This window comes from Streptomyces sp. NPDC085460, assembly GCF_044541975.1.
GTDB lineage: Bacteria > Actinomycetota > Actinomycetes > Streptomycetales > Streptomycetaceae > Streptomyces.
This window is the reverse complement of sequence record NZ_JBITTO010000005.1, coordinates 506,281-561,255: the sequence shown is the minus strand read 5'-3', so window position 1 is coordinate 561,255 and position 54,975 is coordinate 506,281. Positions and strand designations below refer to the sequence as shown.

The window sequence follows — 54,975 nt, the reverse complement described above, 5'->3', positions numbered from 1 at the left end:
CGAGGAACGCGATGAACGGGAGGGGCTGGCGGCGCGGGGGGCTGCGCTGGCGCCGGTGGAGAGGGTGGCTCGGAGGGCACAGGTCGCCGCGTACAACTCCTGGGTGGAGGAGCGGGAGCGGGAGCGGGGGGGCTGACCTTCGCGGGCGTGCGGGTGGCTTCGCCGTGCGGGTTCCGGGGTGCGGCCGGGTCCAGGGGGTGCGGGTTTCGGGGGACGGGCGCCGCCCTGGGGGTGTTGTGCCCACCCGTTCCGCCTGGGGGTACCCCCTCTGGGGGAGGAACGCATGCCCACAACGGGGGGCGGAAGGCATGCCGACCGCGGGGGGGCGGAACGCATGGCCACCGCGTGCGAACGCGGCGACGGCCCCCGGGGGTGCCGGGGGCCGTCGGTGGTGCGGGGTGGTCAGCCGTTGAAGGCGCCGTTGCCGAAGGCGGGGTTGAGCAGGCCGATCACGTTGACCGTGTTGCCGGAGACGTTCACGGGGACGTGGACCGGGACCTGCACCAGGTTGCCGGAGGCGACGCCCGGGGAGTTGAGCGCCTTGCCGTGGGCGTCGGCGCCGTGGGCGGAGGCCACGCCGGCACCGGCGGCGACGATGCCACCGGCGACCATGGTGAGGGCAGCGGCCTTCTTGAGGTTCTTCACTTGGTACTTCCTCCTGGTCCGTCGCTGCGGCCGGTCCGCCGCAGCACGCCATGGAGAACGCCGCCGCCCCCGCCGGGTTGCGCCGAACGGGGGATGTACACCCGACCGTATGACCTTCTGAACGGGCGTGCGCCCCGGCGCGTGAACGGCGCGTTTCAGGTGGTGAAGCCGTGGCGGACCGCCCAGAGCGCCGCCTGGGTGCGGTCGGCGAGGTCGAGTTTCATGAGGATGTTCGAGACGTGGGTCTTCACCGTCTTCTCGGAGAGGACGAGGGCCCGGGCGATCTCGCGGTTGGAGCGGCCGTCGGCGATGAGGCCGAGGACCTCGCGCTCGCGCTCGGTGAGGGTGGTGCCGCGTCCCGTACCGCCCTGGGCGTCGTCCTGGGTCAGCAGGAAGCCGGCGACCTCGGGCTGGAGCAGGACGTGGCCGGCGTGGACGGAGCGGATGGCGCCGGCCAGCGCGTCGGGGTCGACGTCCTTGTAGACGTAGCCGGCGGCGCCGGCCCGCAGGGCGGGGACGACGGTGCGCTGCTCGGTGAAGCTGGTGACGATGAGGACCTTCGCCGGGTTGGCGAGGGCCCGGAGCCGCTTGAGGGCCTCGATGCCGTCGGTGCCCGGCATCTTCACGTCCATGAGGACGACGTCGGGCCGGAGCTCCTCGGCGCGGGCGACGCCCTCGGCGCCGTCGGCGGCCTCGCCGACGACCTCTATGTCGTCCTGGACCTCCAGGAAGGTGCGCAGGCCGCGGCGGACGACCTGGTGGTCGTCGACCAGGAGCACGCGGATGGGCTTGTCAGCCACCGGGGACCTCCATATCGATCGTGGTGCCCTCGCCGGGGGCGGAGGTCACGGTGAGGCCGCCGCCGACGCCGGCGGCGCGGTCACGCATGGACACCAGGCCGAGGTGGCGGCCGGCGCGGCGGACCGTCCTCGGGTCGAAGCCCCGGCCGTCGTCGGTGACGGTGAGCCGGGCGCCCTGGCCGCTCCGGGCGAGGGTGACGGCGACCCTGGCGGCGTCGGCGTGCCGCAGGGCGTTGTGCAGGGCTTCCTGGGCGACCCGGAGGACGGCCTCCTCCTGGGCGGCGGGCAGGGCGCGGATGCCGGGGCTGTCGAAGACCACGGTGGCGGTGTGGGCGCGGTCGAGGACCTGGATCTGGGTGCGCAGGGTGTGGACGAGGCCGTCCTCGTCGAGGGCGGCGGGGCGGAGCTCGACGACGGCGGCGCGCAGCTCGTCCGCGGCCTCGGCCGCGAGGGCGGCGACCTGCTGGAGCTCGCCCTTGGCGCGGGCGGGGTCGCGGTCGACGAGGGCGGCGGCGGCCTGGGCGGTGAGCCGGAGCGAGAAGAGCTTCTGGCTGACGGCGTCGTGCAGCTCGTGGGCGAGCCGGGAGCGCTCCTCTGCGATGGTGAGCTCGCGGCTGCGCTCGTACAGGCGGGCGTTGGTGAGGGCGATGGCGGCGTGCTGGGCGAGGATGCCGAGGAGCTCCTCGTCCTCCGCGGTGAAGCCGCAGCCGCCCTCGGGCTTGGGGCAGCGCTTGTTGGCGAGGAAGAGGGCGCCCAGGGTCTCGTCGCCGTCGCGGACGGGGAGGCCGAGGAAGTCGGAGAGCTCGGGGTGGGCGTCGGGCCAGCCGCCGAAGCGGGGGTCCTCGCGGACGTCGGCGAGCCGCTCGGGCTCGGCCTTGTGGAGCATCGCGGCGAGGACGCCGTGCTGCCGGGGCAGCGGGCCGATGGCCTTCCACTGCGCGTCGCTGACGCCGTCGACGACGAACTGGGCGAAGCCGCCGTGGTCGTCGGGGACGCCCAGGGCCGCGTACTCGGCGTCGAGGAGCTCGCGGGCGGAGGCCACGATCGTCTTGAGGACGTCGCGGACCTCCATCTGCCGGCTCATCGCCAGGAGTGCGGTGCTCACGGCGGCGAGGCCGGAGCTCGGTCGGTGGCTCATGGGTTCACGGTACCGGCGGGGTACGACGGTCCGGATGGGGCTGTGGACGGCCGTGGACCAGGTCGCGGGACCTAGGTCGAAGTGCCCCTCGGGGCCGCCCGGCCCGCACCGGCACGGCGGCCCCGTACGCGCGTGCCTGAGGGCCGGGACGTACGCGCGTGCCGGAGGCAGGGACGCACGGAGCGCCGTGCCGGTGCGGGGAAGAACGCGCGTGCCTGAGGGCCGGGACGTACGCGCGTGTCGGAAAGAGGGACGTACGCGCGCGCGTGCGGGGGCGGGTGGCTCGGGGGCGCGTGGTCCGTCTGCTCGCGTACAGGGGCGTACGCCGGGGTGGTGAGGGGGTGCCGCGCGGGGAGGAGTTCGGGCCGGGGGCGTGTCCTCCTTGAGGTGGAGGGCGGTCACCGTGCGCATTGCTGACGCAACTTCCGGTGAGTTTGTTACGTCCCCTATGTGAGCCCGCGCATAGGACGCAGGTCACTTACGAAGCTCCCTAGTGGGGCGTTCTGGGGTGGTTCGGGGCGGGACGAACCAGCCCTGAGGGCATGTGTCGGGCACGTACACGGGCCCCTGATCCACTACCCGGGATCGTACGTCACACCTTTGCCACCCGATTTTGCTGCCGCTAAGAATTGCCCCCGTCGCCGCCGAGCAGGCGCAGCGCCGCCCCGGCCCAGCGACCCCCAGCGATTCGAAGAGGTAGTCCTGCATGTCTCAGAACACCCCTGGCCACAGTCGTGGTCTGAAGAAGACCCACAAGGCCACGATCGCCGGCGTCGCCGCCCTGGGCGCAGCCGCGCTCACCCTCTCCCTCGTGCCCGGCAACGGCTCCACGGAGACCGAGCCGCAGGCGCTGAACACGAGCCAGCGGGTGGCGTGGTCGTACGACGCCGCCGCCCCGCAGGCGAAGGCGCTGGCCGCGAGCGTGACCGACCAGCACACCACCGTGGGCCTCCAGGCCAAGCTGGACGCCGCGGCGAAGGCCAAGGCGCAGGCCGCGGCCAAGGCGAAGGCCGTCAAGGCCGCCCAGGTCAAGGCCGCCGCCCAGGCGAAGGCCGACGCGGCCGCGAAGAAGGCCGCCGCCCAGGCGAAGGCCGCGGCGAAGGCCAAGGCCGCCGCCAAGGCGAAGGCCGACGCGAAGAAGCGCGCCGCGGCGAAGACGGCCGCGAGCCGTTCCGTCGCCCGGACCCCGGTCTTCGCGAACAACCTCGACGGCTGGATCCGCGAGGCGCTCTTCATCATGGACAAGCACAACATCCCGGGCTCGTACCACGGCCTGCACAAGAACATCATGCGCGAGTCCAGCGGCAACCCGTACGCGATCAACAACTGGGACATCAACGCCCGCAACGGCGTCCCGTCCAAGGGCCTGCTCCAGGTGATCTACCCGACGTTCAAGGCGTACCACGTCAAGGGCACCAAGTTCGACCAGTACGACCCGGTCGCCAACATCGTCGCCGCCGCCAACTACGCGGCCGACCGCTACGGCTCGATCGACAACGTCAACAGCGCGTACTGAGCCTGTTCCGACGACGCCGAAGGGCGGCACCCCGTGCGGGGTGCCGCCCTTCGGCGTGTGCGAGGCGCGTGCGGCGGGCGCCGTTACTTGCGCATGACCTCGGGCTCGTGGCGGCGCAGCAGGCGCGCGACCAGGATGCCGAGGACGGTGGTCATGAAGAGCAGGACGCCGATGTTGAAGCCCCACTGGCCGGCGCTGTGCTCCCACAGCGGGTCCAGGTCGGTGGGGTTCTTCGGGTCCCACGGCGCCATGAGGTGCGCGAGGTCGAGCGTGGTGCCGGCGCCGGCGATGGCCCAGCGGGAGGGCATGAGCCAGGCGAACTGCTCCAGGCCGGGCGAGCCGAAGACCTTGAAGAGGATGCCGGTGAACACGACCTGGACGATCGCGAACATGACCAGCAGCGGCATGGTCTTCTCGGCGGTCTTCACCAGGGCGGAGATGACCAGGCCGACCATCATCGAGGTGAGGCCGAGGGCGATGACGACGAGGCAGAGCTCGACGGCCGGCGGCATGAGGAGGCCCTCGGCGGGCAGGTCGCGGATGGCGAAGCCGATGACGCAGAGGATGACGCCCTGGAAGGCCGTGATGACGCCGAGGACGATCACCTTGGACATCAGGTAGGCCGAGCGGGAGAGGCCGGTGGCGCGCTCCCGTTCGTAGATGACCCGTTCCTTGATCAGCTCTCGTACGGAGTTCGCGGCGCCGGAGAAGCACATGCCGACCGCGAGGATCAGCATGATGATGCCGGCGTCGCCGTTGAACCGGGCCGGCGGTGTCGGCGGCGCGAGGCCGAAGTCGGCGGGGATGACGACCGAGACGGAGCCGATCACCGCCGGGAGGATCACCATGAGGGCGAGGAAGCCCTTGTCGGAGACGATCACCGAGGTGTAGCGGCGGATCAGCGTCCACAGCTGGGAGCCCCAGCCCTGCGGCTTGGGCGGGCGGGACATCGCCTGCTGCGGCATGTGGACGGGCTGGGCGGCGACGGCGTCGATGTCGGCGGCGTACAGCTGGTAGTGCTGCGAGCCCTTCCAGCGGCCGGCCCAGTCGTAGTCGCGGTAGTTCTCGAAGGCGGAGAAGACGTCGGCCCAGGAGGAGTAGCCGAAGAAGTTCAGCGCCTCGTCGGGCGGGCCGAAGTACGCCACGGAGCCGCCGGGCGCCATCACCAGGAGCTTGTCGCAGAGGGCCAGCTCGGCGACGGAGTGGGTGACGACGAGGACGGTGCGGCCGTCGTCGGCGAGGCCGCGGAGCAGCTGCATGACGTCGCGGTCCATGCCCGGGTCGAGGCCGGAGGTCGGCTCGTCCAGGAAGATCAGCGAGGGCTTGGTCAGCAGCTCCAGGGCGACGGAGACGCGCTTGCGCTGGCCACCGGAGAGGGAGGTGACCTTCTTCTCCTTGTGGATGTCGAGCTTGAGCTCGCGCAGCACCTCGTCGATGCGGGCCTCGCGCTCGGCGGTCGCGGTGTCGCCGGGGAAGCGGAGCTTGGCGGCGTACCGGAGCGCCTTCTGGACGGTCAGCTCCTTGTGCAGGATGTCGTCCTGCGGGACCAGGCCGATGCGCTGGCGCAGCTCGGCGAACTGCTTGTAGAGGCTGCGGTTGTCGTAGAGGACGTCGCCCTCGTTGGCGGGCCGGTAGCCGGTGAGCGCCTTGAGGAGGGTGGACTTGCCGGAGCCGGAGGGGCCGATGACGCCGATGAGCGACTTCTCGGGGACGCCGAAGGAGACGTCCTTGAGGATCTGCTTGCCGCCGTCGACGGTGACGGTGAGGTGGCGGGCCGAGAAGGAGACCGAGCCGGTGTCGACGAACTCTTCCAGCTGGCCGCCGACGATCCGGAAGGTGGAGTGGCCGACGCCGACGATGTCCTGCGGGCCGAGGAGGGCGGTGCCGCCCTTGGGGATCGGCTGGCCGTTGACGTAGGTGCCGTTGTGCGAGCCGAGGTCGCGGATCTCCATGCGGCCGTCGGGCGTGGCGTGGAACTCGGCGTGGTGGCGCGAAACCTGGAGGTCGGAGACGACCAGTTCGTTCTCGAGCGCACGGCCGATGCGCATCACGTGCCCGAGGGACAGCTGGTGGAAGGTGGTGGGGCTGCGCTCGGAGTAGGCCGACGACGCCCCCGCGGCGCCGCGGGTCTTCTGGGCGAGCTGCTCGACCGGACCGCCGCCCTGGTGGGGGACCTGCGGCTGGACGTGGCCTCCCTGCTGCGGCGCGGGCTGCTGCCAGCCGCCGTGCTGCGGCGGCGCGGCGTCGTGGGTGGCCCACTCGGCCTGCTGGGCCTGCTGCCCGACCGGCGGCTGGACCGGCTGGACCGGGGCGCCGCCCTGGTGGGCGTGGGCCGGCTGTCCGGCGTGCGCGGCGGAGAGGTTCAGGCGCGGGCCGTCCGTCGGGTTGCCGAGGTGGACGGCGGTCCCGGGGCCGATCTCCAGCTGCTGGAGGCGCTGCCCGGCGACGAAGGTGCCGTTGGTGGAGCCGTGGTCCTCGATGGCCCAGCTCCGGCCGTTCCAGCTGATCGTGGCGTGCCGCCACGAGACCCTGGCGTCGTCGATGACCAGGTCGCCCTGGGGGTCGCGCCCCAGGGTGTACGACCGGGACGGCTCCAGCGTCCAGGTCCTGCCGTTGAGTTCGAGTACGAGTTCTGGCACTCCATGCCCCACTGTGTGTCCCCCGATGCACCCCCGACACGGGGGCCCTAGGGATGGCGAATCATCCTGGGGAACTATTTCAGGCCGGGTCCCCGATCCGAAAGTCGGGCGGCGTGAAGACCCGGGGGAGGGCCTCCGGGCCCCTCCGGGACGGTGTTCGGCCGGGCGGGTGTCCGGAACGCGGGACGGGGCGCCGGGTGGCACCGGGTGCCCGATACGGTGGGAGCACCATGAGCGCATCGCAGACACCGGACGTTCCCGCCGTGCACGCCGCGGACGTGCCCACGCTTCTCGTCAAGATCTTCGGGAAGGACCGGCCCGGTATCACCGCCGGTCTCTTCGACACCCTGGCCGCCTTCTCCGTGGACGTCGTCGACATCGAGCAGGTCGTGTCGCGCGGCCGGCTGGTGCTGTGCGCGCTGGTCACCGAGCCGACCGTCGCCACGCAGGGCGAGCTGCGCGCCACCGTGCACAGCTGGGCCGAGTCGCTGAAGCTCCAGGCGGAGATCATCTCGGGCACCGGCGACAACCGGCCGCGCGGCGAGGGCCGCTCGCACGTGACCGTGCTCGGGCACCCGCTGACGGCCGAGCAGACGGCGGCCATAGCGGCCAGGATCGCCGGCTCGGGCGGCAACATCGACCGTATCTTCCGGCTGGCGAAGTACCCCGTGACGGCGGTCGAGTTCGCGGTGTCGGGCTGTGCGACCGAGGTGCTGCGGACGGCGCTGGCCACCGAGGCGCACACGGTCGGGGTGGACGTGGCCGTGGTCTCGGCGGGGCTGCACCGGCGGGCGCAGCGGCTCGTCGTCATGGACGTGGACTCGACGCTGATCCAGGACGAGGTCATCGAGCTCTTCGCGGCGCACGCGGGGTGCGAGGAGAAGGTCGCCGAGGTGACGGCGGCGGCGATGCGCGGCGAGCTGGACTTCGAGCAGTCGCTGCACGCGCGCGTGGCGCTCCTGGAGGGCCTGGACGCGTCGGTGGTGGACAAGGTGCGGGCCGAGGTGCGGCTCACGCCGGGCGCGCGGACGCTGATCCGTACGCTGAAGCGGCTCGGCTACCAGGTGGGTGTGGTCTCGGGCGGCTTCACGCAGGTCACGGATGATCTGAAGGAGCGGCTCGGGCTCGACTTCGCCCAGGCCAACACCCTGGAGATCGTGGACGGGAAGCTGACCGGCCGGGTCACGGGCGAGATCGTGGACCGGGCGGGCAAGGCGCGGCTGCTGCGCCGGTTCGCGGCGGAGGCCGGGGTGCCGCTGGCGCAGACGGTGGCGATCGGCGACGGCGCCAACGATCTGGACATGCTGAACGCGGCGGGGCTCGGGGTGGCGTTCAACGCCAAGCCGGTGGTGCGGAAGGCCGCCCACACGGCGGTGAACGTGCCGTTCCTCGACACCGTCCTGTACCTGCTGGGGATCACCCGCGAGGAGGTCGAGGCGGCGGACGGCGGCGAGGAGCCGCTGGAGCACTGAGTCCGCCCGCCCGTTGTCGTACGGAGAGGGGCCCGGCCGTCGTGAGGACGGCCGGGCCCCTTTTCGCGTACGGGCATCCGCGGGCGGGCCGGCGGACCGGGCGCGGGGGTCAGGCGTGGGGGGTCCAGAAGTCGACGAGGCGGCCGACGCCGTGCTCGACGGACTTCCAGGTGCCGGTGAAGGCGAGGACGGCGAAGGCGGCGGTCGGGTAGCCGCTGCGGTTCATCCGGGCGATGAGGTCGCCCTCCCCCTCGCCGGCGAGGGCGTCGGCCAGGGCGTGCATGCCGGGGTTGTGGCCGATGAGGAGGACGTCGTCCACGTCCTCCGGGATCTCGTTGAGCAGGGCGATGAGCTCGCCGAGGGACGCCTCGTAGATGCGCTCCTCGTAGACCGTCTTCGGGCGCTCGGGCAGCTCGTGGACGGCGAGCTTCCACGTCTCACGGGTGCGGGCCGCGGTCGAGCAGAGGGCCAGGTCGAAGTGGATGCCGGACTGGGCGAGCCGGCGGCCCGCCACGGGTGCGTCCTTGCGGCCGCGCTCGGCGAGCGGGCGCTCGTGATCGGTCTCCTGGCCCCAGTCCGCCTTCGCGTGCCGGAGCAGCACGATCCTTCGGGTTGATTCGACGCTCATGGTCCACAGCTTGGCACGGATCGGCCCGTCCTGACTCAGAGAGCGAGGGTTTGCCCGATGAGCCGGACGACCCGGCCGATCCCGTCCTCCCCGCCCGCCGCCGCGGCCTCACCGGGCCCGGTGACCAGCAGCAGGAGCACGGTGAAGGCGGCCACCGGGAGCGCGAGGGCCCACCAGGGCAGCCGGGTGTCGACGCCTGCGGGCGTGGTCCGGTCGCCGGTGCGGGTGAGGGCCGCCATGGCCGCCTCCGAGGTGGAGTGCCCCCTGGACGTGGTCCTCGGGGGAGGTGGGTGCCGCGGAACCGCGGTGTGTCTCCACCGTAGGGAGCGCGGGGGCCACGGCCCATCCGGTGATCCACCTACTCGCCCCTGAGTCTTCCCCCTAGGGGATACGGGGGTTGTCCCTACCCCGGGCGGCCGGGGCAGCCCGGGCGGCCGGGGCGGCCGGGGTCCCCGCCCTGCGGGGGTCGGGTCGGGTCACGGGGAGGCGATCGAGGCGATGACACCGATGACGACCGTGATGCCGAGCATCGCGCCGAGCACGAGGAGCAGCTTCTTCTGGCCGCCCTGGGGATTGGGCTCGAGAACGGGCATGGGCCCAGTCTCGCATCTCAGGATTCGTCTTCGATCGTCCGGTCCCGTCCGGCGAGCGATCCCACGATCATCTGCGGCACCATCAGCCCGCCCATGAGGGCGATCGGCACGCCCCAGCCGCCGCTGTGCTGGTAGAGCACGCCGACGAGGAGGGGGCCGGGGATGGAGATGAGGTAGCCGACGCACTGGGCGAAGGCGGAGAGGCGGACGACGCCGGTCCCGGTGCGGGAGCGCATGCCGATCATGGTGAGGGCGAGCGGGAAGGAGCAGTTCGAGATGCCGAGGAGCACCGCCCAGACCCAGGCGCCGCCCGCCGGGGCGAGGAGCAGGCCGGTGTAGCCGACGAGGCCGCAGGTGCCGAGGGCGACCACGATCGGGCCCTGGTGGCGCATCCGGGTGGCGAGGCGCGGGATGACGAAGGCGAGCGGGACGCCCATGACCATGGTGACCGCGAGGAGGACGCCCGCGGTGGAGGCGGGGACGCCGGCGTCGCGGAAGATCTGCGGCATCCAGCCCATGGTGATGTACGCGCCGGTGGCCTGGAGGCCGAAGAAGCAGGCGAGGGCCCAGGCCGTGCGGCTGCGGTACAGGGGACGGAGCGCGGTCTCGGCGGCGGGCGCGGTGCCGGATTCCGTACGGGACGCGGTACGGGACTCCGTACGGGATCCGGCACGGGACCCCGTACGGGACCCGGCACCGGATTCCGTGGTGCCCGGTTCCGTACGGGCGGTGCCGGTGCGGTCCTTGACGAGCGGGAGCCAGGGCAGGACGGCGAGGGCGGCGAGCACCGCCCAGACGCCGAGGCCGAGCCGCCAGTCGCCGCCGAGGGCGTCGGTCATGGGGACGGTGACGGCGGCGGCGAGCGAGGTGCCGAGCGCGAGGGCCATGGAGTACAGCCCGGTCATGCTGCCGATGCGGTCGGGGAAGTACCGCTTGACGATCACCGGCATCAGGACGTTGCTGACGGCGATGCCCATGAGGGCGAGGGCGCTGGCGGCGAGGAAGGCGGCGGTGCCGGAGGCGAGGGGACGCAGCAGCAGGCCGGCGAGGATCGCGGCCATGCCGGCGCAGACGACGGCGGCGGGGCCGAAGCGGCGGGCCAGGCGCGGGGCGGTGATGCCGAAGATCGCGAAGCAGAGCGGCGGCACGGAGGTGAGGACGCCGGCGACGGTGCCGCTCATGTGGAGACCGGCGCTGACCTCTTCGAGGAGGGCGCCGAGGCTGGTGATCGCGGGGCGCAGGTTGAGCGCGGCGAGGACCAGTCCGACGGAGACGAGGCCGAGGGTCCAGCGGGCGGTGCGACCGCCGTCCGGGGTGGTGGGGGCGGAGCGCTCCGGCGCGGGGGCCGGCCGGGTGACGGCGGCGGGGTCGAGGGTCTTCGGCTCGTCTGACATGGGACCATCATAGAATCATGGGATGATTGGTTGTCCAATCCTGAACGAGTACCTGACCCGTACTCGAACCGGTACCTGAACCCGCACTTGAACCGGTACCTGAACCCGTACCGCTGACCCACCCCGGAAGGTGAGTTCTCCATGGCCCTCGGGCACCCCCGGCGCACCGGTCTGACCGACCAGGTGATCGCCGAGCTGCGGAACCAGATCACGTCCGGCGAGTGGCCGGTCGGCTCCCGGATCCCGACCGAGCCGGAGCTGGTCGAGCAGCTGGGCGTGGCCCGCAACACGGTCCGCGAGGCGGTCCGCGCCCTCGCCCACAACGGGCTGCTCGACATCCGGCAGGGTTCCGGCACCTATGTGGCGGCGACGAGCGAGCTGGCCGGGGTGATGCACCGGCGGTTCGCCGGCTCCGATCCGCGGCACGTGGCCGAGCTGCGCTCCACGCTGGAGTCGGCCGCCGCGCGGTTCGCGGCGCGGCGCCGCTCGGAGCGGGACCTGAAGCAGCTGGACGCGCTGCTGGCCCGGCGCGAGGAGGCGTGGGAGTCGGGGGACGCGGAGCGGTTCGTGACGGCGGACGCGGCCTTCCACCACGCGGTGGTGGCGGCGTCCGGCAACGACGTGCTGACCGAGCTCTACGCGGACCTGGGCGATCTGCTGCGGGAGTGGCTGCGCGACGACGTGGGTCAGGTGCTGCGGCCGGAGAACCACATGGACCACGCCCGGCTGGTGGAGGCGATCCGGAGCGGGGAGGCGGAGCTGGCGGCGGAGGAGGCGGCCGGCTATCCGTTCATGTGCCTGGGCGGGCGGGAGGAGCGGGATCCGCGGCCGGTTCGTGGGTGACCCACGCGGAGCGGACCTCCTTCCAGCAGCGGGCGGTCACCGTGGCGTGGTCGGCGGGAGCGACGTCCACGGGCGCGCTGTCGGTGTCCAGGTCCCACCAGGGGTCGCACTCGACGTGGAGCCGTATCCGGTCGGTGCGGGGGTACGGGTTCCGGCAGTGGGCGGTGACCCGGCTGCCGTCGACGACCGTGTGGCAGGAGGCGCCGAAGTCCTCGGGGCCGTCGGCGGACGGGGCGGTCACGGCGAGCTCCTCCGCGGGGGCGGGGGCCGCGTGGACCTCCGCGGCGACGGCGGTGCCGAGGAGCAGGGCGGCGACCGAGGCGTAGGCGGCGAAGCCGCGCTGGAGCGTGCGCATGCCCGTACCTCCTCCCCGTGAGTAGCCGGAACGACACGCTTCGACCAGTCTGCGGTGATCCGCCCGACTTTTCGAGTCGGGGCGCCGGGGACGGGAAACAGCCGGGGCAGGGAAACGGCCGGGGCAGGGAAACGGCCGGGGCAGGGAAACGGCGCAGCCGCGAAACGGCCGGGGCCGGGTGCGCGTCCCCACGGAGACGCGCACCCGGCCCCGGCCGATGCGGTGCGGGCGGTGTCAGGCGCCGATCGCGTGCAGCCCGCCGTCGACGTGCACGATCTCGCCCGTGGTCTTCGGGAACCAGTCGGAGAGCAGCGCGACGATGGCGCGGCCGGCCGGCTCCGGGTCGGAGAGGTCCCACTCCAGCGGGGAGCGGTCGTCCCAGACGCTCGCCAGCTCGGAGAAGCCCGGGATGGACTTGGCGGCCATCGAGCCGAGCGGACCGGCCGAGACCAGGTTGCAGCGGATGTTCTGCTTGCCCAGGTCGCGGGCCATGTAGCGGCTGGTCGCCTCCAGGGCGGCCTTGGCCGGGCCCATCCAGTCGTACTGCGGCCAGGCGAACTTCGCGTCGAAGGTGAGGCCGACGACCGAGCCGCCCTCGCTCATCAGCGGCAGCACGGCCATCGTCAGCGACTTCAGGGAGAAGGCCGAGACGTGCATGGCGGTGGAGACCGACTCGAACGGCGTGTTCAGGAAGTTGCCGCCGAGGGCGTCCTGCGGGGCGAAGCCGATGGAGTGGACGACACCGTCGATGCGGTCGCCGAGGTGCTCGCGCACCTGGCCCTCCAGGCGGGCGAGGTGCTCGTCGTTGGAGACGTCGAGCTCCAGGACCTTGACAGCCTCGGGGCGGGGGAGCTTCTTGGCGATGCGCTCGGTGAGCGTCGGCCGGGGCCAGGCGGTGAGGATGATCTCCGCACCCTGCTCCTGGGCCAGCTTCGCGGCGTGGAAGGCGATGGAGGACTCCATCAGCACACCGGTGATCAGGATGCGCTTGCCTTCGAGGATTCCGCTCATGTGATCAGTGACCCATGCCCAATCCGCCGTCAACCGGAATGACGGCTCCAGTGATGTACGAGGCGTCGTCGGAGGCGAGGAACCTCACGGCCGCGGCGATCTCCGCGGGCCGCGCGTAGCGGCCGAGCGGCACCTGCGACACGATGCCCGCGCGCTGCTCGTCGGTGAGCACGGCGGTCATGTCGGTGTCGACGAAGCCGGGCGCGACGACGTTGAAGGTGATGTTCCGCGAGCCGAGCTCACGGGCGAGCGAGCGGGCGAAGCCGACCAGGCCGGCCTTGGAGGCGGCGTAGTTGGCCTGGCCCGCGGAGCCCAGCAGACCGACGACCGAGGAGATCAGGACGACGCGGCCCTTCTTCGCGCGGAGCATGCCGCGGTTGGCGCGCTTCACGACGCGGAAGGTGCCGGTGAGGTTGGTGTCGAGGACGGACGTGAAGTCCTCCTCGGACATGCGCATGAGGAGCTGGTCCTTCGTCACGCCGGCGTTGGCCACGAGGACCTCGACCGGGCCGTGCTTCTCCTCGATCTCCTTGTACGCCTGCTCCACCTGCTCGCCGTCGGTGATGTCGCACCGCACGGCGAGACAGCCCAGTTCGGCGAGCTCGGCCGGCGGCTCGCCCGAGCGGTAGGTGTACGCGACCTTGTCGCCCGCCTCGGCGAACGCGCGGGCGATGGCGAGGCCGATGCCCCGGTTTCCTCCGGTGACGAGAACCGAGCGGCTCAACGGATCACCCTTTCGATCAGCGGTCTGGTACCTCGAAAACCTATCGGTACGGTCCTCCTCATGGGGAATCGGCCTCCGACAGTGGCGTGAGGGTGTCACTGTCGGGTCCCTACAGACGCGAGCCGGTCCGGGGGCGGTGCGGCGGAGCCCCGGATGCCGCCCTCCGTCATCGGTAAATGCGCCGAAGAGCGTGACGCGGCGTGATTCACTTCCGGTTGCCCGTCAACCGCAGCAGGTTCCCGTCACGCAGAGAGCGAGGCCGCTCGTGGTCCATGCGATCGATCCGACCTTCCACGCCCTTCCCCTGAGGGCGCTCGCCGACGCGGCGCTCGCGCGGGCGCGCGCGCTCGGCGCCGAGCACGCCGACTTCCGCCTCGAAAGGGTCCGCAGCGCCGCCTGGCGGCTGCGGGACGCCAAGCCGGCGGGTTCCTCGGACACCACCGACCTCGGGTACGCCGTGCGCGTGGTGCACGGCGGGGCCTGGGGCTTCGCCTCCGGGGTCGACCTGACGATGGACGGGGCGGCGAAGGTGGCCTCGCAGGCCGTGGCCATGGCCAAGCTGTCGGCGCAGGTGATCGCCGCGGCCGGGTCGGAGGAGAGGGTCGAGCTGGCGGCGGAGCCGGTGCACGCGGACAAGGTGTGGATCTCCTCGTACGAGATCGACCCCTTCTCCGTCCCGGCGGAGGAGAAGAGCGCGCTGCTCGCCGACTGGTCGGCGCGGCTGCTGCGGGCCGACGGGGTGGCGCACGTGGACGCCTCGCTCCTGACGGTCTTCGAGAACAAGTTCTACGCGGACACGGCCGGCACCGTCACCACCCAGCAGCGGGTGCGGCTCCATCCGCAGCTCACCGCGACCGCCGTGGACGGCACCACGGGCGAGTTCGACTCCATGCGGACGATCGCGCCGCCGGTCGGCCGGGGCTGGGAGTACCTGACCGGCACCGGCTGGGACTGGGACAAGGAGCTGGACGAGATCCCGGAGCTGCTCGCCGAGAAGATGCGGGCGCCGAGCGTCGAGGCCGGCCGGTACGACCTGGTCGTCGACCCGTCGAACCTGTGGCTGACCATCCACGAGTCGATCGGCCACGCCACCGAGCTGGACCGGGCGCTCGGCTACGAGGCGGCGTACGCGGGCACCTCCTTCGCCACCTTCGACCAGCTGAACAAGCTGGTGTACGGCTCCTCGGTGATGAACGTGACCGGCGACCGGACGGCCGAGCACGGGCTCGCGACGATCGGGTACGACGACGAGGGCGTCGAGGCGCAGTCCTGGGACCTGGTGAAGGACGGCACGCTCGTCGGCTACCAGCTGGACCGGCGGATCGCGAAGCTCACCGGCCTCGGGCGGTCCAACGGCTGCGCGTTCGCGGACTCCCCCGCGCACGTGCCGGTGCAGCGGATGGCGAACGTGTCGCTCCGGCCGGACCCGGGCGGTCTGTCGACCGAGGACCTGATCGGCGGCGTGGAGCGCGGCATCTACGTGGTCGGCGACCGGTCGTGGTCGATCGACATGCAGCGGTACAACTTCCAGTTCACCGGCCAGCGCTTCTTCCGCATCGAGAACGGCCGGCTGGCCGGGCAGCTGCGGGACGTCGCGTACCAGGCGACCACCACCGACTTCTGGGGCTCGATGGAGCAGGTCGGCGGCCCCCAGACGTACGTCCTCGGCGGCGCCTTCAACTGCGGCAAGGCCCAGCCGGGCCAGGTCGCGGCCGTCTCGCACGGCTGCCCCTCCGCCCTCTTCCGGGGCGTCAACATCCTGAACACCACGCAGGAGGCGGGTCGATGACCAGGTCCACCACGTACGGGGCCCTCTGCTGGGGGTCCGGGGGTCGCCCCCCGGGAAAGCACAGTCTCAACACGACGCAGGAGGCCGGTCGATGAACAGCCGCGTCAGCAAGCCGTACGAGATCGTCGAGCGGGCCCTGGAGCTGTCCCGGGCCGACGGGTGCGTCGTCATCGCGGACGAGGAGTCCTCGGCCAACCTGCGCTGGGCGGGCAACGCGCTCACCACGAACGGCGTGACCAGGGGCCGTACGCTCACCGTGATCGCCACCGTGGACGGCGCCGAGGGCACCGCCTCCGGAGTGGTCTCCCGGTCCGCGGTGACCGCCGACGACCTGGAGCCGCTGGTCCGTGCGGCCGAGGCGGCGGCGCGGGCGGCCGGGCCGGCCGAGGACGCGCAGCCGCTGGTGGAGGGCGTGCCCTCCTCCCCCGACTTCACCGACGCGCCCGCCGAGACCTCCTCCGCCGTCTTCGCCGACTTCGCGCCGGCGCTCGGCGAGGCGTTCGCACGCGCGCGTGCCGGCGGCCGGGAGCTGTACGGCTTCGCGAACCACGAGCTGACCTCCACGTACCTGGGCACCTCGACCGGGCTGCGGCTCCGGCACGACCAGCCCAACGGCACCCTGGAGCTCAACGCCAAGTCCCCCGATCGCACCCGCTCCGCCTGGGCCGGGCGCTCCACCCGCGACTTCAAGGACGTGGACCCCGGGGCGCTCGACGCCGAGCTGGCCGTCAGGCTGGGCTGGGCCGAGCGGCGGATCGAGCTGCCGGCCGGACGGTACGAGACGCTGCTGCCGCCGACCGCCGTGGCCGACCTGCTCATCTACCAGCTGTGGTCCTCCATGGCGCGGGACGCGGTGGAGGGCCGGACGGTCTTCTCCCGGCCCGGCGGCGGCACCCGGCTCGGCGAGACCCTCTCCCCGCTGCCGCTGACCCTGCGCAGCGACCCGAACGAGCCGGGCCTGGAGTCCGCGCCGTTCGTCATCGCACACGCCTCCGGGGACGACGAGTCGGTCTTCGACAACGGTCTGCCGGTCGGTCCGGTGGAGTGGATGCGGGCCGGTGCGCTCGACCGGCTCATCACCACCCGGCACACGGCGGGCCTCACCGGCCTGCCGGTGGCGCCCGGGGCGGGGAACCTGATCCTCGACGGCGGCGGCGACCGCTCGCTGGAGGAGATGGTGGCCGCCACCGAGCGCGGACTGCTGCTGACCTGCCTCTGGTACATCCGCGAGGTCGATCCGGCGACGCTGCTGCTCACCGGTCTGACCCGGGACGGCGTCTACCTCGTCGAGAACGGCGAGGTGGTCGGCGAGGTCAACAACTTCCGGTTCAACGAGTCGCCGGTGGACCTGCTGTCGCGGGCCACCGAGGCGGGCCGGACGGAGCGGACCCTGCCGCGCGAGTGGAGCGACTGGTTCACCCGGGCCGCGATGCCCGCGCTGCGGGTGCCCGACTTCAACATGAGCTCGGTCAGCAAGGGCGTCTGACCCGCCTAGACTGGGCTGTCACCCCATAACGATCCAAGGAGACTGACGACCGTGACGGACATCGTCGACGAGCTGAAGTGGCGTGGGCTCTTCGCCCAGTCCACCGACGAGGACGCCCTGCGCAAGGCTCTCGCGGACGGTCCCGTCACGTTCTATTGCGGCTTCGACCCGACCGCGGCCAGTCTCCACGTCGGCCACCTGGTCCAGGTGCTCACCGTCCGCCGGCTCCAGCGGGCCGGGCACCGGCCGCTGGCGCTGGTCGGCGGGGCCACCGGCCAGATCGGCGACCCGCGGCCGACCGCCGAGCGCACCCTGAACGACCCCGAGACGGTCGCGAACTGGGTGACCCGGCTGCGTTCCCAGATCGAGCCGTTCCTCTCCTTCGAGGGGGAGAACGCCGCGGTCATGGTGAACAACCTGGACTGGACCGCCGGGATGTCGGCGATCGAGTTCCTACGGGACATCGGCAAGCACTTCCGGGTCAACAAGATGCTGACCAAGGACTCCGTGGCCCGCCGCCTGGAGTCCGAGCAGGGCATCAGCTACACCGAGTTCAGCTACCAGCTGCTCCAGGGCATGGACTTCCTGGAGCTGTACCGGCGCTACGGCTGCACGCTCCAGCAGGGCGGCTCCGACCAGTGGGGCAACCTGGTGGCCGGCCTCGACCTCATCCACAAGCTGGAGCCGGGCGCCGAGGCGCACGCGCTGGCGACGCCGCTGATGGTCAAGGCGGACGGCACCAAGTTCGGCAAGACCGAGGGCGGCGCCGTCTGGCTCGACCCGGAGATGACCACCCCGTACGCGTTCTACCAGTTCTGGCTGAACGTGGACGACCGGGACATCTCCACGTACATGCGGATCCTCTCCTTCAAGTCCCGCGAGGAGCTGGAGGAGCTGGAGGCGCAGACCGCCGAGCGTCCGCAGGCGCGGGCCGCGCAGCGGGCGCTCGCCGAGGAGCTGACCACGCTGGTGCACGGCGCGGACCAGTGCCGCGCGGTGATCGAGGCGTCGAAGGCGCTGTTCGGGCAGGGCGACCTGGCCGAGCTGGACGAGCGGACGCTGGCCGCGGCCCTCTCGGAGCTGCCGCACGCGCGCGTGACCGAGCTGGGCCAGGTCGTGGACCTGTTCGCCGAGGTCGGTCTGGTGGCGAGCAAGTCGGCGGCGCGCCGCACGGTGAAGGAGGGCGGTGCCTACGTGAACAACGTGAAGGTGACCGCCGAGGACGCCGTCGCCGAGGCCGGCGAGCTGCTGCACGGCCGGTGGCTGGTGCTGCGGCGCGGCAAGAAGAACCTGGCGGCGATCGAGTACGCGGGCCAGTAGCCACAGGCCGGAGGCCCGGTACGGCGATCGGTCGCCGTACCGGGCCTCCGGCGTGCTCCGCCCGGATCAGGTGCGCTGTCTGTTGCCCTTGATCGAGGCCCAGATCATGTCGCCGACGCCGACCACGGCCACGGCGCCGATGAGCTGGAGCAGGTGACGGGTCCAGTCGATGCCCTTGGTGTCCTCGACGCCGATCCAGCCGGCGACCGCGTTGCCCAGGACGCTGCCCAGAATGCCGAAGATCGTCGTCAGCCACAGCGGGATCTGCTGCTTGCCGGGCAGGATCGCCTTCGCGATCAGACCCAGGACGAAACCGACGATGATCGCCCACAACCAACTCATAGCCGCCTCCTCGTGCGCATGTGGCCCCAGTCTCGGCCCATCGGCCATACGGCGCATGTCGGACGACTCCATACGTGCCCCGGTCTCGTCGCCCCCGGACGGTGGGCGTACCGTGGTGCGAGGTCCGGGCCGGGGAGGGTCCGGCGCGAGCGGCGGGTGGTGGAACGCGATGCGGAAGCGAGGCGGACCCGAGGTCTTCCGGATCACCGGGGCCCGGCAGGGGCTCGCGGACGACGTCCGGGGCAGGCAGCGGCGGTACGTCATCTCGATGTCGGTCCGGACGCTCTCGGTGATCGCCGCCGCGGTGCTGTGGAACGTGGAGCGGCACGTGGCGATCGTCGCCCTGGCCCTCGGGGTGCTGCTGCCGTACATCGCCGTGGTGATCGCGAACGCGGGGCGGGAGAGCGCCCCCTCGCTCCCGTCGGCGTATCTGCCGGCGCCGGTGCGGCCGGCCCTGGGGGCGACCGAGGGCGTGGCGGAACCCGGAGCGGAACGTCCGTACGGACACGCCTGACCGGACCCGGCCTTTCCCCCGTCACGCGACGTGACGGCGACCCCGCCGGGAACCTCAAGAAAAGCTCAAATCAATCATGAAGTTCCGGTGCACCGCACCCAGGGTGCCGTGACATACTGCGTACGCGCTCCGCATCCCCCGTCGGAGCGACGGACCGATGCCGGGCAGCTCCCCCCGTGGCTGCTCGGCATCGCCCTTGCTGGACAATGTTCCGGTGATCAATGGTCCCGTGAGTGACGAGAAGCCGATCTGCTCCGCGAAGGGCTGCCGGGCCGGCGCCGTCTGGGTGCTCGCCTGGAACAACCCCAAGCTGCACACGCCGGAGCGCCGCAAGACCTGGCTCGCCTGCGAGGAACACCGTGAGCACCTCTCCCAGTTCCTGGGCGTGCGGGGGTTCCTGAAGGACGTCGTGCCGTTCGCGGAGTGGGAGGCCACGGGGGCCGGGGACTCAGCCGCCGATGGCTGACATCGGGCGGTCCGGCTGAAGGAAGCTCGGGTCGTCCAGGCCCGAGCCGGCCTTCTTCCCCCACATCGCCTTCTTCCACAGCTCCGCGACGGCCGCGTCGGGAGCGTCCGAGCGGAGCGCGGCCCGCAGGTCGGTCTCCTCGGTGGCGAAGAGGCAGGTGCGGATCTGCCCGTCGGCGGTGAGCCGGGTCCGGTCGCAGGCCCGGCAGAACGGGCGGGTGACGGAGGCGATGACGCCGACCGTGTGGGGGCCGCCGTCGACGACCCAGCGCTCGGCCGGGGCGGAGCCGCGCTCGTCGGCGCCTTCCTCGGTGAGCGTGAAGCGGGTGCGCAGCGACTCCAGGATGTCCCCGGCGGTGATCATGCCGTCGCGCTTCCAGCCGTGCTGGGCGTCGAGCGGCATCTGCTCGATGAAGCGGAGCTCGTACCCCTGCTCCATCGCCCAGGCGAGGAGGTCGGGGGCCTCGTCCTCGTTGAGCCCCGGCATCAGGACCGCGTTGACCTTCACCGGGGTGAGGCCGGCGTCGCGGGCGGCGGCCATGCCGTCGAGGACGTCGTGGTGGCGGTCGCGGCGGGTGAGGGTCTTGAAGACCTCGGGGCGCAGGGTGTCCAGGGAGACGTTGACCCGGTCGAGTCCGGCGGCCTTCAGGGCGGCGGCGGTGCGCTTGAGGCCGATGCCGTTGGTGGTGAGGGACATCCGGGGGCGGGGCTCCAGGGCGGCGCAGCGCTCGACGATCCCGACGAGGCCGGGGCGGAGCAGCGGCTCGCCGCCGGTGAAGCGGACCTCGGTGACGCCGAGGTCGGTGACGGCGATCCGGATCAGCCGGACGATCTCGTCGTCGGTGAGGAGGTCGGGCTTGGCCAGCCACTGGAGCCCCTCTTCGGGCATGCAGTAGGTGCAGCGCAGATTGCACCGGTCCGTGAGGGAAACGCGCAGGTCGGTGGCGACTCGGCCGTACGTGTCGAGGAGCACGGTTCCCCTCCCCTTCTCCAGGTTTCGCTTCTCGTTCGAGCCTACGTGACCGCACCGGCGCCGGGCACGGGCCGATTGTCACGAGGACGGGACCGGCCGCGTCGTAGAACTCTACGACGCGGCCGGCGGGTCGTCGCGGACCGTATACGACCGGATGCGCGGCGGTCAGTGCCGGACCGCCGCCGCGGTGCCGACGCCGGTGAGGGACTTGACCTCCAGCTCGGCGTACTTGCCGGCGTCCGGCTCCTCCTTGGAGAGGATCGAGCCGAGCCAGCCGAGGAGGAAGCCGAGGGGGATGGAGACCAGGCCGGGGTTCTCCAGGGGGAACCAGTGGAAGTCGACGCCCTTGAACATGGAGCCCGGTCCGCCGGAGACGACCGGCGAGAAGAGGACGAGGACGACGGAGGAGATCAGGCCGCCGTAGATCGACCAGAGCGCGCCCTGGGTGGTGAAGCGCTTCCAGAAGAGCGAGTAGAGGATCGTCGGCAGGTTGGCGGAGGCGGCGACCGCGAAGGCGAGGGCGACCAGGCCGGCGACGTTGAGGTCGCGGGCGAGGGCTCCGAGCGCGATGGAGACGATGCCGATGAGGACGGTGGACCAGCGGGCGGCCCGCATCTCCTGCTTCTCGGTGGCCTGGCCGCGCTTGATCACGTTGGCGTAGATGTCGTGCGCGAAGGACGAGGAGGAGGCGAGGGTCAGGCCGGCGACCACGGCGAGGATGGTGGCGAAGGCGACGGCGGAGATGACCGCGAGGAGGATCGCTCCGGCGGTGGAACCGGCGCCGCCGCCGACCTCCAGGGCGGTGAGCGGTGCCGCCGTGTTGCCCGCCTTGTTGGAGGAGGTGATGGTCTCCGGGCTGAGCAGGGCCGCCGCGCCGAAGCCGAGGACGATCGTCATGAGGTAGAAGGCGCCGATGATGCCGATGGCCCAGTTGACCGACTTCCGGGCGGCCTTGGCGGTCGGCACCGTGTAGAAGCGGATCAGGATGTGCGGCAGGCCGGCGGTGCCGAGGACGAGGGCGATGCCGAGCGAGAGGAAGTCGAGCTTCGAGATCTCGGTGACGCCGTACTTGAGGCCGGGCTCCAGGAACGCGTCGCCCTTGCCGCTGTTGGTGGCGGCGGCGCCGAGCAGGTCGGAGAGGTTGAAGTCGAACTTCAGCAGGATGAGGAAGGTGATGAGGAGGGTGCCGGCGATGAGCAGCACCGCCTTCACCATCTGGACCCAGGTGGTGCCCTTCATGCCGCCGATGGTCACGTAGACGATCATCAGGACGCCGACGAGGGCGACGATCGCGATCTTGCCGCCGTCGCTGGTGATGCCGAGGAGCAGCGAGACGAGGACGCCGGCGCCGGCCATCTGGGCGAGCAGGTAGAAGATCGAGACGACGATGGTGGAGGTGCCTGCGGCGGTGCGGACCGGGCGCTGGCGCATCCGGTAGGCGAGGACGTCGCCCATGGTGAAGCGGCCGGAGTTGCGCAGCGGTTCGGCGACCAGGAGCAGGGCGACGAGCCAGGCGACGAGGAAGCCGATGGAGTAGAGGAAGCCGTCGTAGCCGTAGAGGGCGATGGCGCCGCTGATGCCGAGGAAGGACGCGGCGGACATGTAGTCGCCGGAGATCGCGAGGCCGTTCTGGAAGCCGGTGAACTGGCCGCCGCCGGCGTAGAAGTCGGCGGCGCTGCGGGTCTGCCGGCCGGCCCAGACGGTGATGGCGAGGGTGGCGATCACGAAGGCGCCGAAGAGGGCGATGATCAGCGGCCGGTGCTCGGTGGTGGCGTTGCCGGCGGCCAGCAGGACGGGGGCGGTGGTGCTCATGCGTCGCCCTCCATCCGGGCCTTGATGGCGTCGCCCTTGGGGTCGAGGCGGAGGGCGGCGTGGCGGGAGTAGAGCCAGGCGATGAGGAAGGTGGTGGCGAACTGGCCGAGTCCGAGGACGAGCGCCACGTTGATGTTGCCGAAGAGGCGGGTGCCCATGAAGCCGCCCGCGTAGTTGGAGAGCAGGACGTAGAGCAGGTACCAGGTGATGAAGGCGATCGTCAGGGGGAAGGCGAAGGAGCGGTAGGTGCGGCGGAGCTCGCCGAACTCCTCGCTCCGCTGGACCTCGACGAACTGCTCCGTGGTGGGCCGGGCGGGACCGGGGTCGGCCTCGGTGCCCTTTCTCGGCGGCGGCGGTGCTTCGGTAGCCACGGAATCTCCTCGTGACGCGGGGACGGACGGCATGGTCAAGGGGGCCTCACCTGGGGGTGCGGGAAGCGGGGCGCCTGCTGGAGCCCCTCCCCTGCTCAACGGCACGGAGCCGGATGCGAAGTGGTTCAGCCGAGTGGATTTCCCCCCGGGAATCTTCATCAAGTCTTCTCAACTCATTGATGACCGGGGAAGATCAGCGATAGCTTCACTCGTCATGCACCTGCCCGTGCGCAACCCCGCGCGCGCGCAGTACATACGGATGATGTGGAGAACCCATGGCTCATCTGGGATCGAGGCGCGGCCGAGTACTCGCTCTGCCTGCTGGTCTCGCGCTCACCGCTTCGCTCGGCTTCCTTCCCTCCGGCGCCGCCTCCGCCGCGGAACTGAGCGATGCCCCGGCGGCCGCCACCGCCGCGGCGACGGGCGAGAAGCTCTCGTACGTCGTCAACACCGCGGGGGGCCGCTGGACGGCCGCCTCGGTGAAGAAGGCGATAGCCGCCGCCGGCGGCGAGGTCGTGGTCGCGTACGACCAGATAGGCGTGATCGTCGTCCACTCGCAGAACCCGGCGTTCGCCCCGACCATCCGCAAGGCCCGCGGCGTGGTGTCGGCGGGTGCGACCCGTACGGCCCCGCTCTCGGTGCAGAGCGACAACTCGGTCGGCGAGTCCACGCAGGCGCTGTCGCCCGCCGAGGCCAAGGCCGCCGCGGCCCGCGCCACGGACGAGCAGGACGCGCTGGAGCCCCTGCAGTGGGACCTCCCGGCCATCAAGGCCGACAAGGCCCACCAGAAGACGCTCGGCAGCAAGCGGGTGACCGTCGCCGTCATCGACACGGGCGTCGACGACACCCACCCGGACCTGGCGCCGAACTTCGACACCGCCGCGTCCGCCAACTGCGTCTCCGGCAAGGCCGATACCACCCCCGGTTCGTGGCGCCCCAACCCGGGCGAGTCGGACCACGGCACCCACGTCGCCGGCACGATCGCCGCCGCCAAGAACGGCATCGGCATCACCGGTGTCGCCCCGGGCGTCAAGGTGTCGGGCATCAAGGTGTCGACCCCGGACGGCTTCTTCTACACCGAGGCCGTGGTCTGCGGCTTCATGTGGGCGGCCGAGAAGGGCGTCGAGGTCACGAACAACAGCTACTACACCGACCCGTGGATGTTCGCCTGCAAGACGGACGAGGACCAGAAGGCCCTCGTCGAGGCGGTCACCCGGGCGTCGCGGTACGCGGAGAAGAAGGGCACGGTCAACGTGGCCGCGGCCGGCAACTCCAAGTTCGACCTCGCCGCCGACGAGATCCTGGACAACTCCAGCCCGAACGACACCACGCCGGGCGACCGGGTCATCGACCCGAAGGAGTGCCTCGACTTCCCGGCCCAGCTGCCGGGTGTCGTGACGGTCTCCGCGACCGGCGCCAAGGACCTGAAGGCGTCCTACTCGAACTACGGTCTCGGTGTCATCGACATCGCCGCCCCCGGCGGTGACCGCACCGAGTTCCAGACCCCGGACGCCCCGGCGGTCAACGGCCGCATCCTGTCGACCACGGTCAACGGCGGCTACAACTACAAGGCCGGTACGTCGATGGCGTCGCCGCACGCCGCCGGTGTGCTCGCGCTGCTGAAGTCGACGCACCCGTGGGCGGGCCCGACCACCCTCAAGGCGATGCTGTACGCGCAGGCCGACGACCGCGCCTGCACCAACCCGTACGACATCGAGGGCGACGGCACGATCGACGCCGTCTGCGAGGGCGGCAAGGCCAAGAACGGCTTCTACGGAGCCGGTCTGGTGGACGCGCTGGAAGCCGTCCGCAAGTGGTGACGCCCTAGCGGCGGGGAAGGGCCCCGGTGTGGTCTGCCACACCGGGGCCCTTTCGCGTGTCCGGGAGGTGGCACCGGGTGCCATAGTGCGGGCATGGACAGCACGGTTCGGAGTGGTACGGAAGCGCTGTGGGCGGTCCTGGGCGGCGATCCCGCCCTGGTGGACCGGGTGGAGTACGGCGGGGTGTCGGGGCTGCTGCCGGCCCGGCTGCCGGTGATGGACCTGGCGCGGGCGACGGTCGCGGTCTGCGGGCTCGCGGCCGTGGAGCACGCGCGCGTGGCGGGGCCGGTCCGGGTGGACGACGGCGCCGTGGCGACCGCCTTCGTGAGCGAGCGTCACCTGCGGGTGGACGGGCGGGCGCCGGTGAGCTTCGCGCCGCTGTCGCGGTTCTGGCGGGCCGCCGACGGCTGGGTCCGCACCCACGCCAACTACCCGCACCACAAGGCCGCGCTGCTCGCCGCGCTGGGCGCGGACGACGCGGTGGAGGCGGTCGCGGAGGCGATCGGCGGACGCACCGCCGTCGAGGTGGAGACGGCCGTGTACGCCTCCGGGGGCCTCGCCGTGGCGCTGCGCACCCCGGACGGGTGGGCCGGCCACGCGCAGGGCCGGGAGGTGGCGGCGCGGCCGGTGCTGAGCCGGGAGGTGCGGGACGGGGCGGCGCCCCGGCGGCGGGCGGACGGACCGCCTCGGGTGCTCGACCTGACCCGGGTGATCGCGGGTCCGGTGGCGACCCGGACGCTGGCGCTGCTCGGCGCGGACGTGCTGCGGATCGATCCGCCGGGCCGGCCCGAACTGCCGGACCAGCACGCGGACACGGACGTCGGGAAGCGGACGGCGGCCCTCGACCTGGACCGGCCCTCGGACCGGCGGACCTTCGAGGAGCTGCTCGACGCGGCGGACGTGCTGGTGACGGGGTACCGGCCGGGGGCGCTGGAGCGGTACGGCCTGGAGCGGCCTGGTCTGGTGACGGCCCGGCTGTCGGCGTGGGGCGACTACGGGCCGTGGGGCGGCCGGCGCGGCTTCGACAGCCTGGTGCAGGTGGCGACGGGCATCGCGGTCGCGGAGGGCTCGGCCGAGGAGCCGGGGGCGCTGCCGGCGCAGGCGCTGGACCACGGGACGGGGTACCTGCTGGCGGCGGCGGTGCTGCGGTCGCTGACGGAGCGGCGGCGGGACGGCCGCGGCCGCCTCGTACGGCTCGCGCTGGCGCAGACCGGGCACTGGCTGACGCACGGCCTGCCCCGGTACGACCCCGGGCGGCACGTCGTGGAGTCGGAGGGGCCGCTGGGGCGGCTGCGGCACGCGCTGTCGCCGGTGGCGTACGAGGGCGGCCCGGCGGGCTGGTCGCGCCCGCCGGGCGTCGCGGGGGCGGACGCCCCGGTGTGGGAGGGCGCCCGTCCCGCGGACCGGGGCCCGTCGGGCGGCGCTACGGCTTGACGAGGACCTTGAGGGCGGTGCGCTCGTCCATGGCCCGGTAGCCGGCGGGGACGCCGTCGAGGTCCACGGTCAGGTCGAAGACCGGGGACGGGTCGAGGCTGCCGTCGAGGACGTCCGCGAGGAGTTCGGGGAGGTAGGCGCGGACGGGGGCGACGCCGCCGCGCAGGGCGATGTTGCGGTCGAACATGACGGAGAGGTCGAGGCCGGTGCCGGAGCCGTGCGGAACGCCGACGTAGCCGATGGAGCCGCCGTCGCGGGTGATGTTCACGGCGGTGCGCATGGACTGTTCGGTGCCGACGGCCTCGATGACGCCGTGGGCGCCCTGGCCGCCGGTGAGTTCGCGGACGGCGGCCTCGGCGGCCTCGCCGCGCTCGGCGACGACGTCGGTGGCGCCGAAGGCGCGGGCGAGGTCGGTACGGGCGGTGTGCCGGCCGAGCGCGATGATCCGCTCGGCGCCGAGCCGCCTGGCGGCGAGGACGCCGCAGAGGCCGACGGCTCCGTCGCCGACGACGGCGACGGTGGAGCCGGGGCGGACGCCGGCGCCGAGGGCCGCGTGGTGACCGGTGCCCATGACGTCGGAGAGGGCGAGCAGCGCGGTGAGCAGCCGGTCGTCGGAGGCGGCGTCGGCGGGGAGCTTGACGAGGGTGCCGTCGCCGAAGGGCACGCGGACGGCCTCGCCCTGGCCGCCGTCGGAGCCCACGGAGCCCCAGAAGCCGCCTCGGGGGCAGGAGGTGTGGAGGCCCTCGGCGCAGTAGTCGCAGGTGCCGTCGGACCAGACGAAGGGGGCGACGACGAGGTCGCCGGCCGTGAAGCCGCGGACCTCGGAGCCGGTCTCCTCGACGACGCCGAGGAACTCGTGGCCGATGCGCTGTCCGGGCTGCCGGGCGGACTCGCCGCGGTAGGCCCACAGGTCGCTGCCGCAGACGCAGGCGCGCAGGACGCGCACGACGACGTCGGCGGGGTCCTGGACGACGGGGTCGGGCACCTCCTCCACGCGCAGGTCGAAGGGGGCGTGGATGGTGGTGGCGCGCATGGTTCCTCGTCCGGGTCAGCTGCTTGTACGACGTTCACCGTACATCGCCTGGAGCCCGCCCGCGGTCAGCAGGTACTGGGCGGCGATGTAGGTCAGCATGACCCAGAAGTCCGGGGCGGGCAGCTGGGGCCACTCCGCGATGCCGGTGGCGATGAGGGTGTCGGAGAGCAGGAACAGCGCCCCGCCGATGCCGGCGAGGGCGCCGAGGGAACTCGACCGGTACGCCATCGCGGTGAGCAGCAGGGAGTATCCGGCGACCGGGATCCGCAGGTCGGCGGGGAGGCCGGGCCAGAGGGCGAGCACGGTGCCGGCGAGGGCGGCGGCGTAGAGGGCGCCGAGCGCCGGGGAGGTGCGGCGGCGGCCGAACAGGGTGAGGTAGCAGACGTGGCCGAGGGCGAAGGAGCCCATGCCGGCGAGGAAGGCCCAGTCGGCGTCGAGGAGCAGCAGCACGTCTCCGCCCCAGCCGAACAGCAGCGCGGTGACGAGGAGTTTCGGGGCGCCCCGGGTCGCGGCGTAGGCGGCGAGGAGCGGCATCAGGAGCGGTTTGGCGACCAGGTGGCCGGTGTCGGCGCCGGCGAGGAGGGAGCCGAGGTCGACGGCGGCGGCGAGGAGGAAGGCGCCGAGCAGGACCCGGGAGGGGGTGAGGGGGATGGTGCGGGTGGGGGTGGCGAGCGGGGTGGTGCGGGAGGGGGTGAGGGGCGTGGTGCGGGTGGGGGCGAGGGGGGTGGTGCCGGGGGTGGTGTCGGGGGTGGTGTCGGGGGTGTTCACGCGGCGGGCTCCGGGGCGGTCTGGTCGTGGTGCGGGGTGGGGCGGGGCTCCGGTTGCCAGCCGGGGCCGCGCAGGACGCGGCCGGCGCGCTCGCGCCAGTCACGGGCGGCGCGGAGGTCGCGGGCGATGGCGGCGTACTCGTGGGTGGCGACGCGCAGCGGGTTGTAGGTCTCGATGTTCTTGGTGAGGCCGTAGACGGGCCGCTCGGTCTCGCCGGTCCAGGAGCCGAAGAGCCGGTCCCAGACGATCAGGATCCCGCCGAAGTTGCGGTCCAGGTAGCCGCCCTGGGAGGCGTGGTGGACGCGGTGGTGGGAGGGGGTGTTGAGGACGTACTCGAAGGGGCGGGGAAGCCTGCCGACCCGCTCGGTGTGGATCCAGAACTGGTAGACGAGGCTGACCGAGGAGCAGAAGGCGACGGCGGCGGGGTGCACGCCGAGGGCGATCATCGGCAGGTAGAACGGCCAGGAGGTGAAGCCGGTCCAGGGCTGGCGCAGCGCGGTGGAGAGGTTGAACTTCCGGCTGCTGTGGTGCACGACGTGGCTCGCCCACAGGATCCGGACGACGTGGTGGCCCCGGTGGGACCAGTAGTAGAGGAAGTCCTGCGCGAGCAGCATCAGCGGGAGCGTCCACCACAGGACGGGGACGCGGAGCGGGGTGAGCTCGTGGACGGCGGCGTAGACCGCGACGATCGGGATCTTCCACACGAGGTCGGCGAAGAGGCTGCCGAGTCCCATGCCGATGCTGGTGGCGGCGTCCTTCGCCTGGTACCCGGCGGCGTCCTCGTCGGGGTGGAGCCGGTAGCTCACCATCTCCACGACGGTGAGCAGGACGAACGCCGGTATGGACCAGAGCACGACATCGGGCAGGTGCGGCATGCCGATGACGGTAGGGCCCGCCCCTGTGGACGGCTAGACGTCGTTACCGACAAGTATGCGAGACGAGGTGTCAGCAGGCTTTGGCGCCTTCCGACAAGCGGGCCGGGCGTCACACGCCCGCGACGTCCAGGAGGGAACCGGCCGCGTAGGTGACGGCCATGGCGAGGGCGCCGCCGGCGACCGTGCGGACGGTGGCCCTCGGGGCGGGCGCGGCGGCGAGCCGGGCGGCCCACCAGCCGGTGAGGGTCAGGGCGGCGAGGACCGAGCAGACGGTGATCCAGAGGCGTACGGAGGGGGGCGGGAGGACGATCGCGAGCAGCGGGAGCAGCGCGCCGACGGTGAAGGCGAGGAAGCTGGCCCAGGCCGCGTGCCACGGGTTGGTGAGGTCGTCGGGGTCGATGCCCAGCTCCACGCGCGCGTGCGCCTTGAGCGCGTCGCGTTCGGTGAGCTGCACGGCGGCCTCGCGGGCCACGCCGGGGCTGAGACCGCGGGCGGTGAGGAGGGCGGTGAGCTCGTCGAGCTCGGCGGCGGGGCTCTCGCGGAGCTCGCGCTTCTCGGTGGCGAGGGCGGCGTCCTCGGAGTCGCGCTGGACGGAGACCGACACGTACTCCCCCACCGCCATGGAGAGGGAGCCGGCGAGCAGACCGGAGAGTCCGGCGGTGAGGAGGGCGGCCTGGGACTCGGTGGCGCCGGCGACGCCCACGACGAGGCCCGCGGTGGAGACGATGCCGTCGTTGGCCCCGAGCACGGCGGCCCGGAGCCAGTTGAGACGGGAACCGAGGGCGCCGCCGTGGGCCTCGTCGTGGGCGGGGGGTGCGGTCACCTCAGGAGGGTCGCACCCGCCGGGTCACCAGACGCGGACCGACCCGCCCGGGGCGAAGGCCGGGCTGGTGGCGCCCTCCGGGACCTTCTCCAGGGGGGTGGCGATCTCCTCGACGGCGGGGCCGTGGACGGCCGCGAGCCGGTCGAGGAGGGCGAGGTCGAAGCCGTAGACGCGGGCCGCGTTGCCGCCGACCATCGCCGTGACCTCCTCGCGCGGCAGGCCGGCGTAGGCGAGGCGGAGCCCTTCCCTGGAGTACGGGGTGGTGCCCTCGTCGTGCGGGTAGTCGCTGCCCCACATGATCTTGTCGAGGCCGATCCGGTCCCGCAGCGGCACCTCGTGCGGGCGCATGAAGCTCGCGCCGACGAAGCAGTTCTCCCGCCAGACCTCGCCGGGGCTGCGTCCCATCGAGTCCGCGAGGCCGGCGCCGAACTTCGACTCGGCGGTGACCGCCCGGCTCGCCGCCGCGACCAGCCTGCCGTGGTAGTAGTCCAGCATCTCCACCACCCCGGGGATCCAGCCGGAGCCCTGCTCGGTGAGGACCAGTCTCAGGCCCGGGTGGCGGCGGAAGGCGCCGCCGAACACCAGGTGCCACAGGGCCCGGTGGGAGAACCAGGTGGTCTCCACCATGAAGACGGCCCGGGCGGCGGGTTCGTCGCCGAGCGGCGGCGAGGCGGAGCCGCCGTGGTGGTTGACCGGCACGCCCAGCTCCTCGCAGACCGCCCAGATCGGGTCGTACGTCTCCGAGTACAGCTCCGGCAGTCCGCTGCCCGGCGGGGTGCCGGGGAGCAGGATGCCGCCGGTGAGGCCGGCCGCGTGGGTGCGGCGGATCTCGCGGACGGCCGCACCCACGTCGTTGAGGAGGATCTGGGCCACGCCCGCCCGCCGGCCGGGGGCCCGCGCGCAGAAGTCGGCGAGCCAGCGGTTGTGGGCGCGCAGCCCCGCCCAGCGCCGCTCGAACTCCTCCCGGGTGGGGGCCGGGGCCATGAGGGAGGCGGAGGGGAAGAAGGGCGGGATGGTGTTGGGGAAGACGACCTCGGCGACGATCCCGTCCGCTTCGAGCTCGCGCAGCCGCCGGTCGGAGTTCCAGTTCCGGTCGGCGGTGTCGGCGAGCAGGTCCTCGTACGGGTTGACGTACGTGGCGGCCCAGGCGTCGAAGTCGTCGTGGAACCGCTTCTCCAGGTAGGGCTTGTAGTCGAGGAGGTCGGCGCCGGCGTGGCAGTCGGCGGAGATCACGGTGTAGCGGTCGGTCACGGGGTCACCCCCGCGCGCGGGTCGGCGTCCCGGCCCGTCTCCCGGCCCGCGGCCGGGCCCAGGACCGGGAAGTCGCCGCCGGTGAGCCAGTGGCGGCCGGTCTCGCGGGAGCGGGCCCAGGACGCCTCGACGGCGGACTGGTCGGCGGGCTGGCCGAGGTCGGCGGGGGTGGGGCCGATCCGCTTGGCTATCGGATCCAGTATTCGAATATCGAATCCGAAGACCTCGGCGGCGGCCAGGCCCAGCATCCGCCGGGTCTCCCCCACCGGGATGTCGTGGAAGGTGTTCCGCAGCCAGGTCCTGGTGTTCGGCCAGGTCCCCTCCGGGTGCGGGAAGTCCGAGCCCCACAGGATGTTGTCCACGCCGATCTCGTACCGCTGCGCCAGCTCCCGCCGCTTGGTGTTGGTGGCGCAGACGAAGACCTGCCGGTCCAGGTACTCGCTCGGCGGGCGCCGCAGCTCCGCGAAGGGCGAGAGCTTCTTGCCGCCGTGCGCGCCGAGATAGAGCCGGTCCATGAACCAGAGCAGGTTCGGCAGCCACCAGCAGCCGGACTCGGCGACGCCGAACCGCAGCCCGGGGTGCCGCTCGAAGACGCCGGACCAGAGCAGGAACCACAGCGGCCGGGCCGGCCACCAGGTGACCTCGGAGACGTAGATGCCGAGGTGGTCGCCGTACTCCTCGCGGGGCGCGGCGCCGGAGTGGGTGACGACCGGCATCCCGGTCTCGGCGGCGGCCGCCCACACCGGGTCGTAACGCCGGTCGTGGTAGGGCGCCTTGTCGACCCACATGGACGGGATCATCAGGGCGCCGAGCCCGGACTCCTTGGCCCGGTGGATCTCGGCGACGACCTCGCGCGGGTCCGCGGTGACCGGCAGCAGGGCGACCCCGCAGTGCCGGGCCGGGGCGTGGGACACGAACTCGGCGAGCCAGCGGTTGTGGGCCTTGGCGCCCGCCATGCCGAGCTCGGGGTCCTGGTCGCCGGAGAGACCGAGGCCGACGCCGAAGGGGGCGGCGGTCTGGCTGTCGACGGCGTCCGCGTCCGGGAAGACGACCTCGGCGGCGACGCCGTCCCCGTCCAGCTCCTTGATCCGCTGCGCGTGGTCCCAGCCGCCGCGCAGCCCCTCCTCGTGGTCGCTGAACCACTTGTTCGCGAAGTCCTCGTTGCGGACCCCGAGGCGGGTCATGGCCTCGCGGCGGGCCTGCCGCCCGGCGAGGAAGTCGTCGAAGGCCCGGTGGAAGCGGGACTCCAGGTAGGGCCGGTACTCCTCGGTGGGGAGCCCGGCGTGGCAGTCGGAGGAGACGATCAGATACGGGTCCTCATGGCTCATGGTGCGCACAGCCCCCTCAGGCCGGTCAGTCGAGGATGAAGCTCTCCAGGTAGGTGGGGTTCGCGCGGTCGAGCATCGACCGCGAGCGTGCCGTGATCTGCCGGTCGCTGTGCTCGCTCGCCGGCAGCATCCAGAACCGGTCGGCCCTGATCCCCTCGACGACGTGCTCGGCGACCTCCTCGACCGGGGTGAAGGCGATCTCGTGGCCGGCCTCCTTCATGGCGGCCTCCCACTGGTCGAGGGAGCGGTACGGGGTCCGGCGCGGGCGCTCCTTGGCGTACCGCTCGGGCCGGTTGCGGTGCGACTCCCACAGGCCGGTGCGGAGCATGTGCGGTCCGGGGAAGAGGACGGAGGCGCCCACGCGCGCGTGCTCCGCCCTCAGATGGGCGTAGAGGGATTCGGTCATGGTGACGACGGCCGCCTTGGTGACCGCGTAGACGGAGGCGGTGGGCAGCGGGGCGATGCCGCCGTCGCCGGAGGAGGTGTTGACGACGTGGCCGGGCTCGCCGCCCGCGAGCATGCGGGGCACGAACGCCTGGATGCCGTGGAAGACGCCCCAGACGTTGACCGAGAAGGCCCACTTCCAGTCGTTCGGCTCGTGCTCCCACATGCGGCCCTCGGCGCCGGAGCCGACGCCCGCGTTGTTGCAGAGCACGTGGACGGCGCCGAAGGTGTCGTAGGCGGCGTCGGCGAAGGCGCGCACCGACTCCGGGTCGGAGACGTCGACGGTCCGGGCGAGGACCTGCGCCCCCTCCGCCATCAGCTCGTCGGCGGCCTCGGCGAGCGGCCCCCGCTCGACGTCCCCGAGGACGACGGCGAGTCCCTCGGCGGCGAAGCGGCGGGCCATCGCCCGGCCGATGCCGCTCGCCGCGCCGGTGACGACGGCGACCTGTCCCTCCCCCAGTTCCATCAGACGCTCCCTTCCGGCGGGCCGTCGAGGATCTGCGCCGGGTCGTCGTACCGCTGGTGGACATAGGGCAGCAGGGCCTCGGCGGAGACCCGCTCGGCGACCCTGCCGCGCTGGTCGGAGGTCTTCTCGCCGAAGGTGATCCCGACGAGCCGGCGGACCGGGAGGTCGGCGACCGGGTCGTACATGGACTCGCGCAGGACGACGTCCCCGGTGACCCGCTCCAGCTTCCGCACCTTCTCGTGGCGGACGCAGTGGACGAGGACCGGGTCGGCGTCGAAGCCGGCTCCCTCCACGCCGGGCAGGAACTTGAAGTAGAAGTCGGTCCGTTCGACCGGCTCGGGCAGCGGCAGCGGGCCGGAGACGGCACCGCGCACCTCGACGAAGGCGATCCCGTGCCGGGCGAGCCGGGCGCCCACCACGAGGCCGTCGCGCTCGACGACGACCTCGCCGAGCTTCTTCGGCTCGCCGAAGACCTCGCGGCCGCCGATCAGGGCCCGCTCGTGGGTCATCGGCATGACCAGCGGATACCAGCCCTCGGTCGCGCCGTGGGCGGCGGCCACCGAGACCGAGCCGGCGCCGAGCGGATAGCCGGGCAGGTCGACCTTGCTGACGGTGACCCGGACGAGCGGGCGTCCGGTGGGCTTGAGCGGCGGCGGCAGGACGGCCGCCACCGCGTCGGGGTCGGTCTCCCAGAGGGCGACCACGCCGGTGGACCAGATGTCGGGGAGCTTCGCCGCGGCGGCGCGCGCGGCGGCGCTCTCCGCCTCGGTGCGCGCCCCGTACCGTACTCGTGCCATGTCGTCGTACCACCCTTCCGGACGGATCCGGTCCCGGGCCCGCGGGGCCCGGGGCCGATGGCCTGTAACACTGTTACACCGCCGCCGATGAAGGGTAAAGACGCGTGCGCGCAGTGAATTGACGAACCGTCAGGGGGAAGCGGATGGCACGCCCGGCGCTCAGCCGCGAGGAGGTCCTGGACACGGCGGCGGCCCTGGTGCGGGCCCACGGCCCCGACGGGCTCACCATGCGCGGCCTCGCCGCCGCCCTGGGCACCGCGGTCACCTCGATCTACTGGCACGTGGGCAACCGCGAGTCCCTGCTCGACGCCCTCGCCGCCCGCACGGTCGCCGACCTGGGGGCGATCCGGCCGCACGGGAAGGACCCGGCGGAGCGGATCGGCTCGGTGGCGCACGCCCTGCGCCGGGCGCTGCGCGAGCGCCCGCACCTGGTGGCGATGGTCCACGAGCGGGGCCTGACGGAGCGCATGTTCCTGCCGGCCCAGCGGGCCCTGGCCCGGGAGGCGCACGCCGCGGGGCTGCGCGGGGAGCGGGCGGCGGAGCTGGTCCGGGCGGTCGCCTTCCAGGTGGTCGGGTTCGTCCTGGTGGAGCGCAACCGCGAGCGCGCGCCCGTCCAGTCGCCCGCCGAGGAGGAGCTGTGGGACGCCGGGACCGCCGACGCCGACCCACCGCTCGCCCGCGCGCTGGCCGCCCCGGTCGAGACGGAACGGCTCTTCGCGGCCTCGGTGCGCGCGCTGGTGGAGGGGCTGCTGGCCGGGGCCCCGCCCCCCGTCACGGGGGACATCGAGGACAAGCCGGACACCGGGGACGGGAGTGTCCGTCGCGGGCCGTATTCTCAGTGACCATGCTCGACGACCGTACGACAGCAGCGACGTGGCCGGCCGCCTACCCGCAGGGGTACGCGGTCGTCGACGTGGAGACCACCGGTCTCGCCCGCGACGACCGGATCGTGTCCGCCGCCGTCTACCGCCTCGACGCGCGCGGGACGGTGGAGGACCACTGGTACACGCTGGTGAACCCGGAGCGGGACCCGGGACCGGTGTGGATCCACGGCCTCACCAGCGACGTCCTCGAAGGCGCGCCGCTGTTCGCGCAGATCGCCGAGGAGTTCTCGGCCCGCCTCGACGGCCGCGTCCTCGTCGCCCACAACGCCCTGTTCGACTGGCAGATGATCGCCCGGGAGTACGCGCGCGCCGAGCGGACCGCGCCCGTGAAGCAGCGGCTGTGCACCATCGCGCTCTCCAAGGAGCTGGCGCTGCCGCTGCCCAACCACAAGCTGGAGTCGCTGGCCGCCCACTTCGGGGTGGTGCAGCAGCGCGCGCACAACGCGCTCGACGACGCGCGGGTGCTCGCCGAGGCGTTCCGCCCGAGCCTGCGCGCGGCGGCGGAGCGGGGCGTACGGCTGCCGCTCCTGGAGTGCCGCGCGCTCACCGAGTGGGCGGCCTCCCCGGCCCGCCCGATGATCGGCCACCAGTCCTCCTACCGGGCGGGCAGCTGGCGCCCCTCCCGGAAGCGGCCGCCCTGCCCGTACCCCAACCCCGGCCGGTACCAGAGCGACAAGCCGCTCAAGCAGGGCATGCGGGTGGCCTTCTCCGGCGACACCTCCGTCGACCGGGAGCTCCTGGAGGACCGCACGGTCGAGGCCGGGCTGCACGTCGCCGGCTCGATCTCCCGGCTCACCAGCCTGCTGGTCACCAACGACCCGGACGCCGGCACCTCCAAGACCGTCAAGGCGAAGTCCTTCGGCACGCCGATCGTGGACGAGGCCGCCTACGCCCACCTGCTGCGGGACGTGGCCCCGGCAGACGGGTGACACCCCGCGCGCGGCGGGCGTGCCGCCCGGCACGCGCGTGCCCGGGGCTCCACCCTGTGGCGCATGGCACGTTGTGAGGTCTGCGGAAACGATTACGGCATGTCCTTCGAGATCCATGCCCAGGGCGCGATCCATGTCTTCGACTGCTTCGCCTGCGCCATCCACCGGATGGCGCCCATCTGCGAGCACTGCCGGGTCCAGATCATCGGACAGGGCGTCGAGGTCGAGGGGAACTGGTACTGCGGGGCCCACTGCGCCCGGGCGGAGGGGAAGGCGGGCATCGTCGACCGGGTGTGACCACCGCCCCGGTCCCTGCGAGGAGACGATCCCGGTCGGGTGGCGCCGGTCACCCGACCCCCTGTGCGGGCGGCTCCGCACGGACGGTACGGTCGTGGGGTGTACCGCTTCCTGTTGTCCCGGCAGTGGGTGATCCTCACCCTCGTCGCCCTCGTCCTCATCCCCGTGATGATCGAGCTGGGCTTCTGGCAGTTCCACCGGCACGAACGCCGGGTCGCCCAGAACACCCTGATCGCGGACAACCTGGAGGCCGCGCCGGTCCCGGTCGAGGAGCTCACCTCCCCCGGCCACGTCGTCCCCCGCGCCGACTACTGGCGCCGGGTCACCGCCACCGGCACCTTCGACACCGCCCACGAGGTGGTCGTCCGCCGCCGCACCTCCTCCGACGAACGGGTCGGCGCGCACGTCCTCACCCCGCTGGTCCTCCAGGACGGCACCGTCGTCCTGGTCAACCGGGGCTGGGTGCCCGCCGCCGCCAACCAGCGCGACTACCCCGAGGTCCCGCCCGCCCCGAAGGGCGAGGTCACGGTCAGCGGCCGGCTCAAGGCCGACGAGACCACCGGCGCCAGCGGCATCAAGGACCTCAAGGGCCTGCCGGACCGTCAGGTGATGCTCATCAGCAGCGCCCAGCAGGCCGAGCTCATCGGACGCGAGGTGCTCGGCGGCTACGTCGAGCAGACCGAGCCCGAACCGGCCGGCGGCTCCCCCGAGCAGATCCCCGAGCCGGACCACGACTCGATCGGCGCCCACATGGCGTACGCGGTCCAGTGGTGGCTCTTCGCCGCCGGCGTGCCCGTCGGCTGGATCGTCCTCGTACGGCGCGAGAAGCGCGACCGCGCCACCGCCGCCGCGACCGCCTCCGAGGGCGACGGCGGGCCGGAGGGCGGGGCCCCGGACGCCCCGCAGGAGGACGGCAGCGCGATGCGGGCCACCTCGCCCCGCTGATTGACCGCCGCCGCTTGCGGGAACGCCCACAACGTGACCCGACGCATCGACGACTACGCCCTGATCGGCGATCTCCAGACCGCCGCGCTCGTCGGCCGCGACGGCTCGATCGACTGGCTGTGCCTGCCCCGCTTCGACTCCGCCGCCTGTTTCGCCGCCCTCCTCGGCGACGAGGACAACGGCCACTGGCGGATCGCCCCCAAGGGCGCCGGCAGCTGCACCTCCCGCCGCTACGCCGAGGACTCCCTCGTCCTGGAGACCTTCTGGGAGACCCGCACCGGCACCGTCAAGGTCACCGACTTCATGCCCCAGCGGGACCGCGCCCCCGACGTCGTCCGGATCGTCGAGGGCGTCAGCGGCCGGGTCGAGATGAGCGCCGTGCTCCGCCTGCGCTTCGACTACGGCTCGATCGTGCCGTGGATAAGGCGCTCCGACGGACACCGCGTCGCCGTCGCGGGACCCGACGCCGTCTGGCTCCGCAGCGAGCCGGAGGTGAAGACCTGGGGCCAGCAGTTCGCCACCTGCTCCGCCTTCACCGTCGCCGCCGGGGAGCGGGTCGCGTTCGTCCTCACCTGGCACCCCTCGCACGAGCGCCGGCCCGCCCTCATCGACCCCTTCGAGGCGCTGGAGCACTCGCTCGCCGACTGGCGGGAGTGGACCGCCCGCTGCACCTACCGGGGGCCGTACCGCGCCGCCGTGATCCGCTCCCTCATCACCCTCAAGGCCCTCACCTACGCCCCCACCGGCGGGATCGTCGCCGCCCCCACCACCTCCCTCCCGGAGGAACTCGGCGGCGTCAGGAACTGGGACTACCGGTCCTGCTGGCTGCGCGACTCCTCCCTCACCCTCGGCGCGCTCCTCGCCGCCGGATACGCCGACGAGGCCGCCGCCTGGCGCGACTGGCTGCTCCGCGCGGTCGCGGGCGACCCCGCCGACCTCCAGATCATGTACGGTCCCGCGGGCGAACGGCGGCTCCCCGAGACCACGCTGCCCTGGCTCCCCGGCTACGCGGACTCGGCGCCGGTACGGACCGGGAACGCGGCCGTCGACCAGTTCCAGCTCGACGTGTACGGCGAGGTCATGGACACCATGAACCTCGCGCGCGAGGCCGGCATCCCGCCCGAGCGGCACGCCTGGAACCTCCAGCTGAGCCTGCTCGGCTTCCTGGAGTCGCACTGGCGCGATCCCGACGAGGGCCTGTGGGAGGTGCGCGGTCCGCGCCGCCACTTCACCCACTCCAAGGTCATGGCCTGGGTGGCGGCCGACCGGGCGGTGCGCACCCTGGAGGCGGACCCCTCGCTGCCCGGCGAGCCGGACCGGTGGCGGGCGCTGCGGGACGAGATCCACGCGGAGGTGTGCGCGAAGGCGTACGACGCGGAGCGGAACACCTTCACCCAGTCGTACGGCTCCGCCGAACTGGACGCGGCCACCCTGCTCATCCCCCGCGTCGGCTTCCTGCCGCCGGACGACCCCCGGGTGGTCGGCACGGTCGACGCCGTCCGGGCCGAACTGACCCACCAGGGCTTCGTACGCCGCTACACCCCCGACTCCGGCTCCGTCGACGGGCTGCCCGGCCAGGAGGGCACCTTCCTCGTCTGCTCCTTCTGGCTCGCCGACGCGCTGCGCATGACCGGGCGCCAGGAGGAGGCGCGGGAGCTCTTCGAACGGCTGGTGCGGCTCACCAACGACGTGGGACTGCTCGCGGAGGAGTACGACCCGGTGGCGGACCGGCAGCTCGGCAACTTCCCTCAGGCGTTCAGCCACATCGGACTGGTCGGTACGGCGCTCGCACTGCCCTGGGACGAGACGGCAGGATAGGCCCATGGATCTTGGACTGAAGGACCGCGTGTACGTCGTCACCGGCGCGACCCGGGGGCTCGGCCGGGCCTCCGCGGAGGCACTGCTCGCCGAGGGCGCCCGGGTGCTGATCACCGGCCGCGAGGAGGCGACCGTCGCCGCGGCGGCGGCCGAGCTGGGCGAGGGCGCGGCGGGCCTCGCCGCCGACAACGACGACCCCGGGACCCCGGCCCGTCTGATCGCGGAGGCCCGCGCCCGGTTCGGCGGCTTCGACGGCATCCTGATCAGCGTCGGCGGCCCGGCCCCGGGCTTCGCCGCGGACAACACCGACGAGGAGTGGACGGCTGCCTTCGGCACCGTCTTCCTCGGCGCGGTGCGGCTCGCCCGTGCGGCGGCCGAGACGCTGGGCGAGGGCGGCGTGATCGGCTTCGTCCTGTCGGGGTCCGTGCACGAGCCGATCGCGGGCCTGACCATCTCGAACGGGCTCCGCCCCGGCCTGGCCGGCTTCGCCAAGTCGCTCGCCGACGACCTCGGTCCGCGCGGGATCCGGGTGGTCGGGCTGCTGCCCAGCCGCATCGACACCGACCGGGTCCGGCAGCTCGACGCCCTCTCCGGTGACGCCGAGGCGTCCCGCGCGGCCAACGAGCTGGCGATCCCGCTGCGCCGCTACGGCACGCCGGAGGAGTTCGGCCGCACGGCCGCGTTCGTCCTCTCCCCGGCCGCCTCCTACCTGACGGGGCTGATGCTGCCGGTGGACGGCGGCGCCCGGCACGGCTTCTGAGCCCGCGGCCCGTCAGTTCACCCGGCGGGCCCGGTGCTTGACCGCCCGGAGGCGGGCCTCGGTGGGGAGGGCGGCCAGACCCGCCGCCGTACGGGCGCGGGCCAGGGCCTCGTCGCTGAGGCCGGCCAGCGCCTGGCCGGGAGAGGCGTACGGCTCCAGGAGGAGCGCGACGCGGGTACGGGGGGCGGTGCGGCGGCCGGTGAGGGCGACCCGGGCCTGGGCCACGCCCTCCTGGGCGGCGGCGTCGGCCTCCAGGACCTCGGCCAGGGCCCGGCCGCGCAGCACGGCCGCGTCGCCGTCACCGGTGTCGACCAGGACCTCGGCGAGCCGGGCCCGGCGGAACTGGGCGAACAGCCACCAGAGGGCGAGCAGGACGATGACGCCGAGGACGGCGATGACGGTCGGCCACCACCAGCCCTCCTCGCGCCACCGCCGCCGGTCGGCGGTGGTGAGCAGCACGTCGTCGGGGCCGGACCAGGGCCACCAGGACGGGACGGGCAGGTCGAGTCCGGCGGCGAGGACGGCTCCGCCGGCGAGGACGAGCAGCAGCCCGGCGAGGCCGAGGAGCGCTCGGTTGACGCGCCGCAGGACGGCGGTGACGGGGGCGTTCACCGGTGCGTCACCCCTTCTTGGGCGGGCGGGCCACCCGGACGGTGAGGGCGGGCGGGCGGGCGAGCCCGAGTTCCTCGACGCCGTCGGCGAGGACGGACTCGACGTCCGCGCGGACGTCGTCGAGCGGGCGGAAGTGGGAGACGGCCCGGACGGCGACCTTGGCGCGGCCGACCGTGACCTTCACGGACTGCACGCCGGAGACCTCCATGGCCCGGTCGCGCAGGGCGAGTGCGGCGGCCTCCCGGTCGAGCCCGGCCCGTACGTCGGGATGGGCGCGGCGCATGGGCAGGACGGCGCGCAGGCCGGGGGTGGACGCCAGGATCAGCAGCCAGACGCCGAGCAGGACGGCGGCGGCCGCGGCGGCGAGGGTCGTGGCGCTGTCGAGGGGCCGGCTCGCGAGGGCGTCGGCGAGCTCGCGCCGCCAGCTCATGGCGCTGTGGTCGGCCCGGACGGCGGCCACGTCGTAGAGCAGCAGTCCCGCGCCGCCGAGGACGACGGCGGCGAGCAGCGCGGCGGGGATCCGCCGGACCGACCAGAACCGCCGGACCCGCTCGGTCTCCTCGCCGCTTCCGGCGAGGACGGGCACGCCGCCGACGTCCTTCGCGCTCTCCCCGGTCTCCTGGGGGGCGCCGGGCTGTCCGGGGGTCGTCATGCCAGGCGGCCCTTCCTGGCGGCGGGCGAGGTGCGCGGGGAGTGGAGGCGCTCGACGTGGACGGAGACCTCGTGGACCTCCATGCCGACGAGCTCCTCGACCCGGCCGCGGACCCGGCCGCGGACGGCTCCGCAGCGGCGTCCGACGTCCGTGGGGTAGTCGAGTTCGAGGCTGACCGAGATGCGGGCGGCGTCCCGGTGGACGACGACCGAGGCGTGCGGCGGGTGGCCGCCCGCCGGCAGGCCGCCGAGGGCTTCCCTGGCGGCCTGGGCGGAGATCTTGGCGACCACCCGGTCGGCGATCGTGGTCGCGCCCCGCTCGCGTACCGGGTGGCGTTCCGTCACGTCCGTGGGCACCCGCCGTCACCGCCGCCGGTCGCCGCGGTCGCGGCCCCGGAGCAGATCGCCGGGTTCGAGGTCGCCGTCGAGGAAGCGGCCGGCCACGAAACCGACCGCCCCCAAGGCCGCGACCAGCAGAAACGCCCCGAAGCCGCCGAAGTATCCGGCGAAGCCGAGACCCATGCCGGCCAGCAGGCCGACCACCGCCATGCTCATGCTGAACCCCTTTCCGGGCCCTGCGGTCCGTTGTTCCGTACCGGTCGGCTACTGGAGCCGCGACTCGGGTTCCTCGTCCTCTTCGTCGGGCAGCTTCACGTCGCTGACCGCGATGTTGACCTCGACGACCTCCAGACCGGTCATCCGCTCCACGGCCGTGATCACGTTCTCGCGGACGGCGCCGGCGACGTCCGCGATGGAGACGCCGTAGTCCACGACGATCTCCAGGTCGAGCGCGGTCTGCACCTCGCCGACCTCGGCCTTCACCCCGCGGGTGACGCCGGCCTTGCCGCCGCCCCCGCCGGGGACGCGGTCGCGGACCGCGCCGAGGGTGCGGGAGATTCCGCTGCCCATGGCGTGGACGCCCACGACATCGCGGGCCGCCATGCCGGCGATCTTCTCGACCACTCCGTCGGCGATGGTGGTGCGGCCCCGGGAAGCGGCGGTTCCGCCGCCCTTCCTGGTGACCGGGGTGGACTCACCGCTGCGTTCGCTGTCCGTCATCGAATTCAGCCCCTTCTGGGATATTTCGGGGTTCTTCGCCCACACTAAGGGCGGTTCCCCGAGACCGCTCCGGGGATACGGCAGGCTGGGGCAATGACCATGGGTGACGGTTGGGCGACGGCGGTCCGCGACCGCCTGGCGCCGGGCAGGCTGCTGCCGCTCGGCAGCGTGGCGGGAGCGTGGCTGGCGGAGCGCGCGGCGCGGCAGGTGCTGGGCCGGGCGGCGGCGGAGGTGAACGGCGTGGCGCCGGGCACGGTGCGGATCGGCGCGGCGGGTGAGGCGACCGTTCCGGAGCCGCCGTTCCCGGTACCGCCGGGCGGGCTACCGCCGGGACCGCTGCGGATCGACGCGGAGTTCGCGGCGGTGGCGGGCGGAGGGCCGCTGCCCGAGACGGCCGGGGAGGTACGGGCGGCGCTCCTCGCGGCGGCCACGGAGCTGGGTCTGGCGGTGACGGAGGTGGACCTGCGGGTGACGGATCTGCTGATGGAGGCGCCCGCCCCGGAGCCGGCGGGTCCGCCGCCCGGCCACCCGGCACCGCCGACGGACGACCCGGTGGCGGTCGCGGTGCTGCGGGTGCCGGGCGTGACGGCGCTGACGAACGCGCTGGGCCGGCCGGTGCACCGCACGCCGGGGGCGGTCCGGGTGGAGCTCGCGGTGGCGGCGGACCACCATCCGGCGGAGGTGGCCCACGCGGCGCACCAGGCCGCGGAGGCGGCGGCGGAGGCGGGCGCCGCGGTCACCGTCCTGGTCATGGAGGTGCGCTGACCCCGGGGGCACGCACGGCGGCGAAGGGCCGGTGACGGGCCCTTCGCGGCGGGCGGATCGGCGGGCGGACCGGCGTGTCAGTCGCCGAGCCCCGCGAGGTCGCGGAGGCGGCGGGCCTGGGCGGCGCGCTCGGCGACGCGCTGCTCCTCGTAGGAGCGGCCGGTGACACCCTGGAGCAGCGCCTTGGTCTCGACGACCGCGTCGCGCGGCGCGGCGAGCAGGGCGGCGCTGAGGTCCCGTACCGCGGCGTCGAGTTCGGCGGCGGGCACGGCGATGTTGGCCAGGCCGATGCGCTCGGCCTCGTCCGCGTGGACGAAGCGGCCGGTGGCGCAGATCTCAAGGGCGCGGGCGTAGCCCACGAGGGAGACGAGCGGGTGCGTCCCGGTGAGGTCCGGGACGAGGCCCAGGCTGGTCTCGCGCATCGCGAACCGCACGTCCTCGGCGACGACCCGCAGGTCGCAGGCGAGGGCGAGCTGGAAGCCCGCACCGATGGCGTGCCCCTGGACGGCCGCGATCGACACGAGGTCGCTGCGGCGCCACCAGGTGAACGCCTCCTGGTACTCGGCGATGACCGCGTCGAGGTCCGCGTCGGAACCCCGTGCGAGGTCGAGGAAGGACGGCTCTCCGTCGAAGCCCTCGGGCGTGAACGCCTGTCGGTCGAGTCCGGCGGAGAAGGACTGGCCCTCACCGCGCAGGACGACGATCCGCACGCTGCCCGGCAGAGACCGGCCGGCTTCCGTCAACGCCCGCCACAGAGCGGGAGACTGGGCGTTGCGCTTCGCCGGGTTGGTCAGGGTCACCGTGGCAACGGCGTCCTCGACGGTGAGCCGTACACCGTCCTTGTCGAAGACGAGCTGGGAGTCGTCGGGCGTGGTCATGGGGCGCCTCCGGTTCCGGTGCAGCACTGCATCCGATGCTAAGTGACTGCACAGTAACCACCGGGTCGGTCACAGGACCGACCGGGTGCCCACCGGGAAGGTCCCGGTGGACCGGTCGAGCCGCCCCCGGCGTCAGGCCGAGGCTGCCTTCTTGCCCCGGGTCGCTCCGCCGCGACCACGCAGCGTCACTCCGGATTCACTGAGCATCCGGTGGACGAATCCGTAGGAGCGGCCCGTTTCCTCGGCCAGCGCCCGGATGCTCGCACCGGAGTCGTACTTCTTCTTCAGGTCTGCCGCGAGCTTGTCGCGCGCGGCGCCGGTCACCCGGCTGCCCTTCTTCAGAGTCTCGGCCACCCGTGCCTCCTCATGGGAAGTGCGCTCTGGACTTCTCATGATCACCCCTCCCCGTCGTCCTGGCCACCCATTCGACGAGGTCCGTCCTGCCGGGTTTGCGGACGAGTACGTCGTCCTCACGATCGGAACCAGTCATTCCGCGCGGCCGGAACCCGACCATCGAACGAGTGGATCAAGGGACCGCCAGGTCAGCGCCGTCATGCGAACACACGTACGGCGCGGACTCTGCCGGAAGGATTCGGCAGAGGTCCGCGCCGGGGGTACGAGACCTTCTCACTCAGATGACGGATCCGGCGATGAGCCGAATGATCCAGTCCGGGCTCAGGCCAGGGCGACCAGGTCCGCGTAGTCCGGGCCCCACAGGTCCTCGACGCCGTCCGGGAGCAGGATGATCCGCTCCGGGTCGAGGGCCTCCACGGCGCCCTCGTCGTGGGTGACGAGGACGACGGCGCCCTTGTAGGTGCGCAGCGCGCCGAGGATCTCCTCGCGGCTGGCGGGGTCGAGGTTGTTGGTGGGCTCGTCGAGCAGGAGCACGTTGGCCGAGGAGACGACGAGGGTGGCGAGCGCCAGCCGGGTCTTCTCGCCGCCGGAGAGCACCCCGGCCGGCTTGTCGACGTCGTCGCCGGAGAAGAGGAAGGTGCCGAGCGTCTTGCGGACCTCGACCAGGTCGAGGTCGGGGGCGGCGGAGCGCATGTTCTCCAGGACCGTGCGGTCCGGGTCCAGGGTCTCGTGCTCCTGGGCGTAGTAGCCGAGCTTGAGGCCGTGGCCGGGGGTGACCTCGCCGGTGTCGGGCTGCTCGACCCCGCCGAGGAGGCGGAGCAGCGTCGTCTTGCCGGCGCCGTTGAGGCCGAGGATGACGACGCGGGAGCCCTTGTCGATGGCGAGGTCGACGTCGGTGAAGATCTCCAGGGAGCCGTACGACTTGGACAGGCCCTCCGCGGTGAGCGGGGTCTTGCCGCAGGGCGCGGGCTCCGGGAAGCGCAGCTTGGCGACCTTGTCGGAGACGCGGACCGCCTCCAGGCCGGAGAGCAGGCGCTCGGCGCGCTTGGCCATGTTCTGCGCGGCGACCGTCTTGGTGGCCTTGGCGCGCATCTTGTCGGCCTGCGAGTTGAGCGCGGCGGCCTTCTTCTCGGCGTTCTGGCGCTCGCGCTTGCGGCGCTTCTCGTCGGCCTCGCGCTGCTGCTGGTAGAGCTTCCAGCCCATGTTGTAGACGTCGATGGTGGAGCGGTTGGCGTCCAGGTAGAAGACCTTGTTGACGACGGTCTCGACCAGGTCGACGTCGTGGGAGATGACGATGAAGCCGCCGCGGTAGGTCTTGAGGTAGTCGCGCAGCCAGATGATCGAGTCGGCGTCGAGGTGGTTCGTCGGCTCGTCGAGGAGCAGGGTGTCGGCGTCCGAGAAGAGGATCCGCGCCAGCTCGATCCGGCGGCGCTGACCGCCGGAGAGGGTGTGCAGCGGCTGGCCGAGGACCCGGTCGGGCAGACCGAGGGCGGCGGCGATGGTGGCCGCCTCGGCCTCGGCGGCGTACCCGCCCTTGGTGAGGAACTCGGTCTCCTGGCGCTCGTACTGCTTGAGGGCCTTCTCGCGGGTGGCGCCGGAGCCGTTGGCGATCCGCTCCTCGTTCTGCCGCATCTTGCGGAGGAGGACGTCGAGGCCGCGGGCGGAGAGGACCCGGTCGCGGGCGAGGACGTCGAGGTCGCCGGTGCGGGGGTCCTGCGGGAGGTAGCCGACCTCGCCGGAGCGGGCGATGCTGCCGCCGGCGGGCTGGCCCTCGCCGGCCAGGCACTTGGTGAGCGTGGTCTTCCCCGCGCCGTTGCGGCCGACGAGGCCGATGCGGTCGCCCTTGGCGACGCGGAAGGAAACGTTCTCGAGGAGGATGCGGGCGCCGGCGCGCAGCTCGATGCCGGAAGCGGTGATCACGGACAGACTCCAGGGCGGTGGGAAGACGGCGGAAGAGACGGCTGGTGGCGGGCGTCGGCGCCGCTAATGCACCCAGAGGAGAATGGCCATGCGGCCAGTCTAACGGGCGCCTGCAACTGCTTTTCGGCCACATGGGCGACGAAGACCCGATCGGGAGTTATGTCTCAGTTCCCACCAGAGGGAACAAAACGGGCGATGGATGGAAGGTCGGCTGATACTCGGCGAAGGGCGGCGGTCGGGCCGCCGCGGTGACGCGGAGGTGGACCGTGCAGTTCGACGACGACGCCCGTCTGGACACCTCCGAGGTGAAGGACGTCCGCGGCAGCCGCATCCCCGGCGGGAAGGCGACCGTCGGCGGCGGCGTCATCGGCTTCATCGCCCTGATCCTCGGCATCCTCTTCGGGGTCGGCCCCGACCAGCTGGGGCTCTCCTCCGGCGGCGAGGACGAACCCGCCGCGAGCGCCTCCTCCGCGGCCCAGGTGAACCGGTCCTGCCGGACCGGCGCGGACGCCAACAGCCGGCCGGACTGCCGGACCGTCGCCGTCGTCAACAGCGTCCAGGACTTCTGGCGCGCCGAGTACCAGCGGCGCGGCGGCACCTACGGCGACGCCTCCACCGTCCTGTTCACCCAGCGGGTGAACACCGCCTGCGGGGCGGCGAGCTCGGCGGTCGGCCCCTTCTACTGCCCCGGCGACCGGAGGGTCTACCTGGACCTGGGCTTCTTCGACGAGCTGCGGACCAAGTTCGGCGCCGGCGGCGGCCCCTTCGCCCAGGCGTACGTGGTGGCCCACGAGTACGGGCACCACGTGCAGAACCTGATGGGGACGCTGAGCCGGGCCCAGGACGGACGGACCGGGGCGGACTCCAACGCCGTCCGGGTCGAGCTCCAGGCGGACTGCTACGCGGGGGTGTGGGCCCGGCACGCGACGAGCACCCCGGACGAGTCCACCGGCCGGCCGCTGATCGCCCGGCTCGACGACGCCGACATCCGGGACGGCCTGGACGCGGCGGCGGCGGTGGGCGACGACCGGATCCAGGAGCGGTTCCAGGGCCGGGTGACCCCGGAGAGCTGGACGCACGGCTCGGCCGAGCAGCGCCGGCAGTGGTTCTACACCGGCTACCGCACCGGCGACATGGCCCGGTGCAACACCTTCCGCTGATCACCGGCTCCGCCTGCAAGACTGTGTCCCAGATCACATCCGGCCGACAGATCACATCCGGCCGAACCGAGAGGGAGTGAGCGGGATGTCCGAGGCACCCGACATCTGTCCGGCGCTGAAGTACCGGGACGCCAAGGCGGCGATCACGCTGCTCACGGAGGCGTTCGGGTTCACCGCCACCGCCGTGTACGAGGGCGAGGACGGCCTCGTCGCCCACGCCGAGCTGAGCTACGGGAACGGCATGGTGATGCTCGGCAGCAGCGGCACCGACAGCGAGTTCGACAAGGCGATGGGCGCGGGCGGCCCGGTGGGGATCTACGTCCACGTCCGGGACGTGGACGAGCACCACGCGCGGGCCGCCGCGCACGGCGTGGAGATCGTGATGCCGCCCACCGACCAGGACTACGGCTCCCGGGACTACATGGCGAAGGACGCCGAGGGGAACGTGTGGAGCTTCGGCACGTACACCCCCGGCGGCGACTGACCCCCCGGCCTCGCGTCAGGCGCCCCCGGTGTGGACCTGGAAGGCGGCCCGGCGCACCGCCTTCGCCAGGGCCGGGTCCGGGTGGGCGGCGGCCAGCGCCACCAGCACCTGCACGGTCCGCGGGTGGCCGACGGCCCTGACCTCGTCGAGCAGCGCGGGCACCGTGCCCTGGACGGCCGAGTCCAGGTGCCGTACCAGCAGCTCGCTCTCGCCGTGGTCGGCGACGGCGGCGGCCGTGTCCACCCAGAGCCAGGTCGCCTCCTCCCGGGTCAGGACCTCGGGGGCGTCGTCGGGGTCGGTGCCGTCGTACTCGGCGAGCCACAGCAGCGCGTACGGGCGCAGCGAGGGCTCGGCGACCGCGGCGCGGACCTCCGCCTCCGCGGGGGCGCCGACGACCCGCAGCGCCTCGAAGGCGAGCCCGCGCAGCAGCGCGTCCTCGCCGCGGGCGGCGGCGAGGAGTTCGGCGACCGCCCCGGCCAGCGGGCGGGCGGCGAGCCAGGCGCGGTACTCGTCGCGGGCCGGTCCCGGGGTGAGCCGGGCGCAGCCGCGGAGCATGTCGGCGGCGGACTGCTCGATGTTGCCCGCGGGGCTCTGGGCGGCGACGCAGATCTGCTCCAGCTTGACCCAGACCGCCCAGTTGCCGAGCGGGGTCAGGGTCGCGTGACGTCCCTCCGGTCCGGCCGCCGGGTCGAGGGTGAGCGCGCCGACCTCCGCGAGGCCCTCCAGGGCCCAGTCGAGGAGCGCGGGCAGCCGCTCGGCCGGGGGTGCCTCGGGGGCGGGGACGTTCTCGTCCGGGACCTCGCAGCGCTCCTCGCGGAGTTCGTCGACGCGCTGGCCCAGGAGGTCGAGGAGGGCGGGCACGAGGACGGGGCCCTGGGAGAGCTGGAGCAGCGAGAGGACCTGCGGCACCGCCTCCACGACCTCCGCGACCGCGCCCGGCGCCACGCCCTCCGGGGCGGGGCGGACGAGCGACCAGGCGTCGAGGAGCGCGACCCAGCCGCGGAGCACCGCGGAGTCGTCCCGGTCCCACGCCTGGAGCCGCCAGCCGGGGCGGACGGTGGCGCCGTGCAGTTCGACGAGGCCGGCCAGCCGGGCCCGGTCCCAGCCGGCCCGGACCCGACCCGGTGTCAGGCCCAGGTCGGCGGCGGCCCGTTCGGCGGCGGCGGGGCCGTCGAGCGGAGCGGAAGCGGAAGGGTCGGCGGCGACCGCCCGGGGACCCGTCTGCGGGCCGCGCGGTGCGGCGGCCCAGCGGGCGATCCGTACGGCGTCGGCGAGGACGAGCCGGGCCTGGCGGGCCAGCTCCGCGCGGGGCGGGGTGCCCTCGGGCGGCCTCGGGGCAGGCCGGGTGCGCCGCGTCGTCGCGGCCCGTCGGGCGGTGGCCAGCGACCGCGGACGGACGAGTCGGAGTCTGGAGTTGCGCGCCAATGGTTCATCGGGCTTTCGAGACGTCACGGGGGCAGTCTTCCCGCTGACGGCCCGAAAGCCCAATCGGAATCCGCCACGCCGTGGCGGGGCGGCGCCCGCGGGGGCGCCGGTGGAACGGGTGCCCGCGGCGGAGCCGGCTACATGAGGGGGGTCAGGTAACGGCGGAGGGCTTCCTCGTAGCGGAGCGGGTCGGCGTTCCACATGGCCGTGTGGGGGGCCTGGCGGACCGGGAGGAGGGTCACGAGGTCCGGGCGGCGGGCGGCCAGTTCGACGGACGGCTCCCAGGGGGCGATCGTGTCGTCGGGGCCGTGGGCCAGGAGGACCGGGACGCGGAGGCCGGCCGTGTGGTCGGGGTGCGGGCCGGTGCGGCCGAGCGCGGCGCGGACGGCGAGCGGGACCAGCGGGCCGGGGACGCCCCGCGCGGCCGCGAGGTTGCGGACGGTGGCCTCCCAGTCGAGGACAGGGGAGTCGAGGACGAGGCCGGCGATCCGGTCCCGTACCCCCGACTCGGCGGCGGCCCGCAGCGCCATGGTCGCGCCGGTGCCCCAGCCGTGCAGCACGATCTTGGTCGCGCCGCGCCGGACCGCGTAGCGGAGGACCGCGTCGACATCGCGCCACTCGGTGTCGCCGAGCTGGGCGAGGCCGTCCGCCGGGGAGGGGGCGCCCGCGTCGCCGCGGTAGGCGGGGACGAGGACCGGGACGCGGCGGCGGGCGTAGAAGGGGACGAGGTTGAGGGTGTGCTCGCGGCCGGCGGTCAGGCCGTGCAGGGCGACCACCCAGGTGGAGCGGGGTCCGGTGACGAGCCAGGCGGGCAGCGGGCCGAGCTCGCCGGGGATCTCGATGTCCTCGTGGAAGAGGCCGAGGGCGGTCTCGGGGGTGCCGGTGTGCAGCTGTGGCGTGAGCCGGACGCGGCTGCCGGGCCCGAGCGCGCCGCGCTCGACGCGTTCGAGGCGGCGGACGACGGTGTCGGCGGTGTGCGGGACCCGGTCGAGGACGGGTCCGGTGACCGCGTGCAGGCCGGGCGCCGTCATCCCGTACGTGCCGGGGCGCAGGGAGGCGAGGCTGCGGGTGAGGGTGACCCGCTCGGGTCCCGTGGCGTGCACGGTGAGCTTGGGGTCGCCGGGGAGGGGCCGCCCTGAGGCGGCCTTGAGGGCGACGTCGCTGGCGTAGCGGCCGGCCGCCACCGCGGCCGCGCCGACACCGATCAGGGTGGTGACGGCCGCTGCCGTCGCTGTAGCCGGGCGCACGCTCCCAGTCTCGGCACGGGACCCGGGGGCTGCCACCGGACGGGGGCCGCCCGGGTGCCCCGGGAGGGTGACGAGCGTCTCCTCGGCGGGTGCCTCGTGCGGATGAAACCGTCCAGGGCGTGAAACGCCCCGATCGGGAGGGAAGGGGGCATGGGTCCCGTGCGTCCCGTACGGGGCGGGATTACCCGGGGTTGCGGGGTGACCGGATGGTGGACACGGGGGCACCGGGGAGGCGAAGCGGAATCTCACGACCCCGGTTCGGGACACCGTGATGCCCCACCCAGTTCACCTTCCGTTCACTCAGGTTGCCTACGTTCGTCCAGCCACTGACGTCAAACGATTGCCTGGGTAAATGGAACACATCACGCTGCTGCTCGCCATTGTGGTCGTGACAGCTCTCGTGTTCGATTTCACGAACGGTTTCCACGACACCGCCAACGCGATGGCCACGACCATCTCGACCGGTGCGCTCAAGCCGAAGACGGCGGTGGCCATGTCCGCCGTGCTGAACCTGGTCGGCGCCTTCCTGTCCGTCGAGGTCGCCAAGACGATCTCCGGCGGGATCATCAACGAAGAGGGCATCCGCACGGAAGTGATCTTCGCGGCCCTCGTCGGCGCCATCCTGTGGAATCTGCTGACCTGGCTCCTGGGCCTGCCGTCCAGCTCCTCCCACGCCCTCTTCGGCGGCCTCATCGGCGCCGCCGTGATGTCGGCCGGCTGGTCGGCCGTGAACGGCTCCACCATCGTCACCAAGGTCCTCATCCCGGCGATCGCGGCGCCCCTCGTCGCCGGTCTCGCCGCGATGGCCGCGACCAAGCTGACGTACAAGATCAAGGCCAACCCCGAGGCGAAGGCCACGGCCAAGGGCTACCGGGCCGGCCAGATCGCCTCCGCCGGTCTCGTCTCCCTCGCCCACGGCACCAACGACGCCCAGAAGACGATGGGCATCATCACCCTCGCCCTGGTCACCCAGGGCGTCGTCGCCCCCGGCTCGAACCCGCCCCTGTGGGTCGTCGTCTCCGCCGGTGTCGCCATCGCGCTCGGCACCTACCTCGGCGGCTGGCGCATCATCCGCACCATGGGCAAGGGCCTCACCGACCTCCAGCCGCAGCAGGGCTTCGCCGCCCAGACCAGCGCCGCCACGGTCATCCTGGCCTCCTCGCACCTCGGCTTCTCGCTCTCCACCACCCAGTCCTGCTCGGGTGCCGTGATGGGCGCCGGCCTCGGCCGCAAGGGCGGTGTCGTCCGCTGGTCGACCGCCACCCGCATGTTCGTCGCCTGGGGTCTGACCCTGCCCGCCGCCGGCCTCGTCGGCGCCGGCGCCGAGTTCCTCACCAAGCAGGGCCCCTGGGGCATCGCCGCCACGGCGTTCGTCCTGGTCGGCGGCTCGGCCGTGATCTGGGTGCTCTCCCGCCGCGAGCCGGTCGACCACAACAACGTGAACGGCGACGACTTCAACGGCACAGACGGCACGAACGGCGACGGCCCCGGCGTCGTGACCACGGCCATCGCGGCCGTCACCCCGCCGCCGGCCGGCTCCGTCGCCGCCGTCGCGGACGACGGCCTGAAGACCACCATCCACGCGCCGGGGCCGAACGACCCCGCCGCTCCCCCGGCCCCCGCCGCCGCGGTCTGAGACCTCCAAGGAAACGGGAAACCAAGCCATGAAGATCGACTGGGCAGCTCTCGGCTCCGTCTTCGGAGTCAGCCTCGTGGCGACCGTCGCCCTCGTGGGCCTCTTCACCCTCGGCATCGTCGGCCTCACCAAGCAGGAGGAGGCCGCGGCCAGGGGAGGCTCCGCGGCCCTCGCCCGCACCGCCGCCTACGCCTGCTTCGCGCTCTGCGCGGCGGCCGTCGCGTACGGCATCTACCTCATCGTCGTCTGACCCACGACGCTTCCGGGGCCGGGCCCGCACCTCTGCCGAGGGCGGGCCCGGCCCTCGTGTCTGTGGCACTTCGCACAGTGATCCGCCGCAGGTCAAGCGCGGGTTGACGGCCCTTCGCGGGGCGTGGTGGACTGCCGGGGCCAATACGGCGGCAATGGAGAGGAAGCCCGGTGCGATTCCGGCGCGGTCCCGCCACTGTGACCGGGCCCGGCTCAGCGCCGGGGGTCCGGAAGTCAGGAACTCTCGCCGCCGGTCACGTCGAGCCAGGGCGCGGACCCTGAGTGAGGACACGCCGCCATGCCCGGCCGCATCCCCGGGGCCTCCCGAGCCACCGCAGTCTTCGCGTACGGCGCGGCCGCCGGTCTCGCCGTCGACACCGTCCTCGGCGATCCGCGCCGCGGCCACCCCGTCGCCGCCTTCGGCCGGGCCGCCGCCGCCGTCGAGCGGCGCCTCTGGCGCGACCACCGCGGCCGGGGCGCCCTGCACACCGCCGTCTGCGCGGGCGGCGCCGTCGCCGCCGGGGCCCTCGCGGCCCGTACCGCCCGGGGCAGCGGGACCGCCTCCGCCGCCCTGACCGCCGCCGCCGTGTGGGCCGTCGTCGGCGGGACCACCCTGGGCCGCGAGGCGCGGGCCATCGGCGGGGCGCTCGCCGCCGGCGACCTGGAGGTCGCCCGGGAGCGGATGCCGCACCTCGTCGGGCGCGACCCGCAGGCCCTGGACGGGCCCGCGATGGCCCGCGCGGTCGTCGAGTCCGTCGCCGAGAACACCTCCGACGCCGTCGTCGGCGCCCTCGTCTGGGGCGCGGTCGCCGGTGTCCCCGGCCTGCTCGGCTTCCGGGCCGTCAACACCCTGGACGCCATGGTCGGCCACAGGTCGGACCGGTACCGCCGCTACGGCTGGGCCTCCGCCCGCCTGGACGACCTGGCCGGCTGGCCCGGCGCCCGGCTCACCGCCGCCCTCGCGACCGCCGCCGGCGGCGACCCGCGCGGAGCCGCGCGCGCCTGGCGGGCCGACGCCTCCCGGCACCCCAGCCCCAACGCCGGACCGGTCGAGGCCGCGTTCGCGGGCGCCCTCGGGGTACGCCTCGGGGGGACGCTCTCGTACGGCGGACGGGTCGAGCACCGGCCCGTCCTCAACGGCGGGGGCCGGCCCGTCGAGGTCGCCGACATCGACCGGGCCGTCCGGCTCTCCCGCCGGGTGACCTGGCTGACCCTGGCCGCCTGCGTCGGCGGCCGCATCCTGACGGACACGGTGAAGCGGAGGACGAAGTGAGGGGTGGGGGGCTGCTCGTCGCCGGGACGACCTCCGACGCGGGCAAGAGCGTCGTCACGGCCGGCATCTGCCGCTGGCTGGTCCGGCAGGGCGTCAAGGTGGCGCCGTTCAAGGGACAGAACATGTCCCTCAACTCCTTCGTGACGCGGGAGGGCGCCGAGATCGGCCGCGCCCAGGCCATGCAGGCGCAGGCCGCCCGCGTCGAGCCGACCGCGCTGATGAACCCGGTGCTGCTCAAGCCCGGCGGCGACCGGTCCAGCCAGGTGGTCCTCATGGGCAAGCCGGTCGGCGAGATGAGCGCCAGGGGCTACCACGGCGGCCGGCAGCAGACCCTCTTCGAACCGGTCCTCGCCTGCCTGGAGGAGCTCCGGGCCACGCACGACGCGGTGATCTGCGAGGGCGCCGGCAGCCCGGCCGAGATCAACCTGCGCCGCACCGACATCGTCAACATGGGCATCGCGCGGGCCGCCCGGCTCCCGGTGGTCGTGGTCGGCGACATCGACCGGGGCGGGGTCTTCGCCCAGTTCTTCGGCACGACGGCGCTGCTCGCCCCCGAGGACCAGGAGCTGATCGCCGGCTACCTGGTGAACAAGTTCCGCGGCGACGTGACGCTGCTGGAGCCCGGCCTCGACATGCTGCACGGCCTCACCGGCCGCCCGACCCTCGGCGTCCTGCCGTACGCGCACGGGCTCGGGATCGACGAGGAGGACGGCCTCCGGGTCTCGCTGCGGGGCACCGTCCGCGAGTCGGTCGTCGCGCCGCCGCTCGGCGCCGACGTGCTGCGGGTCGCGGTCTGCGCCGTCCCCCTGATGTCGAACTTCACCGACGTCGACGCGCTGGCCGCCGAGCCGGGCGTGATCGTGCGGTTCGTGGACCGGCCGGAGGAGCTGGCCGACGCGGACCTCGTCGTCGTGCCGGGCACCCGCGGCACGGTCAAGGCGCTGGCCTGGCTGCGCGAGCGCGGACTCGCGGACGCGATCCTCCGGCGGGCCGCCGAGGGGCGGCCCGTGCTGGGGATCTGCGGCGGCTTCCAGGCGCTCGGCGAGCACATCGAGGACGAGGTCGAGTCGAAGGCGGGCGCCGTCGACGGGCTCGGGCTGCTGCCCGTACGGGTCCGGTTCGCGCGCGAGAAGACCCTCGCCCGTCCGGTCGGCGAGGCGCTCGGCGAACCGGTCGAGGGGTACGAGATCCACCACGGCGTCGCGGACGTACGCGGCGGGGAAGTGTTCATCTCTGATGACAAAGGCCGCAGCCTTGACGGCTGCCGCGTCGGCTCCGTCTGGGGCACCCACTGGCACGGCTCGCTGGAGAGCGACGGCTTCCGGCGCGCCTTCCTGCGGGAGGTCGCCGCGGCGGCCGGCCGGGCCTTCGTCCCGGCCCCCGACACCTCCTTCGGCGCGCTGCGCGAGGAGCAGCTGGACCGGCTCGGCGACCTCATCGAGGAGCACGCCGACACGGACGCGCTGCTGCGGCTCATCGAGAAGGGCGCGCCCGAGGGGCTGCCGTTCGTGCCGCCGGGGGCGCCGTGAGCACCGCCCCGGCCCAGGCATCCGTACGTACCGAAGGAGCGACCACCCGATGAGCACCCGCTATCCCTTCACCGCCGTCGTCGGCATGGACGACCTGCGGCTCGCGCTGCTGCTCAACGCGGTCTCGCCCGCCGTGGGCGGTGTCCTCGTGCGGGGCGAGAAGGGCACCGCCAAGTCCACGGCCGTGCGCGCGCTCGCCGAGCTGCTGCCCGAGGTGGCCGTCGTCGCCGG

The 54,975-nt window shown here is 73.2% G+C and carries 57 protein-coding genes and 1 riboswitch (1 of these 58 only partly in view); of the genes, 24 read left to right on the top strand and 33 right to left on the bottom strand.

All coding sequences use genetic code 11. The features are described from left to right. Positions 1-402 precede the first annotated feature (402 nt). From ACIGHB_RS16370 to ACIGHB_RS16360, 3 genes are all read right to left on the bottom strand, one after another. A complete protein-coding gene (locus ACIGHB_RS16370) occupies positions 403-645 on the bottom strand; it encodes a chaplin (protein WP_360315549.1) in 243 nt (80 codons plus the stop codon). A gap of 155 nt (positions 646-800) precedes the next feature. Further along, a complete protein-coding gene (locus tag ACIGHB_RS16365; RefSeq protein WP_360315551.1) occupies positions 801-1,445 on the bottom strand; it encodes a response regulator transcription factor in 645 nt (214 codons plus the stop codon). Then, a complete protein-coding gene (locus ACIGHB_RS16360; protein ID WP_360315553.1) occupies positions 1,438-2,583 on the bottom strand; it encodes a GAF domain-containing sensor histidine kinase in 1,146 nt (381 codons plus the stop codon). The genes ACIGHB_RS16365 and ACIGHB_RS16360 overlap by 8 nt, the downstream gene beginning before the upstream one ends. Before the next feature lie 706 nt (positions 2,584-3,289). Here ACIGHB_RS16360 and ACIGHB_RS16355 point away from each other — a divergent pair. Then, positions 3,290-4,099, top strand: a complete 810-nt coding sequence (locus ACIGHB_RS16355; protein WP_360315555.1) for a transglycosylase SLT domain-containing protein — start codon at positions 3,290-3,292, stop codon at positions 4,097-4,099. A gap of 83 nt (positions 4,100-4,182) precedes the next feature. Here ACIGHB_RS16355 and ACIGHB_RS16350 read toward each other — a convergent pair whose 3' ends face one another. Then, entirely contained in the window at positions 4,183-6,750 is a 2,568-nt protein-coding gene (locus ACIGHB_RS16350) for an FHA domain-containing protein (protein WP_399913605.1), read from the bottom strand. Positions 6,751-6,968: 218 nt separating this feature from the next. Here ACIGHB_RS16350 and serB point away from each other — a divergent pair, with 218 nt between their 5' ends. Continuing rightward, complete coding sequence (gene serB, locus ACIGHB_RS16345; RefSeq protein WP_388869422.1) at positions 6,969-8,210, top strand: phosphoserine phosphatase SerB; 1,242 nt, start codon at positions 6,969-6,971, stop codon at positions 8,208-8,210. Between the two features lie 109 nt (positions 8,211-8,319). Here the strand turns inward: serB and ACIGHB_RS16340 are convergent, their stop codons facing one another. From ACIGHB_RS16340 to ACIGHB_RS16325, 4 genes are all read right to left on the bottom strand, one after another. Continuing rightward, positions 8,320-8,838 carry a histidine phosphatase family protein gene (locus ACIGHB_RS16340; protein WP_360315561.1) on the bottom strand — a complete coding sequence of 173 codons (519 nt, stop codon included), beginning with the start codon at positions 8,836-8,838 and terminating at the stop codon, positions 8,320-8,322. A 35-nt stretch (positions 8,839-8,873) separates the two neighbouring features. Next, a complete protein-coding gene (locus ACIGHB_RS16335; RefSeq protein ID WP_360315563.1) occupies positions 8,874-9,077 on the bottom strand; it encodes a hypothetical protein in 204 nt (67 codons plus the stop codon). 237 nt (positions 9,078-9,314) lie between these two features. Continuing rightward, a complete protein-coding gene (locus ACIGHB_RS16330; protein WP_360315565.1) occupies positions 9,315-9,431 on the bottom strand; it encodes an SGM_5486 family transporter-associated protein in 117 nt (38 codons plus the stop codon). Positions 9,432-9,448: 17 nt separating this feature from the next. Further along, positions 9,449-10,825 carry a CynX/NimT family MFS transporter gene (locus ACIGHB_RS16325; protein WP_399913601.1) on the bottom strand — a complete coding sequence of 459 codons (1,377 nt, stop codon included), beginning with the start codon at positions 10,823-10,825 and terminating at the stop codon, positions 9,449-9,451. A 141-nt stretch (positions 10,826-10,966) separates the two neighbouring features. Here ACIGHB_RS16325 and ACIGHB_RS16320 point away from each other — a divergent pair, with 141 nt between their 5' ends. Next, a complete protein-coding gene (locus ACIGHB_RS16320) occupies positions 10,967-11,668 on the top strand; it encodes an FCD domain-containing protein (protein ID WP_360315569.1) in 702 nt (233 codons plus the stop codon). Here ACIGHB_RS16320 and ACIGHB_RS16315 read toward each other — a convergent pair. The 3 genes from ACIGHB_RS16315 to fabG form a co-directional block, all read right to left on the bottom strand. Then, on the bottom strand, positions 11,616-12,023 hold the full coding sequence (locus ACIGHB_RS16315) for a hypothetical protein (protein ID WP_399913598.1): 408 nt from the start codon (positions 12,021-12,023) through the stop codon (positions 11,616-11,618). The genes ACIGHB_RS16320 and ACIGHB_RS16315 overlap by 53 nt on opposite strands. Positions 12,024-12,257: 234 nt before the next feature. Beyond that, complete coding sequence (fabI, locus tag ACIGHB_RS16310) at positions 12,258-13,034, bottom strand: enoyl-ACP reductase FabI (protein ID WP_360315573.1); 777 nt, start codon at positions 13,032-13,034, stop codon at positions 12,258-12,260. A gap of 4 nt (positions 13,035-13,038) precedes the next feature. Then, the gene (gene fabG, locus ACIGHB_RS16305) at positions 13,039-13,758 is read right to left on the bottom strand and encodes a 3-oxoacyl-[acyl-carrier-protein] reductase (RefSeq protein WP_360315575.1); all 720 of its coding nucleotides are present in this window, start codon (positions 13,756-13,758) and stop codon (positions 13,039-13,041) included. 265 nt (positions 13,759-14,023) lie between these two features. Here fabG and ACIGHB_RS16300 point away from each other — a divergent pair, with 265 nt between their 5' ends. From ACIGHB_RS16300 to tyrS, 3 genes are all read left to right on the top strand, one after another. Then, complete coding sequence (locus ACIGHB_RS16300; RefSeq protein ID WP_399913593.1) at positions 14,024-15,547, top strand: TldD/PmbA family protein; 1,524 nt, start codon at positions 14,024-14,026, stop codon at positions 15,545-15,547. Between the two features lie 91 nt (positions 15,548-15,638). Continuing rightward, positions 15,639-17,033, top strand: coding sequence for a metallopeptidase TldD-related protein (locus ACIGHB_RS16295; protein WP_360315579.1), 1,395 nt, complete (start codon positions 15,639-15,641; stop codon positions 17,031-17,033). A 51-nt stretch (positions 17,034-17,084) separates the two neighbouring features. Next, positions 17,085-18,353, top strand: a complete 1,269-nt coding sequence (tyrS, locus tag ACIGHB_RS16290; RefSeq protein WP_360315581.1) for a tyrosine--tRNA ligase — start codon at positions 17,085-17,087, stop codon at positions 18,351-18,353. Positions 18,354-18,419: 66 nt separating this feature from the next. Here tyrS and ACIGHB_RS16285 read toward each other — a convergent pair whose 3' ends face one another. Continuing rightward, positions 18,420-18,695, bottom strand: a complete 276-nt coding sequence (locus ACIGHB_RS16285) for a GlsB/YeaQ/YmgE family stress response membrane protein (RefSeq protein WP_360315583.1) — start codon at positions 18,693-18,695, stop codon at positions 18,420-18,422. A gap of 169 nt (positions 18,696-18,864) precedes the next feature. Here ACIGHB_RS16285 and ACIGHB_RS16280 point away from each other — a divergent pair, with 169 nt between their 5' ends. Both ACIGHB_RS16280 and ACIGHB_RS16275 read left to right on the top strand, forming a co-directional pair. After that, a complete protein-coding gene (locus ACIGHB_RS16280) occupies positions 18,865-19,209 on the top strand; it encodes a DUF3099 domain-containing protein (RefSeq protein ID WP_360315585.1) in 345 nt (114 codons plus the stop codon). 229 nt (positions 19,210-19,438) lie between these two features. Next, positions 19,439-19,675: a hypothetical protein gene (locus tag ACIGHB_RS16275; RefSeq protein WP_360315587.1), complete on the top strand. Its 237-nt coding sequence runs from the start codon at positions 19,439-19,441 to the stop codon at positions 19,673-19,675. Here ACIGHB_RS16275 and moaA read toward each other — a convergent pair. The 3 genes from moaA to ACIGHB_RS16260 form a co-directional block, all read right to left on the bottom strand. Next, positions 19,658-20,647, bottom strand: a complete 990-nt coding sequence (gene moaA, locus ACIGHB_RS16270; RefSeq protein WP_399913587.1) for a GTP 3',8-cyclase MoaA — start codon at positions 20,645-20,647, stop codon at positions 19,658-19,660. The two genes, ACIGHB_RS16275 and moaA, sit on opposite strands and share 18 nt — an antisense overlap. A gap of 165 nt (positions 20,648-20,812) precedes the next feature. Then, on the bottom strand, positions 20,813-22,459 hold the full coding sequence (locus ACIGHB_RS16265; protein WP_360315591.1) for a cation acetate symporter: 1,647 nt from the start codon (positions 22,457-22,459) through the stop codon (positions 20,813-20,815). After that, positions 22,456-22,830: a DUF485 domain-containing protein gene (locus tag ACIGHB_RS16260; RefSeq protein WP_360315593.1), complete on the bottom strand. Its 375-nt coding sequence runs from the start codon at positions 22,828-22,830 to the stop codon at positions 22,456-22,458. Before ACIGHB_RS16260 ends, ACIGHB_RS16265 begins: the two co-directional genes overlap by 4 nt. A gap of 275 nt (positions 22,831-23,105) precedes the next feature. Between ACIGHB_RS16260 and ACIGHB_RS16255 the strand changes: the two genes are divergently transcribed. Continuing rightward, positions 23,106-24,650, top strand: a complete 1,545-nt coding sequence (locus tag ACIGHB_RS16255; protein WP_399913583.1) for a S8 family peptidase — start codon at positions 23,106-23,108, stop codon at positions 24,648-24,650. A 93-nt stretch (positions 24,651-24,743) separates the two neighbouring features. Beyond that, positions 24,744-26,084: a CoA transferase gene (locus ACIGHB_RS16250; protein ID WP_399913581.1), complete on the top strand. Its 1,341-nt coding sequence runs from the start codon at positions 24,744-24,746 to the stop codon at positions 26,082-26,084. Here ACIGHB_RS16250 and ACIGHB_RS16245 read toward each other — a convergent pair. From ACIGHB_RS16245 to ACIGHB_RS16210, 8 genes are all read right to left on the bottom strand, one after another. Beyond that, positions 26,074-27,117 carry a zinc-dependent alcohol dehydrogenase family protein gene (locus tag ACIGHB_RS16245; protein WP_360315599.1) on the bottom strand — a complete coding sequence of 348 codons (1,044 nt, stop codon included), beginning with the start codon at positions 27,115-27,117 and terminating at the stop codon, positions 26,074-26,076. The genes ACIGHB_RS16250 and ACIGHB_RS16245 overlap by 11 nt on opposite strands. A gap of 15 nt (positions 27,118-27,132) precedes the next feature. Beyond that, positions 27,133-27,768, bottom strand: a complete 636-nt coding sequence (locus ACIGHB_RS16240) for a lysoplasmalogenase (protein WP_399913642.1) — start codon at positions 27,766-27,768, stop codon at positions 27,133-27,135. A gap of 113 nt (positions 27,769-27,881) precedes the next feature. Further along, positions 27,882-28,760 (bottom strand): sterol desaturase family protein, encoded by an 879-nt coding sequence (locus ACIGHB_RS16235; RefSeq protein WP_399913577.1) that lies wholly within the window; start codon positions 28,758-28,760, stop codon positions 27,882-27,884. A gap of 109 nt (positions 28,761-28,869) precedes the next feature. Beyond that, on the bottom strand, positions 28,870-29,583 hold the full coding sequence (locus ACIGHB_RS16230; protein WP_360315603.1) for a VIT family protein: 714 nt from the start codon (positions 29,581-29,583) through the stop codon (positions 28,870-28,872). A 24-nt stretch (positions 29,584-29,607) separates the two neighbouring features. Then, positions 29,608-30,834, bottom strand: a complete 1,227-nt coding sequence (locus ACIGHB_RS16225; RefSeq protein WP_399913573.1) for an amidohydrolase family protein — start codon at positions 30,832-30,834, stop codon at positions 29,608-29,610. Further along, positions 30,831-32,162, bottom strand: coding sequence for an amidohydrolase family protein (locus tag ACIGHB_RS16220; protein ID WP_399913569.1), 1,332 nt, complete (start codon positions 32,160-32,162; stop codon positions 30,831-30,833). Before ACIGHB_RS16220 ends, ACIGHB_RS16225 begins: the two co-directional genes overlap by 4 nt. A gap of 25 nt (positions 32,163-32,187) precedes the next feature. Continuing rightward, positions 32,188-33,072, bottom strand: a complete 885-nt coding sequence (locus tag ACIGHB_RS16215) for an SDR family NAD(P)-dependent oxidoreductase (protein ID WP_399913566.1) — start codon at positions 33,070-33,072, stop codon at positions 32,188-32,190. Next, a complete protein-coding gene (locus tag ACIGHB_RS16210) occupies positions 33,072-33,869 on the bottom strand; it encodes an acetoacetate decarboxylase family protein (RefSeq protein WP_360315611.1) in 798 nt (265 codons plus the stop codon). The genes ACIGHB_RS16215 and ACIGHB_RS16210 overlap by 1 nt, the downstream gene beginning before the upstream one ends. A gap of 143 nt (positions 33,870-34,012) precedes the next feature. On the opposite strand from ACIGHB_RS16210, the gene ACIGHB_RS16205 reads away from it, so the two are divergent. The 6 genes from ACIGHB_RS16205 to ACIGHB_RS16180 all read left to right on the top strand — a co-directional run bounded on the left by ACIGHB_RS16205 (position 34,013) and on the right by ACIGHB_RS16180 (position 39,502). Beyond that, positions 34,013-34,711, top strand: a complete 699-nt coding sequence (locus ACIGHB_RS16205) for a TetR/AcrR family transcriptional regulator (protein ID WP_399913563.1) — start codon at positions 34,013-34,015, stop codon at positions 34,709-34,711. Further along, complete coding sequence (locus tag ACIGHB_RS16200) at positions 34,708-35,682, top strand: DEDDh family exonuclease (protein WP_399913560.1); 975 nt, start codon at positions 34,708-34,710, stop codon at positions 35,680-35,682. The genes ACIGHB_RS16205 and ACIGHB_RS16200 overlap by 4 nt, the downstream gene beginning before the upstream one ends. Before the next feature lie 63 nt (positions 35,683-35,745). After that, a complete protein-coding gene (locus tag ACIGHB_RS16195) occupies positions 35,746-35,979 on the top strand; it encodes a hypothetical protein (protein ID WP_360315617.1) in 234 nt (77 codons plus the stop codon). Between the two features lie 99 nt (positions 35,980-36,078). Further along, positions 36,079-36,924, top strand: a complete 846-nt coding sequence (locus ACIGHB_RS16190; RefSeq protein ID WP_399913556.1) for an SURF1 family protein — start codon at positions 36,079-36,081, stop codon at positions 36,922-36,924. A gap of 33 nt (positions 36,925-36,957) precedes the next feature. Then, positions 36,958-38,742 (top strand): glycoside hydrolase family 15 protein, encoded by a 1,785-nt coding sequence (locus ACIGHB_RS16185; protein ID WP_399913553.1) that lies wholly within the window; start codon positions 36,958-36,960, stop codon positions 38,740-38,742. A gap of 4 nt (positions 38,743-38,746) precedes the next feature. Further along, the gene (locus tag ACIGHB_RS16180) at positions 38,747-39,502 is read left to right on the top strand and encodes an SDR family oxidoreductase (protein WP_388869495.1); all 756 of its coding nucleotides are present in this window, start codon (positions 38,747-38,749) and stop codon (positions 39,500-39,502) included. Positions 39,503-39,514: 12 nt separating this feature from the next. Here ACIGHB_RS16180 and amaP read toward each other — a convergent pair whose 3' ends face one another. The 5 genes from amaP to ACIGHB_RS16155 are packed head-to-tail and all read right to left on the bottom strand — an operon-like array spanning position 39,515 to position 41,824. Beyond that, positions 39,515-40,114, bottom strand: a complete 600-nt coding sequence (gene amaP / locus ACIGHB_RS16175; RefSeq protein WP_360315625.1) for an alkaline shock response membrane anchor protein AmaP — start codon at positions 40,112-40,114, stop codon at positions 39,515-39,517. Between the two features lie 7 nt (positions 40,115-40,121). Further along, a complete protein-coding gene (locus ACIGHB_RS16170; protein WP_399913549.1) occupies positions 40,122-40,766 on the bottom strand; it encodes a DUF6286 domain-containing protein in 645 nt (214 codons plus the stop codon). Next, positions 40,763-41,110, bottom strand: coding sequence for a hypothetical protein (locus tag ACIGHB_RS16165; protein ID WP_360315629.1), 348 nt, complete (start codon positions 41,108-41,110; stop codon positions 40,763-40,765). The genes ACIGHB_RS16170 and ACIGHB_RS16165 overlap by 4 nt, the downstream gene beginning before the upstream one ends. Positions 41,111-41,128: 18 nt before the next feature. Beyond that, positions 41,129-41,320, bottom strand: coding sequence for a hypothetical protein (locus tag ACIGHB_RS16160; RefSeq protein WP_031002902.1), 192 nt, complete (start codon positions 41,318-41,320; stop codon positions 41,129-41,131). Positions 41,321-41,368: 48 nt separating this feature from the next. After that, entirely contained in the window at positions 41,369-41,824 is a 456-nt protein-coding gene (locus ACIGHB_RS16155) for an Asp23/Gls24 family envelope stress response protein (protein ID WP_360315631.1), read from the bottom strand. A gap of 93 nt (positions 41,825-41,917) precedes the next feature. Between ACIGHB_RS16155 and ACIGHB_RS16150 the strand changes: the two genes are divergently transcribed. After that, positions 41,918-42,589 carry a hypothetical protein gene (locus ACIGHB_RS16150; RefSeq protein WP_399913543.1) on the top strand — a complete coding sequence of 224 codons (672 nt, stop codon included), beginning with the start codon at positions 41,918-41,920 and terminating at the stop codon, positions 42,587-42,589. 77 nt (positions 42,590-42,666) lie between these two features. Here the strand turns inward: ACIGHB_RS16150 and ACIGHB_RS16145 are convergent, their stop codons facing one another. The 3 genes from ACIGHB_RS16145 to ACIGHB_RS16135 all read right to left on the bottom strand — a co-directional run bounded on the left by ACIGHB_RS16145 (position 42,667) and on the right by ACIGHB_RS16135 (position 45,741). Then, positions 42,667-43,467 (bottom strand): enoyl-CoA hydratase/isomerase family protein, encoded by an 801-nt coding sequence (locus tag ACIGHB_RS16145; protein WP_360315635.1) that lies wholly within the window; start codon positions 43,465-43,467, stop codon positions 42,667-42,669. Between the two features lie 132 nt (positions 43,468-43,599). Next, a complete protein-coding gene (locus ACIGHB_RS16140) occupies positions 43,600-43,821 on the bottom strand; it encodes a helix-turn-helix domain-containing protein (protein WP_006123601.1) in 222 nt (73 codons plus the stop codon). A gap of 321 nt (positions 43,822-44,142) precedes the next feature. Next, positions 44,143-45,741 carry an ABC-F family ATP-binding cassette domain-containing protein gene (locus tag ACIGHB_RS16135; RefSeq protein WP_360315637.1) on the bottom strand — a complete coding sequence of 533 codons (1,599 nt, stop codon included), beginning with the start codon at positions 45,739-45,741 and terminating at the stop codon, positions 44,143-44,145. Between the two features lie 266 nt (positions 45,742-46,007). Between ACIGHB_RS16135 and ACIGHB_RS16130 the strand changes: the two genes are divergently transcribed. Both ACIGHB_RS16130 and ACIGHB_RS16125 read left to right on the top strand, forming a co-directional pair. Further along, positions 46,008-46,901, top strand: a complete 894-nt coding sequence (locus ACIGHB_RS16130) for a neutral zinc metallopeptidase (RefSeq protein ID WP_360315639.1) — start codon at positions 46,008-46,010, stop codon at positions 46,899-46,901. A gap of 85 nt (positions 46,902-46,986) precedes the next feature. Beyond that, a complete protein-coding gene (locus ACIGHB_RS16125) occupies positions 46,987-47,385 on the top strand; it encodes a VOC family protein (protein WP_360315641.1) in 399 nt (132 codons plus the stop codon). 15 nt (positions 47,386-47,400) lie between these two features. On the opposite strand, the gene ACIGHB_RS16120 is transcribed toward ACIGHB_RS16125, so the two are convergent. After that, positions 47,401-48,837 (bottom strand): hypothetical protein, encoded by a 1,437-nt coding sequence (locus tag ACIGHB_RS16120; protein ID WP_399913537.1) that lies wholly within the window; start codon positions 48,835-48,837, stop codon positions 47,401-47,403. 110 nt (positions 48,838-48,947) lie between these two features. Beyond that, entirely contained in the window at positions 48,948-50,057 is a 1,110-nt protein-coding gene (locus tag ACIGHB_RS16115) for a hypothetical protein (RefSeq protein WP_360315645.1), read from the bottom strand. Between the two features lie 352 nt (positions 50,058-50,409). Between ACIGHB_RS16115 and ACIGHB_RS16110 the strand changes: the two genes are divergently transcribed. The 5 genes from ACIGHB_RS16110 to ACIGHB_RS16090 all read left to right on the top strand — a co-directional run. After that, complete coding sequence (locus ACIGHB_RS16110) at positions 50,410-51,693, top strand: anion permease (protein ID WP_399913534.1); 1,284 nt, start codon at positions 50,410-50,412, stop codon at positions 51,691-51,693. Positions 51,694-51,721: 28 nt separating this feature from the next. After that, positions 51,722-51,943: a hypothetical protein gene (locus ACIGHB_RS16105; protein WP_073917272.1), complete on the top strand. Its 222-nt coding sequence runs from the start codon at positions 51,722-51,724 to the stop codon at positions 51,941-51,943. 158 nt (positions 51,944-52,101) lie between these two features. Then, positions 52,102-52,186, top strand: a riboswitch (cobalamin riboswitch). A 54-nt stretch (positions 52,187-52,240) separates the two neighbouring features. Next, on the top strand, positions 52,241-53,215 hold the full coding sequence (locus ACIGHB_RS16100; protein WP_399913530.1) for a cobalamin biosynthesis protein: 975 nt from the start codon (positions 52,241-52,243) through the stop codon (positions 53,213-53,215). Then, positions 53,212-54,744: a cobyric acid synthase gene (locus ACIGHB_RS16095; protein WP_360312930.1), complete on the top strand. Its 1,533-nt coding sequence runs from the start codon at positions 53,212-53,214 to the stop codon at positions 54,742-54,744. Before ACIGHB_RS16100 ends, ACIGHB_RS16095 begins: the two co-directional genes overlap by 4 nt. 49 nt (positions 54,745-54,793) lie before the next feature. Then, on the top strand, positions 54,794-54,975 hold the 5' portion of the coding sequence (locus ACIGHB_RS16090) for a putative cobaltochelatase (protein ID WP_399913526.1). Its footprint extends 1,858 nt past the window's final position; only the first 182 of its 2,040 coding nucleotides appear in the window; it begins with the start codon at positions 54,794-54,796; the stop codon falls past the right edge of the window.

Excerpts from the sequence above, each read along its gene's own strand:
- ACIGHB_RS16160 (WP_031002902.1), bottom strand. The coding sequence starts at position 41,320 with ATGAGCATGGCGGTGGTCGGCCTGCTGGCCGGCATGGGTCTCGGCTTC.
- ACIGHB_RS16205 (WP_399913563.1), top strand. The coding sequence starts at position 34,013 with ATGGCACGCCCGGCGCTCAGCCGCGAGGAGGTCCTGGACACGGCGGCG.
- ACIGHB_RS16340 (WP_360315561.1), bottom strand. The coding sequence starts at position 8,838 with ATGAGCGTCGAATCAACCCGAAGGATCGTGCTGCTCCGGCACGCGAAG.
- ACIGHB_RS16210 (WP_360315611.1), bottom strand. The coding sequence starts at position 33,869 with ATGGCACGAGTACGGTACGGGGCGCGCACCGAGGCGGAGAGCGCCGCC.
- ACIGHB_RS16325 (WP_399913601.1), bottom strand. The coding sequence starts at position 10,825 with ATGTCAGACGAGCCGAAGACCCTCGACCCCGCCGCCGTCACCCGGCCG.
- ACIGHB_RS16250 (WP_399913581.1), top strand. The coding sequence starts at position 24,744 with ATGGACAGCACGGTTCGGAGTGGTACGGAAGCGCTGTGGGCGGTCCTG.
- ACIGHB_RS16280 (WP_360315585.1), top strand. The coding sequence starts at position 18,865 with ATGCGGAAGCGAGGCGGACCCGAGGTCTTCCGGATCACCGGGGCCCGG.
- ACIGHB_RS16235 (WP_399913577.1), bottom strand. The coding sequence starts at position 28,760 with ATGCCGCACCTGCCCGATGTCGTGCTCTGGTCCATACCGGCGTTCGTC.
- ACIGHB_RS16215 (WP_399913566.1), bottom strand. The coding sequence starts at position 33,072 with ATGGAACTGGGGGAGGGACAGGTCGCCGTCGTCACCGGCGCGGCGAGC.
- ACIGHB_RS16315 (WP_399913598.1), bottom strand. The coding sequence starts at position 12,023 with ATGCGCACGCTCCAGCGCGGCTTCGCCGCCTACGCCTCGGTCGCCGCC.
- fabI (WP_360315573.1), bottom strand. The coding sequence starts at position 13,034 with ATGAGCGGAATCCTCGAAGGCAAGCGCATCCTGATCACCGGTGTGCTG.
- ACIGHB_RS16265 (WP_360315591.1), bottom strand. The coding sequence starts at position 22,459 with ATGAGCACCACCGCCCCCGTCCTGCTGGCCGCCGGCAACGCCACCACC.
- ACIGHB_RS16285 (WP_360315583.1), bottom strand. The coding sequence starts at position 18,695 with ATGAGTTGGTTGTGGGCGATCATCGTCGGTTTCGTCCTGGGTCTGATC.
- ACIGHB_RS16220 (WP_399913569.1), bottom strand. The coding sequence starts at position 32,162 with ATGAGCCATGAGGACCCGTATCTGATCGTCTCCTCCGACTGCCACGCC.
- ACIGHB_RS16155 (WP_360315631.1), bottom strand. The coding sequence starts at position 41,824 with ATGACGGACAGCGAACGCAGCGGTGAGTCCACCCCGGTCACCAGGAAG.
- ACIGHB_RS16145 (WP_360315635.1), bottom strand. The coding sequence starts at position 43,467 with ATGACCACGCCCGACGACTCCCAGCTCGTCTTCGACAAGGACGGTGTA.
- ACIGHB_RS16330 (WP_360315565.1), bottom strand. The coding sequence starts at position 9,431 with ATGCCCGTTCTCGAGCCCAATCCCCAGGGCGGCCAGAAGAAGCTGCTC.
- ACIGHB_RS16320 (WP_360315569.1), top strand. The coding sequence starts at position 10,967 with ATGGCCCTCGGGCACCCCCGGCGCACCGGTCTGACCGACCAGGTGATC.
- serB (WP_388869422.1), top strand. The coding sequence starts at position 6,969 with ATGAGCGCATCGCAGACACCGGACGTTCCCGCCGTGCACGCCGCGGAC.
- ACIGHB_RS16355 (WP_360315555.1), top strand. The coding sequence starts at position 3,290 with ATGTCTCAGAACACCCCTGGCCACAGTCGTGGTCTGAAGAAGACCCAC.
- ACIGHB_RS16110 (WP_399913534.1), top strand. The coding sequence starts at position 50,410 with ATGGAACACATCACGCTGCTGCTCGCCATTGTGGTCGTGACAGCTCTC.
- ACIGHB_RS16100 (WP_399913530.1), top strand. The coding sequence starts at position 52,241 with ATGCCCGGCCGCATCCCCGGGGCCTCCCGAGCCACCGCAGTCTTCGCG.
- ACIGHB_RS16335 (WP_360315563.1), bottom strand. The coding sequence starts at position 9,077 with ATGGCGGCCCTCACCCGCACCGGCGACCGGACCACGCCCGCAGGCGTC.
- ACIGHB_RS16150 (WP_399913543.1), top strand. The coding sequence starts at position 41,918 with ATGACCATGGGTGACGGTTGGGCGACGGCGGTCCGCGACCGCCTGGCG.
- ACIGHB_RS16295 (WP_360315579.1), top strand. The coding sequence starts at position 15,639 with ATGAACAGCCGCGTCAGCAAGCCGTACGAGATCGTCGAGCGGGCCCTG.
- ACIGHB_RS16255 (WP_399913583.1), top strand. The coding sequence starts at position 23,106 with ATGGCTCATCTGGGATCGAGGCGCGGCCGAGTACTCGCTCTGCCTGCT.
- ACIGHB_RS16245 (WP_360315599.1), bottom strand. The coding sequence starts at position 27,117 with ATGCGCGCCACCACCATCCACGCCCCCTTCGACCTGCGCGTGGAGGAG.
- ACIGHB_RS16125 (WP_360315641.1), top strand. The coding sequence starts at position 46,987 with ATGTCCGAGGCACCCGACATCTGTCCGGCGCTGAAGTACCGGGACGCC.
- ACIGHB_RS16360 (WP_360315553.1), bottom strand. The coding sequence starts at position 2,583 with ATGAGCCACCGACCGAGCTCCGGCCTCGCCGCCGTGAGCACCGCACTC.
- ACIGHB_RS16170 (WP_399913549.1), bottom strand. The coding sequence starts at position 40,766 with ATGACGACCCCCGGACAGCCCGGCGCCCCCCAGGAGACCGGGGAGAGC.
- ACIGHB_RS16180 (WP_388869495.1), top strand. The coding sequence starts at position 38,747 with ATGGATCTTGGACTGAAGGACCGCGTGTACGTCGTCACCGGCGCGACC.
- ACIGHB_RS16105 (WP_073917272.1), top strand. The coding sequence starts at position 51,722 with ATGAAGATCGACTGGGCAGCTCTCGGCTCCGTCTTCGGAGTCAGCCTC.
- ACIGHB_RS16195 (WP_360315617.1), top strand. The coding sequence starts at position 35,746 with ATGGCACGTTGTGAGGTCTGCGGAAACGATTACGGCATGTCCTTCGAG.